The sequence below is a fragment of the Vibrio sp. 10N.261.52.A1 genome (assembly GCF_002876325.1).
GTDB lineage: Bacteria > Pseudomonadota > Gammaproteobacteria > Enterobacterales > Vibrionaceae > Vibrio > Vibrio chagasii.
Genome location: NZ_MCYD01000114.1, coordinates 1 through 43,789 on the forward strand (window position 1 = coordinate 1; position 43,789 = coordinate 43,789).

General features: G+C 45.6%; 39 protein-coding genes and 1 other RNA gene. 7 read left to right on the forward strand and 33 right to left on the reverse strand.

Translation table 11 applies throughout. The features are described from left to right. Positions 1-225 precede the first annotated feature (225 nt). The 19 genes from dapB to rsmI all read right to left on the reverse strand — a co-directional run bounded on the left by dapB (position 226) and on the right by rsmI (position 23,353). Complete coding sequence (gene dapB, locus BCT81_RS01445) at positions 226-1,050, reverse strand: 4-hydroxy-tetrahydrodipicolinate reductase (RefSeq protein WP_198596818.1); 825 nt, start codon at positions 1,048-1,050, stop codon at positions 226-228. A 92-nt stretch (positions 1,051-1,142) separates the two neighbouring features. Then, complete coding sequence (mutT, locus tag BCT81_RS01450) at positions 1,143-1,541, reverse strand: 8-oxo-dGTP diphosphatase MutT (RefSeq protein ID WP_102423054.1); 399 nt, start codon at positions 1,539-1,541, stop codon at positions 1,143-1,145. A 296-nt stretch (positions 1,542-1,837) separates the two neighbouring features. Further along, positions 1,838-4,564, reverse strand: coding sequence for a preprotein translocase subunit SecA (secA, locus tag BCT81_RS01455; protein ID WP_102423055.1), 2,727 nt, complete (start codon positions 4,562-4,564; stop codon positions 1,838-1,840). A gap of 388 nt (positions 4,565-4,952) precedes the next feature. After that, positions 4,953-5,870, reverse strand: a complete 918-nt coding sequence (gene lpxC / locus BCT81_RS01460; protein ID WP_004740735.1) for a UDP-3-O-acyl-N-acetylglucosamine deacetylase — start codon at positions 5,868-5,870, stop codon at positions 4,953-4,955. 96 nt (positions 5,871-5,966) lie between these two features. Then, positions 5,967-7,196, reverse strand: coding sequence for a cell division protein FtsZ (gene ftsZ / locus BCT81_RS01465; protein WP_061033376.1), 1,230 nt, complete (start codon positions 7,194-7,196; stop codon positions 5,967-5,969). 31 nt (positions 7,197-7,227) lie between these two features. Further along, a complete protein-coding gene (gene ftsA / locus BCT81_RS01470; RefSeq protein ID WP_004740737.1) occupies positions 7,228-8,496 on the reverse strand; it encodes a cell division protein FtsA in 1,269 nt (422 codons plus the stop codon). Next, positions 8,489-9,268 (reverse strand): cell division protein FtsQ/DivIB, encoded by a 780-nt coding sequence (locus BCT81_RS01475; RefSeq protein ID WP_102423056.1) that lies wholly within the window; start codon positions 9,266-9,268, stop codon positions 8,489-8,491. Before BCT81_RS01475 ends, ftsA begins: the two co-directional genes overlap by 8 nt. Before the next feature lie 191 nt (positions 9,269-9,459). Further along, positions 9,460-10,920: a UDP-N-acetylmuramate--L-alanine ligase gene (murC, locus tag BCT81_RS01485; RefSeq protein ID WP_102423058.1), complete on the reverse strand. Its 1,461-nt coding sequence runs from the start codon at positions 10,918-10,920 to the stop codon at positions 9,460-9,462. 13 nt (positions 10,921-10,933) lie between these two features. Then, the gene (gene murG / locus BCT81_RS01490) at positions 10,934-11,995 is read right to left on the reverse strand and encodes an undecaprenyldiphospho-muramoylpentapeptide beta-N-acetylglucosaminyltransferase (protein WP_102423059.1); all 1,062 of its coding nucleotides are present in this window, start codon (positions 11,993-11,995) and stop codon (positions 10,934-10,936) included. A gap of 12 nt (positions 11,996-12,007) precedes the next feature. Further along, positions 12,008-13,204 (reverse strand): cell division protein FtsW, encoded by a 1,197-nt coding sequence (gene ftsW, locus BCT81_RS01495; RefSeq protein ID WP_061033378.1) that lies wholly within the window; start codon positions 13,202-13,204, stop codon positions 12,008-12,010. Between the two features lie 22 nt (positions 13,205-13,226). Next, the gene (gene murD / locus BCT81_RS01500) at positions 13,227-14,543 is read right to left on the reverse strand and encodes a UDP-N-acetylmuramoyl-L-alanine--D-glutamate ligase (RefSeq protein ID WP_102423060.1); all 1,317 of its coding nucleotides are present in this window, start codon (positions 14,541-14,543) and stop codon (positions 13,227-13,229) included. A gap of 58 nt (positions 14,544-14,601) precedes the next feature. Then, a complete protein-coding gene (gene mraY / locus BCT81_RS01505; protein WP_008223690.1) occupies positions 14,602-15,684 on the reverse strand; it encodes a phospho-N-acetylmuramoyl-pentapeptide-transferase in 1,083 nt (360 codons plus the stop codon). Beyond that, positions 15,681-17,054, reverse strand: coding sequence for a UDP-N-acetylmuramoyl-tripeptide--D-alanyl-D-alanine ligase (murF, locus tag BCT81_RS01510; protein ID WP_102423061.1), 1,374 nt, complete (start codon positions 17,052-17,054; stop codon positions 15,681-15,683). Before murF ends, mraY begins: the two co-directional genes overlap by 4 nt. Next, a complete protein-coding gene (gene murE, locus BCT81_RS01515; protein ID WP_102423062.1) occupies positions 17,054-18,538 on the reverse strand; it encodes a UDP-N-acetylmuramoyl-L-alanyl-D-glutamate--2,6-diaminopimelate ligase in 1,485 nt (494 codons plus the stop codon). Before murE ends, murF begins: the two co-directional genes overlap by 1 nt. Before the next feature lie 18 nt (positions 18,539-18,556). Next, complete coding sequence (locus BCT81_RS01520) at positions 18,557-20,314, reverse strand: peptidoglycan glycosyltransferase FtsI (protein WP_008223684.1); 1,758 nt, start codon at positions 20,312-20,314, stop codon at positions 18,557-18,559. Further along, complete coding sequence (gene ftsL, locus BCT81_RS01525) at positions 20,311-20,628, reverse strand: cell division protein FtsL (RefSeq protein ID WP_102423063.1); 318 nt, start codon at positions 20,626-20,628, stop codon at positions 20,311-20,313. Before ftsL ends, BCT81_RS01520 begins: the two co-directional genes overlap by 4 nt. 3 nt (positions 20,629-20,631) lie before the next feature. After that, entirely contained in the window at positions 20,632-21,582 is a 951-nt protein-coding gene (gene rsmH / locus BCT81_RS01530; protein ID WP_008223680.1) for a 16S rRNA (cytosine(1402)-N(4))-methyltransferase RsmH, read from the reverse strand. Positions 21,583-21,810: 228 nt separating this feature from the next. Beyond that, positions 21,811-22,250, reverse strand: an RNA gene (rnpB, locus tag BCT81_RS01535) — RNase P RNA component class A. Between the two features lie 236 nt (positions 22,251-22,486). Then, the gene (rsmI, locus tag BCT81_RS01540; RefSeq protein WP_004740748.1) at positions 22,487-23,353 is read right to left on the reverse strand and encodes a 16S rRNA (cytidine(1402)-2'-O)-methyltransferase; all 867 of its coding nucleotides are present in this window, start codon (positions 23,351-23,353) and stop codon (positions 22,487-22,489) included. A 61-nt stretch (positions 23,354-23,414) separates the two neighbouring features. On the opposite strand from rsmI, the gene BCT81_RS01545 reads away from it, so the two are divergent. The 4 genes from BCT81_RS01545 to BCT81_RS01560 are packed head-to-tail and all read left to right on the forward strand — an operon-like array spanning position 23,415 to position 26,832. Next, on the forward strand, positions 23,415-25,232 hold the full coding sequence (locus BCT81_RS01545) for a penicillin-binding protein activator (protein ID WP_061033383.1): 1,818 nt from the start codon (positions 23,415-23,417) through the stop codon (positions 25,230-25,232). Beyond that, complete coding sequence (locus tag BCT81_RS01550; RefSeq protein WP_102423064.1) at positions 25,219-25,617, forward strand: YraN family protein; 399 nt, start codon at positions 25,219-25,221, stop codon at positions 25,615-25,617. The genes BCT81_RS01545 and BCT81_RS01550 overlap by 14 nt, the downstream gene beginning before the upstream one ends. Positions 25,618-25,619: 2 nt before the next feature. Next, positions 25,620-26,210 carry a phosphoheptose isomerase gene (locus BCT81_RS01555; RefSeq protein WP_004729817.1) on the forward strand — a complete coding sequence of 197 codons (591 nt, stop codon included), beginning with the start codon at positions 25,620-25,622 and terminating at the stop codon, positions 26,208-26,210. A 16-nt stretch (positions 26,211-26,226) separates the two neighbouring features. After that, positions 26,227-26,832, forward strand: a complete 606-nt coding sequence (locus BCT81_RS01560; protein ID WP_061033385.1) for a BON domain-containing protein — start codon at positions 26,227-26,229, stop codon at positions 26,830-26,832. Between the two features lie 98 nt (positions 26,833-26,930). On the opposite strand, the gene sspB is transcribed toward BCT81_RS01560, so the two are convergent. The 8 genes from sspB to zapE form a co-directional block, all read right to left on the reverse strand. Beyond that, on the reverse strand, positions 26,931-27,425 hold the full coding sequence (sspB, locus tag BCT81_RS01565) for a ClpXP protease specificity-enhancing factor (protein ID WP_170222453.1): 495 nt from the start codon (positions 27,423-27,425) through the stop codon (positions 26,931-26,933). 5 nt (positions 27,426-27,430) lie between these two features. After that, positions 27,431-28,066 (reverse strand): stringent starvation protein SspA, encoded by a 636-nt coding sequence (gene sspA, locus BCT81_RS01570; RefSeq protein WP_004740754.1) that lies wholly within the window; start codon positions 28,064-28,066, stop codon positions 27,431-27,433. A gap of 97 nt (positions 28,067-28,163) precedes the next feature. After that, positions 28,164-28,901 carry a cytochrome c1 gene (locus BCT81_RS01575; RefSeq protein ID WP_061033387.1) on the reverse strand — a complete coding sequence of 246 codons (738 nt, stop codon included), beginning with the start codon at positions 28,899-28,901 and terminating at the stop codon, positions 28,164-28,166. Continuing rightward, a complete protein-coding gene (locus BCT81_RS01580) occupies positions 28,898-30,163 on the reverse strand; it encodes a cytochrome bc complex cytochrome b subunit (protein WP_008223666.1) in 1,266 nt (421 codons plus the stop codon). Before BCT81_RS01580 ends, BCT81_RS01575 begins: the two co-directional genes overlap by 4 nt. After that, positions 30,163-30,753 carry a ubiquinol-cytochrome c reductase iron-sulfur subunit gene (gene petA, locus BCT81_RS01585; protein WP_004740757.1) on the reverse strand — a complete coding sequence of 197 codons (591 nt, stop codon included), beginning with the start codon at positions 30,751-30,753 and terminating at the stop codon, positions 30,163-30,165. The genes BCT81_RS01580 and petA overlap by 1 nt, the downstream gene beginning before the upstream one ends. 331 nt (positions 30,754-31,084) lie before the next feature. Then, positions 31,085-31,477, reverse strand: a complete 393-nt coding sequence (rpsI, locus tag BCT81_RS01590; RefSeq protein ID WP_004740758.1) for a 30S ribosomal protein S9 — start codon at positions 31,475-31,477, stop codon at positions 31,085-31,087. A 15-nt stretch (positions 31,478-31,492) separates the two neighbouring features. Beyond that, complete coding sequence (rplM, locus tag BCT81_RS01595; protein WP_004740759.1) at positions 31,493-31,921, reverse strand: 50S ribosomal protein L13; 429 nt, start codon at positions 31,919-31,921, stop codon at positions 31,493-31,495. 247 nt (positions 31,922-32,168) lie between these two features. Continuing rightward, positions 32,169-33,272 carry a cell division protein ZapE gene (gene zapE, locus BCT81_RS01600; RefSeq protein ID WP_061033388.1) on the reverse strand — a complete coding sequence of 368 codons (1,104 nt, stop codon included), beginning with the start codon at positions 33,270-33,272 and terminating at the stop codon, positions 32,169-32,171. Between the two features lie 219 nt (positions 33,273-33,491). Between zapE and zapG the strand changes: the two genes are divergently transcribed. The 3 genes from zapG to degS all read left to right on the forward strand — a co-directional run bounded on the left by zapG (position 33,492) and on the right by degS (position 36,655). Continuing rightward, the gene (gene zapG / locus BCT81_RS01605) at positions 33,492-33,947 is read left to right on the forward strand and encodes a Z-ring associated protein ZapG (protein WP_061033389.1); all 456 of its coding nucleotides are present in this window, start codon (positions 33,492-33,494) and stop codon (positions 33,945-33,947) included. 127 nt (positions 33,948-34,074) lie between these two features. Further along, the gene (locus BCT81_RS01610) at positions 34,075-35,430 is read left to right on the forward strand and encodes a DegQ family serine endoprotease (RefSeq protein WP_102423066.1); all 1,356 of its coding nucleotides are present in this window, start codon (positions 34,075-34,077) and stop codon (positions 35,428-35,430) included. 160 nt (positions 35,431-35,590) lie between these two features. Beyond that, on the forward strand, positions 35,591-36,655 hold the full coding sequence (degS, locus tag BCT81_RS01615; protein ID WP_102423067.1) for an outer membrane-stress sensor serine endopeptidase DegS: 1,065 nt from the start codon (positions 35,591-35,593) through the stop codon (positions 36,653-36,655). A 104-nt stretch (positions 36,656-36,759) separates the two neighbouring features. Here the strand turns inward: degS and parC are convergent, their stop codons facing one another. The 6 genes from parC to nudF form a co-directional block, all read right to left on the reverse strand. Further along, complete coding sequence (gene parC, locus BCT81_RS01620; RefSeq protein WP_102423068.1) at positions 36,760-39,018, reverse strand: DNA topoisomerase IV subunit A; 2,259 nt, start codon at positions 39,016-39,018, stop codon at positions 36,760-36,762. A 3-nt stretch (positions 39,019-39,021) separates the two neighbouring features. Continuing rightward, positions 39,022-40,902: a DNA topoisomerase IV subunit B gene (parE, locus tag BCT81_RS01625; RefSeq protein WP_102423069.1), complete on the reverse strand. Its 1,881-nt coding sequence runs from the start codon at positions 40,900-40,902 to the stop codon at positions 39,022-39,024. A gap of 240 nt (positions 40,903-41,142) precedes the next feature. Then, entirely contained in the window at positions 41,143-41,748 is a 606-nt protein-coding gene (yqiA, locus tag BCT81_RS01630; RefSeq protein ID WP_102423071.1) for an esterase YqiA, read from the reverse strand. A 15-nt stretch (positions 41,749-41,763) separates the two neighbouring features. Beyond that, on the reverse strand, positions 41,764-42,588 hold the full coding sequence (gene cpdA / locus BCT81_RS01635; protein ID WP_102423070.1) for a 3',5'-cyclic-AMP phosphodiesterase: 825 nt from the start codon (positions 42,586-42,588) through the stop codon (positions 41,764-41,766). Between the two features lie 59 nt (positions 42,589-42,647). After that, positions 42,648-43,088, reverse strand: coding sequence for a DUF1249 family protein (locus BCT81_RS01640; protein WP_004740768.1), 441 nt, complete (start codon positions 43,086-43,088; stop codon positions 42,648-42,650). A 4-nt stretch (positions 43,089-43,092) separates the two neighbouring features. Then, complete coding sequence (gene nudF, locus BCT81_RS01645) at positions 43,093-43,722, reverse strand: ADP-ribose diphosphatase (protein WP_061033395.1); 630 nt, start codon at positions 43,720-43,722, stop codon at positions 43,093-43,095. Positions 43,723-43,789: the final 67 nt, after the last annotated feature.

The following is a 43,789-nucleotide window of genomic DNA, read 5'->3' on the forward strand; positions in this document are numbered from 1 at the left end:
GTACTAAAAACATCACCAACAAAAAGCAATCGATAAATACAAACAGAAAACATGAAGATTTAAAGATCTAATCCAAAAATAAGACCAAGACAACAAAACAACAAGAAAAGTGAGGTAAAAACGATGTTAAAAGGTAGGTTTAAGAGAGAGGTGAGAAACAAGAATACTGCGTTAAAGGTAGCAAATAAAGAAAGCGCCGGCAATTGCCAGCGCATAATTATCTATTTACAGATCATTCAAACCAAGGACATCTGTCATGGTATAAAAGCCTGCTGGCTTGTCATTGAGCCAAACAGCAGCTTTGATCGCACCGTTTGCAAAGGTCATTCGGTCAGTCGCTTTATGAGTAATCTCCACTCGTTCGCCGATATCTGCAAACATAGCAGTGTGTTCTCCGATGATGTCACCGGCACGAATCGTTGCGAAGCCAATCTCATCTTTCGTACGTTCGCCAGTGATGCCTTCACGTGACCATACCGCCACATCGTTCAGCTCATTACCCATAGCACCGGCGATCGCTTCACCCATACCAATCGCAGTACCTGATGGTGCATCCACTTTATGACGGTGGTGGGCCTCAACGATTTCAACATCACAGTAATCACCCATCACTTTAGCGGCCTTTTCTAGCAGCTTAAATACCAGGTTCACGCCTACACTGTAGTTTGGTGCCATTACGATAGGCATCTCTTTTGAGGCTGCATCAATCATCTGCTTCTCCTCTTCTGAGAAGCCTGTCGTACCGATGATGAGTTTTTTACCGTGGCGTTTACAAAGTTCAATATTCGCTAACGTGCTAACAGGTGCGGTAAAGTCGACGATCACATCAAACTCTTCGATGGCTTTAGACAAGTCATCCACAAGAGCAACATCAAAACGACCTTCCCCACATAACTCGCCAACATCAACGCCAACTAATGATGACTCGGGACGTTCAGAGCCAGCGCCAACACTAGCTTCTGAATTATGATGAGCGGCTTTCACCAAGTTGCGGCCCATACGACCCGCTGCTCCTGCGATTGCAATTCTTACCACTGCGAATATCTCCATTGTTTTGGTTACTGTTACCGCAGTTCTCTTGCAGCAACATTCATTCGATTAATCTCTTTAAACTAACAACAATCTCAAACTCAGGCTAGCAATTAAGAAAACTCTTTTATCACTCGCTCTAAAATTGGCACATTTGCTTCAGGGAAAGCGTACTGATCCAATGATTCAAGGCTTACCCATTCACCTTGCTGACCTTCTTTGCCATAAGGCTGCTCTTCAAAATCAGTCACGAGTATGAAATCAAACTTAAGTGACTTGTCCGTGTAATCGAATTCAAGGTGCTCAAACAAAGACTGCTCAGTAACCTTGATACCGATCTCTTCATCAAGCTCACGAGTCATCGCTTGCTCAATGGTCTCACCCTCTTCAACCTTGCCACCTGGAAATTCCCAGAAGCCACCTTTGTGCTTGTCATCTGGACGCTTAGTGATAAAAACCTGTGACTTATCTTGATTGAAGATGATACCCGCTACGATATGGATTCTTTTCATTGATGGTGTTCCTTCTATGTCTCTACCGTCATTCCCTACAATGAGGAACGAATTAGATGGGGAATCAGCTCTTTTGTTAGTTCGAAAGATCCCCAACTCGCTCCTCCCTCACTCTCGAGGATGACGCAATCGAAACCTTATTATTTTCACATACAAAAAGAGCCGCCTAAGCGACTCTTGAATAAATAAAATTATATTTAGGCAAAGCTGTAATGGTTGAGAACAAGGAGGCGACGCGGAGTTTACAAGTGTAAATGAGCATCGCCGACGCAGTTATCAGCCTTTACAGCAAAGCATCAATTAATTTTACCGTGACACTGTTTGTATTTTTTACCGCTACCACATGGGCAAGGCTCGTTACGGCCAACTTTACGCTCATCACGTACTACTGTTTGTGGCGACGCTGCTTCTGCTTCATCATCACCTAGCTGGTTTTCTGCTGTTGCGTGTTGCGCTTGTGCACGACGCGCTGCTTCTTCAGCTTGAGCTTGACGCTGCGCTTCCATCTTTTCTACTTCTTCTTGTTGCTGAACGCGAACTTTCGAAAGGATAGTAATAACGTCTGACTTCAGTACATCCAGTAGACCTTCAAACAATTCAAACGACTCGCGCTTGTACTCTTGTTTCGGGTTCTTCTGAGCGTAACCACGCAGGTGGATACCTTGACGAAGGTGATCCATCGCAGCCAAGTGCTCTTTCCATAGACCATCTAGCGTTTGCAGCATTACAGACTTCTCGAAGTTGCGTAGCACTTGTGCACCAACCACTTCTTCTTTCTGTTTGTAAGCATCAACAGCCATGCCTAGGATACGTTCACGTAGTGCTTCTTCGTAAAGCTTGTCGTCTTCGTCCAACCAACCTTGGATATCAAAGTCTAGGTCGAAGTCGTTCTTCAGACGATCTTGTAGACCAGCGATGTCCCACATATCTTCTAGCGATTGCGGAGCAATGTACTCATCGATAACCGACGTAAACACGTCTTCACGGTTATGCTCAATCATTTCGCTGATGTCGTCAGAGCCCATGAGCTCGTCACGCAGCTCGTAAACCACTTTACGTTGGTCATTGGCTACATCATCGTACTCTAGAAGTTGCTTACGGATATCGAAGTTACGGCCTTCAACTTTACGTTGTGCTTTTTCAATAGAACGAGATAGCATCTTAGATTCGATCGCTTCACCTTCATCCATACCGCTCTGGATAAGACCAGCCATACGATCAGATGTGAAGATACGTAGTAGCGAGTCTTCCATCGATAGGTAGAAGCGTGAAGAACCTGCATCACCTTGACGACCAGAACGACCACGTAGCTGGTTATCGATACGACGAGATTCGTGACGCTCTGTACCAATGATGTGTAGACCACCTGACTCTAGTACTTTGTCGTGAACCACTTTCCAATCCGCTTTGATCTTGTCGATCTGCTCTTGAGTTGGGTTTTGTAGTTTCTCAACTTCAGACTGCCAGCTACCACCTAACACGATATCGGTACCACGACCGGCCATGTTAGTTGCGATGGTTACTGCACCAGGTGTACCTGCTTGCGCTACGATTTCCGCTTCTTTCTCGTGGAATTTCGCGTTGAGTACGTTGTGCTTAATTTTTGCTTTTTTCAGTGCGTTAGACAGTAGCTCTGATTTCTCGATAGAAACTGTACCAACCAGTGATGGCTGTCCTGCAGCAACACGGTCTTTAATGTCTTCAATGATCGCATTGAATTTGTCTTCTTCTGTACGATAAACCACATCTGGCATATCGTTACGAACCATAGGTTTGTTAGTTGGGATAACAACCGTTTCTAGGCCATAGATAGACTGGAATTCGAAAGCTTCAGTATCGGCTGTACCTGTCATACCTGACAGTTTCTCGTACAGACGGAAGAAGTTTTGGAAGGTAATCGAAGCTAGCGTTTGGTTTTCATTCTGAATCTTCACACCTTCTTTTGCTTCAACAGCTTGGTGTAAACCTTCAGACCAACGACGACCTGGCATTGTACGGCCAGTATGTTCATCAACGATAACCACTTCGCCTTCTTCAGTTACGATGTAGTCTACGTTCTTCTCAAACAATACGTGAGCACGCAACGCAGCATTAACATGGTGTAGTAAGCTGATGTTTGTTGGAGAGTAAAGCGTATCGCCCTCTTCCATCAGACCATTTTTCACCATTAGCTCTTCAACAAATTCTTGACCGTTTTCAGTCAGGTGAACCTGCTTAGATTTTTCGTCCATGGTGTAGTGACCTTCACCACGGTACTCTTCAGAATCTTCTTTATCTTGACGCTCAAGATGAGGAATCAATGTGTTAATACGCGTGTAAAGATCTGAGCTATCTTCAGCCGGGCCAGAGATAATAAGAGGTGTACGCGCTTCATCGATTAAGATTGAGTCAACCTCATCGACTACAGCAAAGAAGCGTTCGCGTTGAACACGATCTTCAGCACGGAAAGCCATGTTGTCGCGTAGGTAATCGAAACCAAACTCGTTGTTTGTTCCGTATAGGATATCCGCTTGGTATGCTTCTTTTTTCTCTGGCGGAGCCATGTTTGGCACGTTCACGCCAACAGTCATACCAAGGAATTCAAATAATGGGCGGTTCGTTTCCGCATCACGCTTAGCTAGGTAGTCGTTCACCGTTACTACGTGAACACCTTTGCTTGGTAGGGCGTTAAGATAAGCTGGTAGAGTTGCTGTAAGAGTCTTACCCTCACCAGTACGCATCTCTGCAATTTGGCCAGCATTTAGAACCATGCCACCAATCAATTGCACGTCAAAGTGACGCATGCCGTAAACACGCTTAGACGCTTCACGTACCGTAGCAAATGCTTCCGGTAGAAGTTGGTCTAGCGATTCACCTTTATCTAAGCGCTCACGGAACTCAACAGTTTTCGCTTTTAGCTCTTCGTCAGAAAGCGCTTCAAACGTTGGCTCGTAGTTATTAATTTCTTTTACAATTTTTCTAAGGCGGCGCAGTGTTCTGTCATTGCGACTGCCAATTACCTTTGTCAGCAGCTTAGTAATCATGTGCTTGGAATCTCTTCGTTCTCAGATCGTCCGCGATCTATTTTAAATGCCGTCAGTCTCTACTAGCGATGAACCAGTCTTCAGTTACTAACCAAGGATACTGAGATAAATCTAGTATTTCTGATATTGTACTTGAGAGTAGAGTTTTCAAGGCTTGAGTTAAAATTAATGCCCCTTAGTGTAAGTAATTTTCACACCAACGACCATTTATAACCCCATTTGTTTGATGTGCTTGGAACTTTTCTTTCTAATTGCTGATGGATTAGCCAGACTGGCGCCCATTAGTCGATGACTTTCGGATGTTGATGACACTGTATCTGGAAAATAGATACAAAAAAACCAGGCCGATAGCCTGGTTTTCGAAATCTTACATTGTTAAAAACAACAATTACGCTAGAACCATTCCTGGTTCAGCAAAAGCCACTGGCGAGCCAGCTTCTTCTTCAAATGTTGCCCATTCCCAAGCTTCTGCGTCAGCAAGTACTGCACGTAGCAGTTGGTTGTTTAGGCCGTGACCTGATTTGTATGCACGGAACTCACCGATAATAGCGTGTCCACACATGTATAGGTCACCAATCGCATCTAGTACTTTATGAGTTACAAACTCATTGTCAAAACGTAGACCTTCTTCATTAAGAATGCGGTATTCGTCTAGTACGATTGCACAATCAAAGCTACCACCCAAACACAGGTTTTGTGATTGAAGGTATTCGATATCACGCATGAAGCCGAAAGTACGAGCTCGAGAAATCTCTTTCACAAAGCCTTGAGAAGAGAAATCAAACAATAAATGCTGTTCGTCAGACTCAATTGCTGGGTGGTTGAACTCGATCTCAAAGTCCATGCGGAAGCCGTTAAATGGTACAAATTCTGCCCACTTATCGCCGTCTTCAAAACGAACTGGCTTTTTGATGCGAATGAAACGTTTTGGTGCATTCAGTGTTTCAACACCCGCTTGCTGTAGCAAGTATACGAATGGGCTTGCGCTACCATCCATAATTGGGATCTCTGGTGCATCTACTTCAACAATAATATTGTCGATGCCCATGCCCGCTAGAGCCGCGTTTAGGTGTTCCACTGTAGAAATACGTACACCTTCGTCATTCACAAGAGCAGTACATAACATGGTGTCACGAACTGATGCTGGATCAGCTGGAAAATCTACAGGTGGATTTACATCAGTTCGACGGTAAACAATACCTGTATTTGCAGCTGCCGGGCGAAGAGTAAGTGTGACTTTACGACCAGAGTGGAGACCCACACCAGTTGTTTTCACAATTTCTTTCAGAGTACGTTGTCTGATCATCTGCTTGCCTCGTTATCAGTGCTACAAATCACGGCCAGTATTTACCGACCGCGAATTTTACCATTAATTCGACGATAGTCAAATTTTGGGTAATTGTTAATCAGCCTGACGTCGTAAGAATGCTGGAATATCTAAGTATCCGCTCTCTTTTTCAGCTTTAGGTGCTGCACTTTGGCTAGCGCCTGTACCTGAAGAAACAGGCGACGTTGTTGGCTGCGGCTTAACTTGAGGTTTTACCTCAGTTTTTTCTTGCAATGGCTGTGCCACTTTCTCTTCCACTTTTGGTGCAGCTTGTGCCGCTACTTGTGGTTGAGGAGTTGCTGCAACCTTAGCTTTACCACCAGCAACTAATGTAATGTCTGGCTTTCTCTCTGTACCGATACCTGTTGCAACAACAGTTACACGGATTTCGTCCGTCATATCAGGGTCTAGAGAAGTACCAATCACAACTGTTGCGTTATCAGAAGCGAATGCCTTAACTGTGTTACCTACTGTTTCGAACTCATCTAGACGCATATCTAGGCCTGCTGTGATGTTCACAAGAACGCCACGCGCGCCAGCTAGGTCGATGTCTTCTAGTAGTGGGCTAGAAATTGCCGTTTCAGCAGCTTCTTCAGCACGGTCTTCACCTTTTGCGATACCGCTACCCATCATTGCATGCCCCATTTCCGACATTACGGTGCGAACATCCGCGAAGTCGACGTTGATCATACCAGGGCGAGTAATTAGCTCAGCGATACCTTGTACAGCGTTTTTAAGTACATCATTTGCACTTGCGAAAGCTTCTAGCAGTGTAACGCCACGGCCTAGTACTTTAAGTAGCTTTTCATTTGGAATCGTAATTAATGAATCCACATGTTTAGAAAGCTCTTCGATACCTTGCTCAGCAAACGCTAGACGCTTTTTGCCTTCAAAGCTAAATGGCTTAGTTACAACAGCAACGGTTAGCACACCTAGCTCTTTCGCAACTTCAGCAATAACTGGAGCAGCACCTGTACCAGTACCACCGCCCATACCAGCTGCGATAAATACCATATCGGCGCCAGTTAGAACTTCTTTAATTCTTTCTCGATCTTCGAGAGCTGCATCACGGCCTACTTGTGGGTTTGCACCAGCACCAAGACCTTTAGTGATATCACCACCAATTTGGATCACGCTGCTCACGCTTGTTTTACGAAGTGCTTGCGCATCAGTATTAACACTGATGAATTCTACGCCTTCGATTGATTCACGTACCATGTGCTCAACAGCGTTACCGCCACCGCCACCAACTCCAACGACTTTAATTACTGCATCGTCAGACATTTCCATCATCGGTTCAAACATGTGTTATCTCCGTTTTTTCCTGCAACTCAGGTTAAAACTCTTTTTGTATCCAATTACGCAATTTACCAAATAAACCAGACATCGAAGGTGCTGAACGCTTAGGTTCGCTGTAATCACCTTCATCACTGATCTGACAATCTCTTGCGTAATGAAGTAAACCAACCGCCGTAGAATGATACGGCTCTTTAACATAATCAGTTAAGCCACTAACTTCTAATGGCTTACCAACTCGAACTTGATTGCGGAAAACACGTTCCGCACACTCTACCAATCCGTCAATTTGTGCCGCTCCACCAGTGAGGACGACGCCAGCTGCAAGGTGGTGTTTAATACCTTCGTCTCGTAGCTGTAATTGAACCGTATCGATAGTTTGGTTAACGAGGCCCATAAGTTCAGTGTAACGTGGTTCAATCACTTCCGACAAAGTTTGTCGTTGCAAACTTCTTGACGGGCGACCACCAACACTTGGGACGTTAACAGAGTCATCCTTGCTAACGAGTTCACTCAGAGCGCAACCATGGTTTACTTTTATCTCTTCAGCATCGCTCACTGGCGTACCGAAAGCGAAGGCAATATCACTGGTTACTGCATTTCCTGCATAGGAAAAGACTTCTGTGTGTCGTAGCGCGCCGCCAGTCCAAATGGAAATATCCATTGTACCTGCACCGATATCAACCACACACACTCCGAGCTCTCTCTCGTCTTCAGTAATTACCGCATTACTTGAGGCAAGTCCTGAAAACACGATTTGCTCTACTGTGAGACCACATCGTTCAACAGCTTTAATAATGTTTCTCGCCATGTCGCTATGGCAAGAAATAAGATGAACGCTCACTTCCATTCGAACACCAGACAGACCAAGTGGGTTCTTAATCCCTTCTTGATAATCAATGGTAAATTCTTGTGGGATCACGTGCAGAATTCTCTGCTCTTCACCTATTTTAATTGATTTCGCAGTATGGATCGCTCGATCCATATCGTCTTGAGACACCTCTTCATCAGAGATAGTGCCCATGCCTTTTTCAATTCGGCTTGCGATATGTTTGCCTGATAGCGAGATAAACACATTGCTGATTTGGCATTCCGCCATCAACTCTGCTTGATCAATTGCTCGCTGAACTGACTTAACTACCGACTCTAGGTCGTTCACACCACCTTTATCCATACCTCTGGATGGGCTTTGCCCAGAGCCAATGATATTGATTTGACCATCAGGCAGTATTTCACCAACCAGAGCTGATATGGTCGCAGTGCCTATATCAAGACCAACGATTATGTTGTCATCTGCGGTCTTAGTCATCTGTGCTCTCTTCTAACTCTTGCTCTGGAAACCAGCCTACAGCGGCTCCCGTATCATACCTGAGGTCGATGTAGCTCACTTGATTCGCCTTACTACCGAGTTCGTTGTAAAGCGAAATGAAGCGTTCAACACGCTCATCTAAAGAATCTTTACCTAGTTCTAGACGGATACCGTTATCTAGGATTATTTGCCAAGCGCGACGTTCGTTGAGAACAAGTGAGGTAACCGTTAACCCTAGACTGTTAATCAAAGGGGTTATCTTTTTCCACTTTTCGATCACTTCTTGGCTGGTGCCATCTGGGCCGTAAAGCTTAACTCTATCGCCTTTCAGAAGGCCGATATCGCCATTAAACACCTGACCATCATCATTCAACAGCATGTTGCCGTTCCAGATTGCTGCAGCATGATACTCAGTCAAAAATACTTTTATTGTGTCTGGCCACTGCTTACGAATAGAGACAACAGACACCCAAGGCAATGCTTCTAAACTGTCTTGCAACACACCAATGTCTTGTGACATGAATGTACCAATATGCTCGAGTCTTCCAAAAGCATGTTGAACATCACCAGCGGTTACATAAGTTAAGTCACCTTGAATGACTATTTTGGAGAGAGGCAATCGTTGATCGTCCCACATCCAAGTCAGTGTGGTGTAGAAAAGAAACCCAATGAATAGCAATACCATGACAAAAAAGGACCCGCCTAGGGCGTGTTTCTTTAACGATGGTAAACTGAATAGGTTGCGGTTTTCGCTAAAAGTACTTTCTACCAAAGCCCGCTTTCCCTGTCGTTGGTTCGCAATTCTATTCCCTATCTTCGTAATAGAGGTAAAAGCACTTACTTTAACCTATGAATTATACTGAGCAAAATCAAACTATCAAACGTTGATAATAAGATTTTTGGTCAATTTTAGGTCAATCGCAAGAAGTGAGCGATTGACCACAGTATGTAGACAGTATTCTGCTACACGTTCTGCATTTTATTAATGTCTAACTGTAACGATTCTAGTTGCTTAGCAACGCGGCCAACATCGCCTGCACCCTGCGTCAATACAAGGTCGCCGCCTTGAATCACGTTAGCTAAAACCGATGGCAGCGTGTTGATATCAGCAACAAAGATTGGGTCAATCTTACCACGCCCGCGAATAGTTCGACTTAATGAGCGCCCGTCTGCACCTGCAATAGGTTTCTCACCCGCAGAATAAACATCTAATAAGATTAAGACATCAACCTGCTCAAGAACGTTCGCAAAATCATCATATAAATCACGTGTTCGGCTGTAACGGTGCGGCTGGAAAATCATCACGAGACGCTTATCAGCCCAACCACTTCGAGCAGCCTGAATCGTTACATCAACTTCGGTTGGGTGATGACCATAATCATCAACCAGCATTGCGACACCATTACCCGTCTCGTACTCACCAAGATGGTCGAAACGACGCCCAGTACCTTCGGTACCTGCCATCGCTTTTAGGATCGCTTCATCGCTGATGTCATCTTCCGTTGCCACTGCAATCGCCGCAGAGGCATTCAGTGCATTGTGACGACCTGGAATGTTTAACGTGATATCCAGATTAGCTTTACCCTCACGTACAACCGTGAACTTACCTTGCTGGCCTTCTTGTACGTAGTTTTCAATACGGATGTCCGCATCTTTTGAGAAACCGTAAGTGATCACTTGGCGGCTAACCTGAGGAATAAGCTCGCGTACAACAGGATCATCCACACACATCACAGCCTGACCGTAGAATGGCAGGTTGTGTAAGAAATCGATAAACGTCTGCTTTAGTGTTTCGAAGTCACCGCCATAGGTATCCATGTGATCCGCTTCGATATTGGTTACGATACTCACCATAGGTTGCAAGTGTAAGAATGATGCATCACTCTCATCAGCTTCAGCAATCAAGATACGACTCGAACCAAGGCGGGCATTGGTACCTGCACTTTTCACTAACCCACCGTTTACAAACGTTGGATCTAAACCTGCTTCAGAGTAAATCTGTGTAACCAAAGCCGTTGTTGTTGTCTTACCGTGCGTACCTGCCACAGCAATACCGTGACGAAAACGCATCAGCTCAGCCAGCATTTCTGCACGACGAACGATAGGCGTACGCGCTTCACGAGCGGCAATAATCTCTGGGTTCTCTTCGTTGATAGCGGTTGATACCACGACTACACTTGCATCAGCAACGTTACTTGCTTGGTGCCCTATGTAAACGGTCGCACCCTTGCTAACTAAACGCTCTGTCACTGGATTTTGAGCGATATCAGAACCAGTGATCTGGTAGCCTTCATTTAGCAAGACTTCAGCAATCCCGCTCATTCCAGCACCACCAATACCAATGAAGTGGATAGATTTAACACGGCGCATCTCTGGCACCATTGCACGGATTTGCGCTAAGTCTTGGGTATGTTCAATCGTCATCAATTCAGTCTCATTATTTTGCTAAAGCTTTAATCGCTTCAGCGACAGCAACGTCAGCATCAAGCTTGGCTGCTTGACGCGCTTTTGTTGCCATCATTTTTAATTCATTTCTATCAAGCTCAGCGATGGTGTTCGCTAACTTTTCAGCCGTCAGTTGTGGCTGTTCAATCATTAACGCCGCACCACATTCAACTAAATGGTCGGCATTCAGTGCTTGCTGTCTGTCTTTGTGCATAAACGGAACAAAAATTGAACCGACACCGGCTGCTGATACCTCTGATACGGTTAACGCACCTGAGCGACACACTAATAGATCCGCCCACTCATAGGCTTGCGCCACATCATCAATAAATTCAGTTACTTGAACATTATCTACAGAATGTGATTTGTATTGTTCAATCACTTGCTGTTGATTGTTCTTACCCGCTTGGTGCATCACTGTGAAGCCTTCTCCAAGCTGTGCCATCGCTACAGGCAAAGTATCATTGAGGATTTTTGCCCCTTGGCTGCCACCCATCACCAAAATACGGATATCGCCATCACGCTCAGTCATGCGCTGCTCTGGTTCCGGTAACGCAACCACATCCTCACGAACTGGGTTCCCCACGACCTCTGCTGTTGGAAACGCGCCAGGGAAAGCTTGGAAAACCTTTTTCGCAATCTTAGATAGCCACTGGTTAGTTAGGCCCGCCACTGCATTTTGTTCATGCAAAACCACAGGAATGCCTGATAACCATGCCGCAATGCCACCAGGACCACTCACATAACCACCCATGCCAAGCACGACATCTGGCTGCCATGCTTTAATGTGCTGCCTTGCTTGAAGTATGGCATTAATAATTTGGAATGGGGCTTTAATTAGCTTGCTAATGCCTTGACCACGCAGGCCTTTCACTTTAATGAAGTCGATTTCAATGCCATGTTTTGGCACTAAATCCGCTTCCATTCTGTCTGCTGTGCCTAACCAGCGAATTTCCCAACCTTGTTGCTGAAGCTTTTTAGCTACTGCTAACCCCGGGAAAACGTGACCGCCAGTACCACCAGCCATCACTAAAAGTTTTTTGTTTTGTTTCATCGCTTTAGATTCTTATTCTACTAATTCGTTTTGACTATCAGCTTGTTCTTTTTGTTGCATTCGGCATTCGTGGTCAATGCGCAGCAGCATTGATACCGCCACAGACATAACAATTAAACTTGAACCACCGTAACTGATTAGCGGGAGGGTTAGACCTTTGGTCGGAACGATGCCAGATGCAGCACCTACGTTAACAAGCGTCTGAAACGCAAACCAAATACCAATACCAAAAGCCAGATAGCCACTGAACACTTGATCATGTTCAAAGGCTTTTTTGCCGATAAGAATGGCTTTTAACACCAAGCTGAAGATCAACATTAATACTAAGGTAACACCGACAAAGCCAAGCTCTTCAGCCAAGACCGCAAATACAAAATCGGTATGCGCTTCTGGTAAGTATTCGAGTTTTTGAATCGAGTTACCAAGCCCTTGTCCCATCCAATCACCGCGGCCGAACGCCATCAATGATTGAGTTAATTGGTAGCCGCTACCAAATGGATCATTCCATGGTTCCCAGAATGAAGTCACACGTCGAACACGGTAAGGTTCTATGACAATCAAACCAACGACGGCGGCAATACCAGCGACCATCAAGGCAATAAATTGTGACAGTTTGGCACCAGCAATGAACAGCATGCCAAACAGCGTTACCAACATTACAACTACGGTACCTAAGTCGGGTTGACCAAGTAGCAAGACGGCAAAAGCACCAAACACCATGATGGGTTTTGCAAAACCGCCGAAGAAGGTTTTTCTCACTTCGTCTTGCTTACGAACCAAGTAGCCCGCCATAAAGATAAACAAAGAAAGCTTAGCGACCTCGGCAGGCTGTAAGTTAAATAGCCCAAGAGGTATCCAGCGAGATGCACCGTTAACTGACTTACCGACGGCTAATACTACGACTAGCAAGAAGAAAGATAAGCCCAACAGGTACATGCTGTATTGAAACCAGCGCTTCATCGGGATTTGCAATATCACACTGGATACACCCAGTGCGAGCAACAGGAAGATCGCGTGACGGAACATAAAGTGAAACGGCTGATCGGTTAAACGAGCACTGATGGGGAACGAAGCAGACGTAACCATCACCAAGCCAGTCAGCATTAGTCCAAGAGCAATCCACACCAATTGACGATCGTAAAGCGCCTCGGGAGTAGCACGATTTAGCCACTGCCAGATGGATTGATTAATCTCTTTGACTCTTTGCACTGAATGTTAGTCCTTCAACACGTTAAGCATACTCATGAGCAAGCTCAGTGAACGCATCACCTCTTGCCATGAAATTATTAAATTGATCGAAGCTTGCGCACGCCGGAGACAGCATCACCATATCTCCAGCCACCAGCTGTGGCGAGATGGATTCGATTATCTGCTGCATGGTATCGAACTTTTGTGCCGATGGGTGCAGAGGCATGAATTGTTCTGCATCTTCACCGAAACAACACAATTGAACACGTTCAAGTTGCGCTAATACAGGTTCCAACTCGCTAAAATCAGCACCTTTACCCACGCCGCCAACCAGAAGATATAACGTACCTTGATACTCTAAACCAGACAGAGCCGCCAATGTGCTGGCTACGTTGGTTGCTTTGGAGTCATTAACCCATTTGATTTCGCGCTTGTCAGCCACCACTTGGCAACGATGCGTCAAACCGTTATAGGCTTTCAAAGCCTCAAGACTTTTGTTGTAGTCGATACCAACTTGCTTCAATAGTGCAAGTGAGACTAACGCATTTGCCACATTGTGACGTCCAACCAATGTTAAATCTTTAGTAGTAAGGACAGGTTTACCGTTATCGACCAGCCAATCACAACCATCAATCGTTGATACACCAAACTCTTGGTTATCTAGTCCAAAAGTTACCAATGGCATTGTTTGGTCAGGGTAAGTCTCTTTGTCTTCACGATTTACAATCGCACACTGCGCGTTATTAAAGATTCTTAACTTGGCCTCGCGGTAATCAGTCATGCCCTGATAGCGATCCATATGATCTTCAGACAGGTTTAAGAATGCCGCAGCAGCAAGTTTTAAATTCGATGTGGTTTCTAGCTGAAAACTTGAAAGCTCAAGAACATATAAGTCGGCATCAAGTTCTAGGAGGTCTAGGGCAGGAATACCAATATTGCCGCCAACACCAACATTAAGCCCAGTAGCTTTAGCAAGCACACCCGTCAAATCCGTCACGGTACTCTTACCGTTTGAACCAGTGATTGCCACAACAGGTTTATCGACTGCCCAGCCAAACAGCTCAATGTCACCAACGACAGGCGTTCCTGCTTGAAGCACATCTTGAATTTCCGGCGTCGCTAAAGCAATTCCTGGGTTAGCAACCACTAAATCAGCCTCAGCTAGCCATTGGTTATTCCAACTTCCAGAATGCAGCTCTACCGATTCAGGCAAAGATTCCTTTCCTGGTGGTAGCTCTCGCGTATCAATGACCTTCACATGCGTATGAGGCTGATATTTTACGAGATGTTTAACGACAGAGAGCCCGGTAATACCGAGCCCCACAACCACTACATTTTGAATATTTTGCCAACGTTCCATTTAAACAAGATGCTCTTAATAGTTTTAAAGAGCCCCTATAACAGAGGCTCACATAGGATTAACGAACTTTCAGTGTCGCTAAACCAATCAGTACCAACACCATTGAGATGATCCAAAAGCGCACGATAACACGTGGTTCCGGCCAGCCTTTAAGCTCATAGTGGTGGTGAATCGGTGCCATACGGAAAATACGTTGGCCACGTAGTTTGTAAGAGCCAACTTGCAGGATTACTGACAAGGTCTCCATTACAAACACACCACCCATGATCACTAATACCAACTCTTGACGAACAAGTACCGCAATCACACCTAACGCACCACCCAGTGCTAAAGAGCCAACATCGCCCATGAATACTTGAGCTGGGTAAGTGTTGAACCATAGGAAACCAAGACCAGCACCAACGATAGCAGTACATACCACAACCAGTTCAGAGGTGTATGGGATGTATGGAATGTGTAGGTAGGCTGCGAAGTTAACGTTACCTGTCGCCCAAGCGATAACAGCAAAACCCGCTGCAACCATAACCGTTGGCATAATCGCCAAGCCATCAAGGCCGTCCGTTAGGTTTACGGCGTTACTGGTACCCACAATAACAAAGTAAGTTAGAACAATGTACAGTAAACCAAGTTGTGGCATCACATCTTTAAAGAAAGGCACCACTAATTGTGTTGCTGCAGTGTCTTGTCCGTGAGCGTACAGAGCAAACGCCACAACCAAAGCAATCGCCGACTGCCAGAAGTACTTCCAACGAGCAATCAGACCATCAGTGTTCTTACGAACAACTTTACGATAATCATCAACAAAACCAACTGCACCGTAACCGCCTAGCACGACAAGCACCGCCCAAACGTAAGGGTTTGATAAGTCAGCCCAAAGCAAGACTGTAATAATGATCGCAGCAAGGATCATCACACCACCCATAGTTGGTGTGCCACGCTTACTAAAGTGAGACTCTGGGCCGTCGTTACGAACAACTTGGCCAATTTGCAGCATTTGCAGACGCTCAATTAAACGAGGTCCCATCCACAGCGACAGACATAAAGCCGTCAAAATGCTCGCGATTGCACGAAACGATAAGTATTCGAACAAACGGAAAAAAGAAAAGTGTGGCTGTAGTAGCTCTGCAAGCCAAATTATCATGAAAAGTTCTCCTTTAAAGCAGCGGCTATTTTACTCATTCCTGCACTATTGGCGCCTTTTACCAACAAGGTTTGTGGCGCGTTATCTAGCAAGCTCAAGTGCTGCTCTATGTGCGCGATCATCGCTTCATGCGTTGCAAAGTGAGTGCCGTTACACACTTCACTAATCACCTTGGTATCATCACCGTAAGTGAGTATATGCTCAAAAGCGAATGGGGCAGCATATTCACCGACTTGACGGTGAAGTGCAAGGCTTTCATCGCCTAATTCAGCCATATTGCCTAAAATCAACCAACGCTGACCTTTGAAGCTCGACAACAATTTAGCTGCCGCCTTCATTGCCGGTACGCTGGCGTTGTAACTGTCATCTATCAGCTTGATATTCTGACTTAATTGTTGAACCTCAACTCGGCCTTTCACAGAGATAAGATTCGCTAAACCGCTTTTAATTTCTTCAAGCGTGGCACCGAATTGAATGCTCAGTGCCGCTGCCGCTAATGCGTTTGCCACATTGTGCTGACCAATAATGCCAAGTTCGACATCAATGGCACCTTGCGGAGTCTGCATATCAAAGCAAGCTTCACCCTGCTCATTGATGCGAATATTCGTCGCAAAGTAATCTGCCGTGTCATTACTTTCAGAAAAGGTCAGTACGCTTTTATCTGCTAGCACATCCTTCCAGAAGTCACCACCATTACTCTCTAGGTTAACAATAGCAGTATCACCAGTAGCAAGCCCCTGGAAAATTTCGCCTTTCGCTTGCTTCACACCATCAATAGAACCAAAACCTTCTAAGTGCGCCGCCGCGACATTGTTCACCAACGCAACCTGTGGTTTAACAAGCTGGGTGGTATAAGCAATTTCACCGATGTGATTGGCGCCTAGTTCGATCACTGCGTAGTCGTCGCTTGACTCACTGCGTAGCAGGGTTAACGGTACCCCAATATCATTATTGAAGTTGCCTGCTGTAAACAGCACCTTGCCACGTTGCTGCAAAATGCTCGCAACCATCTCTTTTACAGTTGTCTTGCCGCAGCTGCCTGTAATCGCCATAGTTGGAACATTACATTGCTCGTGAATCCAAGCACTTAGCTGACCTAAAGCAAGTTTAGTGTCTTCAACAACAACTTGAGTAATATTTAGGTCAAGTTTTCGTTCGACTAATAACGCACTCGCATTGGCCTCAACAGCCTGACCGCAAAAATCATGCGCATCAAAACGTTCACCAACGAGAGCAACAAACAACGCACCTTCTTCAACAGTGCGAGTGTCGGTAGAAACCGCATTGATCAAACTATTGTTCGATTTGCCAGCCTCTATCAGCTGACCGTTCACCGCTGAGCAGATCTGCTCGAGTGATACATCAATCATTATGAAATACCTAAAAGTTGTAGCGCAGACTCTCGATCCGAATAGTGGATCGTTTTGTCTTTCAGTACTTGGTAATCCTCATGGCCTTTACCTGCCAGAAGAATAATGTCGTTATTACCCGCCTGCTCTAAAGCAAACTTAACCGCCTGATAGCGATCGTGTTCAACAAAGGCGGCTTCAGGCTCACTTAAGCCGGCCAGCATGTCTTTAACAATCAATGCAGGATCTTCGCTGCGAGGATTGTCATCTGAAATAATAATGTTGTCGGCGAACTGCTCTGCGGTCACCGCCATCATTGGACGCTTGCCAGTATCTCGATCACCACCACAGCCAAAGATTGCCCATAGCTTTCCTGAGCAGTGAACTCGCAGTGCTGCTAGTGCTTTCTCTAGTGCGTCTGGTGTATGCGCGTAATCGACCACTACTTTTGCTTTGTTTGGTACTTGGAACAATTCCATGCGACCAATAACTGGTTGTAGTTGAGGTGCTGTGTCGATCAAGGTTTGCTTGTCGATGCCTAGCGAAAGTAGTGTCGCGAAAGCAACCAAGACATTTGATGCGTTGAACTGGCCAATTAAAGGAACAGATAGTTGTCCCTGCCCCCAGCTACCATCAAAAGCGAGTTTGATACCTGTCTCTGCATAAGCCACATCCGATGCCCATACTGACTGCTGGTAACCAGATAACGGAAGTAATGAAACGGCTACTGCATTGGACAGATCTGCCATCCAAGCTTTGCCAACTTCATCGTCCACATTAATCACAGCGTGCTTACACTTGTGTTGAGTAAACAAGCTCTTCTTAGCCAGTGCATACTCTTCCATCGTACCGTGATAATCCAAGTGGTCACGACTCAGATTGGTAAATACACCGACCTCAAAGTCCAACGCCTTAACTCGGCCTTGAACCAAACCATGAGAAGAGATTTCCATCGCGGTATAAACGGCGTTTTCTTCAGACAACTCACTCAGTGTGCGTTGTATTTCAATCGCACTACCAGTCGTATTAGCCGCCGTTTTAAGATTATCTAGAAAACCGTTACCTGTGGTGCCCATTACCGCAGAACGTTGACCCACTAGGTCTAGCCACTGAGCAATCAATTGAGTGATGGTGGTTTTGCCATTAGTGCCAGTAACGCCAATAAGCTTGGTTGCTTGAGAAGAGTAAACTCGACCTGCCAATTCAGAGAGAATTAAATTTAGCTCTGATACATAAACCACCGGCACTTCATTAAGCCATTCAACCAAGCCGTGCGCTTTATCGTCGCTTGCTTGTGCAATAACCGCCTTTGCACCCTGAGCTACGGCTTTATCGATAAAACGACGACCATCGACAGCATGCCCTACAATGGCAACAAAGATATCACCGTCCTTGATGGCACGACTGTCGAGCTCCAATTGCTCAACCGCAATCGACGCTAACTCGGGAGCACTAAAATCTCCCCAAGGAGAAAGTAAAGATGACAGCGTGAGGCTATTACTCATATTGAATCCTGATTAGCTCTATTCTTGAAACTTGTTTTCATCAGCAGGGACATTCAGAATTTGCAGTGCGCCCTTCATGATTTCAGAAAAAACAGGGGCTGCAACCGAGCCACCATAGTAGAGGTCACCTTGAGGTTCATTGATCATCACAACCAAAGAGACTCTTGGATCACTGACTGGAGCAACACCAGCGGTATAGGCGAAGTACTCGTCTCCATAACCACCGGAAATTGCTTTTCTAGATGTACCTGTTTTTGCTGCTACTCGGTAACCCGGCACGGCAGCTCTTGTCGCTGTACCGCCCTTTTGGGTTACGCCTTCTAACATGTTCAAAACCAACTCAGCATTTTCGCGCTTGATGATCTGTTTTGAGAAATCTTGGTCGTTGCTTTTAACAATATGAATAGGTTCGTAAACACCGTGATTCGCTAGCGTCGCATAGGCATGAGCCAATTGAAGTGGAGTAATCGCTAGGCCATAACCAAAGGATAAGGTCGCAATTTCAAACTTAGACCAGCGTCGGCGGTTCGGGAAAATACCGGCGGTTTCACCGACTAGGTTCAGCCCAGACATCTCACCAAGACCAACTGAACTGTACATACCCAGTAGCGCTTCCAGCGGCATATCCAGTGCTAATTTCGCCACACCGATGTTACTCGATTTCTTAAGGATTAACGCCAAGTCTGCCTTACCAACCTTGGAAGTATCACGTACACGGCTACCACCGATTTGCATGATGCCGTTCCCCGTATCAATAACAGTATCAGCATCTGCCGTGCCATTTTCGAGAGCGGCTAGCACGACAAAAGGCTTAACCGTCGAACCTGGTTCAAAAGCATCGGTGATCACGCGGTTACGCATCTTAAAGCTTTGTAAGTCAGCACGATTGTTTGGGTTGTAAGACGGCGCGTTGACCATGGCCAAAACCGCCCCCGTTTTTACGTCTAATAAGATAGCAGAGCCAGACGTCGCTTTGTGATCGGCTACCGCCTGTTTAATCGCTCGATAAGCGATAGCTTGTAAGCGCTGATCGATGGTTAATTCGAGTGGTTTACCTTCTTCACGCTCTTCTAGTGCAATGTTTTCAACCACTCGCCCGTATCGGTCTTTACGGATTGTACGTTTACCAGCTTCACCCGTTAGCCACTTATCGTAGCTGCGCTCGACACCTTCTAGACCGTGTCCATCAATTCCGGTCACACCTATCAGATGCGCGCTGACTTCACCGGCTGGGTAATAACGACGAGATTCTGCTTTAAGACCAATACCCACCAACTTTAAGTCGCGGATGTATTTCGCCATTGCTGGGCTAACTTGTCTTTGTAGGTAGATAAAACGACGAGATTTGTCGCTGGAGATTTTGTTGATCATCGATTGTCGATCTAAGCCGAGTACATCAGCTAGCGCATACCAACGATCAATTTGGGCCATGCCATTTTTATCGAAGATGGTTTTCGGGTCAGCCCATACCGCTTCAACAGGCACACTCACAGCAAGTGGTTCGCCATTGCGGTCTGAAATAATACCGCGGGCAGAAGGAATAGCCTTAACACGTACAGAACGAAGATCACCCTGACGAATTAAGTTATCTGGTTCAATAACTTGGATGTAAGCCACACGACCTACTAGTACAGAAAAGGCAACCAACACAAAAGCAATAACGACGTTGAAACGCCATTTAATCAGAATTGGATCCGAGTCCTTTTCGCTCTTCACTCGCTCTTTCGTTGGTTTCTTAACGGCTTTCGCGGGTGCTTTTTCCTTTTTTCCGGTCATTTCAGTGTGATCACAACTTCTTTGTCGGAGTCTGGACGTTTCATGTCTAGCTCTCGTTTTGCCGATGCTTGAACGCGACTATGTTCAGCCAGAGCCGTCTCTTCAAGCATTAAATTTCGCCATTCATTATCAAGCTGTTCACGCTCACTCAATGCCATGTCTTTTTGCGTGATTGCCTGACGTGACATGTGTGTCGTGAGAACGACCCCCATCGCGCTCGCGAAGATACAGATAAGCAGCACCAATGGGACTTTACCCACGGAGAGCAAATCAAAAAATATTATCTTGGCTAAGTTCGGCTTGGAGGTCTTCATTGACTATAGCTTTTCTGCGATTCGTAATACTGAGCTACGTGAACGAGTGTTCTCATCCACTTCGCCTTTCGATGGTTTGATCGCTTTACCGACAGGCTTAAGATCAGCACTGCCTAGTGCTTTGATCTGCTCTTCCGTTAACGGAAGGCCGTGAGGTACTTGCGGGCCTTGGCTCTCTTTACGAATAAAGCGCTTCACCATACGGTCTTCAAGTGAGTGGAAGCTAATAACAGACAGGCGACCTTCTGGAGCAAGAATGCTTGCTGCGCCTTTTAGTGCCGTATCGATCTCTTCCAGTTCACTGTTAATGTAGATACGGAATGCTTGGAAAGCACGCGTTGCTGGGTGCTTTTTCTCTTTGAAGCTTTTTGGTGCTACATCAGAGATAAGCTTAGCTAACTGACCAGTGCGAGTTAGCGGCTCATTCTCTTCGTTTTCTTGATAAGCAATGATGCCTTTCGCGATACGACGAGCGTGCTTGTCTTCACCGAACTCACGAATCACCCAAGTGATGTCATCAAGATCTGCTTCTAGTAACCACTGAGATACCGGGATGCCCGAAGTTGGGTCCATACGCATATCCAGCGGGCCATCTTTCATGAAACTAAAGCCACGTTCAGCGTCATCAAGTTGCGGAGAAGAAACACCTAAATCCAGCAGAACACCGTCAACCTTACCCACTAAATCATAACGCTCTGCGTATTCAGCCATGCCTGAGAATGGACCGTGGATGATAGTAAAGCGAGGATCATCAATTTTTTGTGCTTCTGCAATCGCTTGTGGATCGCGGTCGATACTAAATAGTCGTCCATTCTCGCCCAGTTTAGACAGGATTGTACGGCTGTGACCACCACGGCCAAAAGTACCATCGATGTAGGTACCGTCAGGTTTGATCGCAAGTCCGTCAATAGATTCGTTAAGCAATACTGAAATATGTTTGAATGCTTCTGTCATAGTCTTCTCAGTGAGTGGATTGAGCCATTAGTTCGGCAATAATTTGTTCTGTTAACGTTTTAGTGTACTGATTTCACGCTGTATCTCCACCATATTGTGTACAGGCTTTGGGAATTTTTGACCCAAGCTCATACCAAGATGACGGATTTTAAGGAAATCTAAATAATTTACGTCAATATAAAGCAAAAAACCCATCACTACCGTTAAGTAATGATGGGTTCTTAAAATGGGTGGAGTTGACACATACGCCGGGTTCTGTTCCGCTTGCGCGGCGGTAACCATTCGTCTAGGCCTGCAATCGCTCACAGGCTCAAGCAATCTACCCGCCCCCATACGCGAGCAACGCAATGTGAGGGCCTATTTGATCTTGCTCCGGGTGGAGTTTACCTTGCTACGAACTGTTACCAGTCGCACGGTGCGCTCTTACCGCACCCTTTCAGCCTTACCTGTGCCCCTTCCGAAGAAATGAGGCCATCGGCGGTCTTCTCTCTGCTGCACTTGTCGTGGGCTCGCGCCCCCCAGACGTTATCTGGCACCCTGCTCTATGGAGCCCGGACGTTCCTCCCCTCTGCCAGTCTCCCGAAGGACTTCAACGTCAGTTTCCCGAAGGACCTCAACGTCAGTCTCCCGAAGGACATCAGCAAAGCAGCGATTACCCGTTCAACTCCGAGGGCGGATTGTATAGAGATTAGTGTGCAGTGTCTAGCGAGATCACAAATATGGTGCAAACCAATGATTAACTGATGGGGAATTGACCTAAAGAACGGATGCGAGTGGCGAGATTCGAGATGAAAAAAGAGCTAAGAACTAGAAGCGGATTCGAGTGCTGTGATGAGAGATACAGATAAAAGAGGCTCATTGCGGGCTCTTTTATCTGTATCAGCGTTAAATCACTACAGAAGCATTAGCCATCCAAGTGCTCTAGGCCCCATTTGTACAGCGCGTTCTTTTTCAGGTTGTAGATTTCTGCTGTCATTGCCGCCGCTTTTTTAAGAGGTAGTTCTTTGGTCAGAATTCCCAGCGTGCGAGTCGCTTCATCTGGTAGTTCTGTGCTCGCTTCTTCACGGTGGCCATGAATCAAAAGAACCATCTCGCCGCGCTTACGGTTTGCGTCCTCTTCAATCCAATCAATCAGTTCACCAAGAGGCAGGCCTTGAATAGTTTCGAAAGTCTTAGTTAACTCACGCGCCAACACAACTTCACGGTCAGGACCTAAAATCTCAAGCATATCTTGAAGAGAGTCAGAAATACGGTGCGGTGATTCGTAGAAGATGCACGTGCGCTCTGCTTTTGCGATCTCTAGAAACTTATCTTTACGACCTTTACTCTTAGGTGGTAAGAAGCCTTCAAAGCTAAAGCGATCCGACGGTAAACCTGACGCACTTAACGCGGTAATCACCGCACATGCACCTGGAAGTGGCACAACTCTCACACCCGCTTGACGACATTGTGATACAAGATGGTAACCTGGGTCACTGATTAAAGGTGTACCCGCATCAGAGACTAATGCGATAGACTGACCTTCTAATAACTTTTCGACTAGAACTTGAGCTTTAGTTTGTTCATTATGATCATGTAAAGCGAACGTTCTGGTTGATATATTGAAGTGAGCAAGCAGCTTACCCGTGTGGCGTGTGTCTTCGGCTGCAATAACATCGACACTTGATAAGATTTCAATTGCTCTTTGAGTGATATCTCCCAAATTTCCGATTGGGGTTGGCACAATGTAGAGAGTTGGGCTCTCTGTGAGCAAGGTTTTGTTATCTGTCATTTGTTTACCATCACTTCAACGATTAATATAGATACAAATTTATACGGAATTTAAAGAACTCATGGCAACGATGAACCATAAGAGACTCAGTGTACCACGCTTACTAACTCCAATTGCATTAGCAATTACATTGGCGGCTTGTTCTTCAGGTCCGCAAGCACCAACAAGCGTAGATATTACACTAGATCCAGTGCAATCCACTGAAAGTTACATGATGCAAGCGGACAGTAGCAAAGGAAGCCTACAAAACGACTGGTTGATCATGGCGCTTAAAGCTTCTGTGCAAGCTGGTAAAACCGACCAAGCGACACTGCTTATCAAACGCTTAGCAAAACAAGAGCTCACTGAAGTTCAGCAAGCAGAATGGCAACTCGCTCGAGCTCAACTGTTAGTGAATAACTCACAGCCGGATCAAGCGTACAGCCAACTGAACTTCCAGCCTTGGTGGAAACTGCCAAACGAGCAGTGGAAAGATTACCACGAGCTGCGTGCGAATATTTCAGAGATGCGAAGCGAGTATTTCGAAGCGAGTCGTGAACTTGTTCTTTATTCTGAGTACGCGAAAGATAACGACGAGATCCAACAACAAGCTGCAGATCGAATTTGGCAAAATCTAAATAGCTACTCTCAATATGAGATTCTGGAACTGAAAACGTCACCGACGGAAGACGTTTTAGCTGGTTGGTTACAGCTCGCTATTTATATGAAGACACTCAACTCGAACCTGCCAAACCTACAGGAAACCCTGTCTGATTGGTTAGCCGAGAATCCTCAGCACCCTGCTGCTACTTATACACCGCAAGCGATCACTGACATCTTAGCCTTAGAGATCAGCAAGCCAACCAGCACTGCATTGCTACTGCCGCTAACGGGTAAATATGGTAAGCAAGCACAACTGGTACGTGATGGTTTCATCTTTGCGATGATGAATGACAAAGAGCGCGAAGAAGATGCAACGCTGACGGTTATGGACACCAATGTTCAAAGTGCCGCTGAAATTAAAGCGACACTTGAAGAGAACAATGTTGATTTCATCGTTGGCCCACTGATTAAGAGCAACATCACTAAGCTTCAGCAAGCGCAGAAAAATCACGAGAACTCGATTCCAGCTTTAGCTCTGAATATTCCGACTCAGCTAGAACCTGACACCAATATTTGTTACCTCGCTCTATCTCCTGAGCAAGAGGTTGCCCAAGCAGCGAAACACCTGTTTGCTCAAGGCTACAAATACCCACTGATTCTGGCTCCGAAGGGACGCCTTGGCGATCGTGTTGAGCAAGCGTTTAAAGAAGAGTGGAAGAAATACAGCAATAACGATGTGGCAATCAGCTTCTTCTCGGACAAACGCCAACTTCAACGCAACGTGAATCAAGTATTCGGTCTACAAGAGAGCCAACAACGCATCGCGCAAATGGATAACCTACTTGACCTAGACCTAGAAACCGAGCCACGTAGTCGTCGTGATATCGATTCTGTCTACATCGTGGCGAAGAACTCCGAGCTAACGCTGATCAAGCCTTTCATTGAAGTTGCGATCAACCCAGATGCTAGCCAGCCTGCTCTGTTCTCTAACTCACGCAGTAATAGCGGCGACAAGCAGTATGAGGACCTAACAGGTGTATTCTACAGCGATATCCCACTGCTAGTTGAAAACAAAGGTGAGCTGAACAAAGAGCTTAACGAACTATGGCCAGCACATTCAAACGGCCAGAAACGTCTACAAGCGCTAGGTATGGATGCATACTACCTAATGGATGCGCTACCACAGATGAAAGCCGTACAGGGTTACAGTATTCCGGGTGAAACTGGTGTGTTAACCATCGACAACAACTGTGTTGTACAACGTGAAATCAGCTGGGCAGAGCATGGGGCTTTTTAGCCGAACGTTCTTGTCCAAAGCAAAGGTCACCCATAAACAAGTGGGTGATCAATACGAGGCCGTGGCAAAGGCCTATTTGACCCGCCACGGTTTATCGTTAATTCAACAAAACTTCATAGCAAAATGTGGCGAGATTGATCTTATAATGCGCCATAACAATACGATTGTGTTTGCCGAGGTAAAATACCGTAAGCAAACTCGCTACGGACATGCCGCTGAGATGGTGACAGCGAAGAAGTCACAAAGGCTACTCAAAACAGCCCAAGTGTGGCTGATGCAGCAGGGCTTGTCGGTACATTCCACAGATTTCAGGTTTGATATCATTGCCATTGAAGGGCCAGATGATCATATCAACTGGATTCAAAACGCGATTACCCAAGGATAAACATGCTAGACAGCATTAAAGAAAGTTTTACAGAAAGTATTCAAATCCAAATTGCGGCTGCAGAAGCACTACCAGATGCAATCACGCACGCCGCTCAAGCTATGGTTGCTACCTTGCTCAACGGAAACAAAATCCTATGTTGTGGTAATGGTGGATCCGCATCAAACGCTCAGCAATTTGTATCATGCCTGCTTAACCGTTTTGAAACCGAGCGCCCTAGCCTACCAGCAATGGCCCTTACCGCTGATAACACCACGCTTACTGCGGTTGCAAACGACTACCACTACGAAGAGATCTTCTCTAAACAGGTGCGTGCGTTTGGTCAAACGGGTGATATTTTACTGGCTATCTCGACTAGCGGTAACAGCAAGAACATCATTAAAGCGATGGAAGCAGCGGTAACTCGTGACATGACTATCATCGCCTTTACCGGTAAAGATGGTGGTGAAATGGCAGGTTTGCTTGGTGAGCACGATGTAGAAATTCGTATCCCGTCACACCGCACAGCGCGCATTCATGAAGTGCACATGGTGACACTACACTGCCTATGTGACCTAATCGATCAAGTACTCTTCCCTGCTCACGAAGAGTGATATACGGAGCATCACAATGAAATCATTTACCTCTAAGACGCTATTGAAGCTGATTAGTGTTTCGCTACTTACACTATCTTTGTCTGGTTGTGCTGGCATTTTCATTGCTGGTGCAGCAACCACTGCAAACATTGTCACTGACACGCGAACCACTAAAGAGATTTGGAACGACAACAATATCGAATTTGAAGTCGCAGCCATCACTAACAAACAGCCATACCGTGGTAGCGTTCGTGTCACGGCAAGCTCTTACCGCGGCTCGGTGGTATTAATGGGCCAAGCAACAACAGATGCTGAACGCCGCTCTTTTGAGAGCCAAGCGAAAGATGTACCTGGCGTCGACACGATTCACAATCAGATTCGCGTGAAAGAGCCTCTCTCTGTTAGCGCTATCAGCAAAGACAGCTGGATTACCACGAAAGTGAAATCGGCTCTGCTGGCTAACTCTGAGCTGAACGGCATTAAGGTGAAAGTCATCACTGAAGATTCAGAAGTATTCTTACTGGGCTTAGTATCTCGTGAACACGCAGATATCGCGACGGAAGTTGCACGCAACATTTCCGGTGTGAAGCAGGTAATCCGAGCATTTGAATATGGTGAAGAAGAGACTGCCGTTAACTAGCGATTAAGCTAAAACTGCAAAGAAATCAGCAGGTAACAGAAAAGAAAAAAGCAGCGATGAGTCGCTGCTTTTTATTGAGTCGTTACTTATAACTAACGTTATTTGATAACACGAAGGCTTGGACGACCTTTCGCCGGGCGAGGTGGCTCAGGATCTGAGTCTGGCTCTTCAGCTTCTGGTTCCGCCGTTGCAACACTCAAAGATGGGCCTTTTTCTGGCTCTTCGAAAGGACTTTCTTCGATCCCTTCTTCGAACGATTCCATGTAAGCCTCTTCAGGTTCAAACATGGTACCTGCACCATTCTCACGAGCGTAAATCGCTTGTACAGCATAAAGTGGAACGATCACAGAGTGAGGACGACCACTAAAACGAGCGCTAAACGTCACAGCTTCGTTACCCAGCTCAAGTTGTCCAACTGCACGAGGTGCGATGTTCAGAATGATCTGACCGTCTTGAACAAACTCTTCTGGAACTCGCACGCCTGGTAGTGTTGCTTCAACTACAAGGTGTGGAGTCAATTCGTTATCAACCAGCCAATCATAGAATGCACGAAGCATGTATGGTCGGCGTGGTGTCATATTTGAGATATCCATAACGCTTAGCGAACTAGTCGCATCTCGCGCTCAGCTTCCGTTAAAGAAGCTAGGAATGAATCACGTTCAAATACGCGGTTCATGTAAACTTTAAGTTCTTTAGAACCCGGGCCAATTAGCTCGATACCAAGCTCAGGTAAACGCCATAGTAGCGGAGCAAGGTAGCAATCGATTAGGCTGAATTCTTCGCTCATGAAGTACTCGTACTCTGCGAAGATAGGAGCTAGAGTCAGTAGATCGTTACGTAGTTTAGTACGTGCCGCTTCAGATTCTTCAGCGTTGCCTTTAACGATCTTCTCTGCAACTGAGTACCAGTTGCGCTCAATACGGTACATCATTAGACGGCTATTACCACGAGCAACCGGGTATACAGGCATCAATGGTGGATGAGGAAAACGCTCATCTAGGTATTCCATGATGATCTTAGAGTCGTAAAGAGCAAGCTCACGATCAACAAGAGTTGGTACTGATTTGTACGGGTTCAGTTCAACAAGCTCTGCTGGAAGATTTTTTTCATCAACCAACTCAACTTCAACACTTACGCCTTTTTCAGCAAGAACGATGCGCACCTGATGGCTATACATATCAGAAGCACTTGAGAAAAGAGTCATTACAGAACGTTTATTGGCAGCTACAGCCATGGAGCCCTCCAGTACACTTTAAATAAAAACAATGGAGGCCTAAAGCCTCCATTGAACATTAACATAATTTGGGAATTAGCACGGTATTATAGCACAATTAGTGCACATCACGCCAATACTCTTTCTTCAGCAGAATCACAATGATAGTGAAGATTACTAAGAAAGCCATTACCCACCAACCTAGAGCATGACGCTCAAGTTGAACAGGGTCGCCCGAGTAAACTAGGAAGTTAACTAGGTCGCGAACCGCTTCATCGTATTCACCAGCACTTAGTTCACCAGAGCCATCAGTCTCAGTACCAACAACCACTGTTACTTCTTCGCCATCTACAATGTGAGTATCGTAGATTGGTGTAGGGATACCTTGCAGCTCTTCAAGAACGTGTGGCATACCAACACTTGGGAAAACAATGTTGTTCACGCCAAATGGACGAGACGGGTCTTCGTAGAAAGTGCGAAGGTACGTGTATAGCCAGTCAGCACCACGAACACGAGCAACCAAAGTTAGGTCCGGTGGCGGAGCACCAAACCAGCTTGCCGCTTGCTCAGAAGGCATCGCATTAACCATTAGGTCACCAATTTTCGCTTCAGGGTCGAAAATCAGGTTTTCCTTCATTAGATCAACTGGGATCTCTAAGTCATTCGCAACACGCTCATAGCGTTGGTATTGCGTTGAGTGACAAGCAAAACAGTAGTTCATGAACATCTTAGCGCCATTTTGCAATGAAGCTTTGTCCGTTAAGTCATTGTTCGCTTTGTCTAATGGTACGTTTGCACCCGCTGCCATCGCCAGTGACGGCAACATAGCAAATAAAATTACAATCCACTTTTTCATTTGAATGTCACCCTTTCTGGTAATGGTTTCGTCGCTTCATTTTTACTGTAGAACCACAGCAGAACGAAGAACATGAAGTAACCTAAGCTAAAGATTTGAGCTAGTAACGTGTATGTTGGTGTTGCTGGAAGCGCACCAAGTACACCAAGCGCAATAAAGCTTATTGTGAATTGGATGATGTTAATCAAATGCAGTTTGCTACGGTAACGGTAAGAACGCACTTTACAACGGTCGAACCATGGCAGTAGGAATAGCACAACAATCGATGCCCCCATTGCTACAACACCTAGCAGCTTATCAGGAACCGCACGTAGGATTGCGTAGAACGGCGTGAAGTACCATACAGGAGCAATGTGCTCAGGTGTCTTCAGCGGGTTCGCAGCTTCAAAGTTTGGCGGCTCAAGGAAGAAACCACCCATCTCTGGGTTAAAGAACAGCACATAACAGAAGAAGAATAGGAAACCAGCAACACCAACCATATCTTTCACTGTCCCGTATGGGTGGAAAGGAATAGAGTCAATGATGTCGTATTTCTTAGTGTAATCTTTATGGAATGGGAACTGAGTTTTGTAGTCGTCGCCCATTGTGCCTTTAGGAAGCTTAGTCTCGATACCGTCTGGGTTGTTCGAACCCACTTCGTGCAGCGCTAGTACGTGAAGCACGATAAGCAGCAGAAGTACGATTGGTAGCGCGATAACGTGCAGTGCGAAGAAACGGTTCAACGTTGCACCAGAGATGATGTAATCACCACGGATCCAAAGCGTTAGGTCATCACCGATAACAGGAATCGCACCAAACAGAGAAATGATTACCTGAGCACCCCAGTAAGACATTTGACCCCATGGTAGTAGGTAACCCATGAAAGCCTCAGCCATAAGCACTAAGAAGATCAACATACCGAAGATCCAAAGTAGCTCACGAGGTTTTTGGTAAGAACCGTAGATTAGACCACGGAACATGTGCAGGTAGATGACAACGAAGAATGCCGAAGCACCTGTCGAGTGCATGTAACGTAGTAGCCAACCGTATTCTACATCACGCATGATGTATTCAACAGAAGCAAACGCACCCTCACCAGACGGTACGTAGTTCATTGTTAGCCAAATACCCGTAAGGATTTGGTTAACCAATACCAACATTGCCAAAGAACCGAAAAGGTACCAAAAGTTAAAGTTCTTAGGCATTGGGTATTCAGATAAGTGCTTTTTGTAAGCATTCATCGCGGGTATACGTTTTTCAACCCAGTCTAGTAGTCCTTGCATTATGCATCTCCCTCGTCAATACCGATCAGGATCTTGGTGTCGCTTAAATACATATGCTTTGGCACAACAAGGTTCAATGGTGCAGGTACGCCTTGGAATACTCGACCAGCCATATCAAATTTCGAACCATGACACGGACAGAAGAAACCAGACTTAACACCTTGTACTTGTTCTGCGAAAGAATCAGGTAGGTAAGTCGGAGAACAACCTAAGTGCGTACAGAAACCAACAGCAACGAAGAATTCCGGCTTAATTGAACGGAATTCGTTCTGTGCGTATTCTGGCTGTTGTTCAGCTTCAGATTGAGGATCACGAAGTTGACCACCGATAGATTTTAGGTTTTCTAGTACCGACTCAGCACGACGTACAACCCATACAGGTTTACCTTGCCACTCGACACGAACCATTTGTCCCGGTTCTAACTTGCTGACTTCCACTTCCACCGGTGCACCCGCAGCTTTCGCCTTGGCACTCGGATTCCATGATTTAATAAAAGGCACGGCTACAGCAGCAGCTCCCAAACCACCAACAACGGCTGTTGTTGCGGTTAAGAAACGCCTGCGACCGTTATTTAAAGGCGCGTTGCTCATCCAAACATTCTCCCATTTGCTCCTTGTGGATTGAAATTATTCCGATTAAAGAGCATGGCTAACAAAATATGTATTTAGTTCTATTTATTGACGGCAAATGATAAATAAAACCCTACTTTTTGACAAGATAAAGCTACCTTTTTGTAACAATCATGAGGCAAAGCGCACATTGAGTTACAAAAGCTTTCAAAATACAAGAATTTGGAAATAAAACGAGAGGGGAAAAGCATTTAGCAGGGGGGAGAAAAACAAAAAGCCCGGCATATAGCCGAGCTTTGAACCACAATTCCAGTAATAAAACTGGGAGCGTGTACTTTTTCGTAAAGAAAAATTAACGCTTAGAGAATTGAGGTTTACGACGTGCTTTACGTAGACCAACTTTCTTACGTTCAACGCAACGAGCGTCACGAGTAACGTAGCCAGCTGCACGTAGAGCAGGACGTAGAGTTTCATCGTACTCCATAAGAGCGCGAGTGATACCGTGGCGGATTGCGCCAGCTTGACCAGAAATACCACCACCAGAAACAGTGATGTAAAGGTCAAGTTTCTCAGTTAGTTCAACTAGCTCAAGAGGTTGCTTAACAACCATACGAGAAGTTGGACGACCGAAGTAAACATCAAGGCTACGCTTGTTGATTACGATCTCACCAGAACCTGGTTTGATGAAAACACGAGCTGCTGAGCTTTTGCGACGACCAGTGCCGTAGTATTGATTCTCTGCCATTTTCATAATCCCCAATTAGATGTCTAGTACTTGTGGTTGTTGAGCAACATGGTTGTGCTCAGCACCAGCGTATACTTTTAGCTTACGGTACATAGCGCGGCCTAGAGGACCACGTGGAAGCATACCTTTAACAGCTAGTTCTAGAACCATTTCTGGTTTCTTGTCGATCAGCTTTTCGAAAGTGATAGACTTAAGACCACCTGGGAACTCAGAGTGACGGTAGTAAACCTTACCCTTAGCTTTGTTACCAGTTACAGCAACTTTCTCAGCGTTAACAACGATGATGTAATCACCAGTGTCTACGTGAGGAGTGTATTCTGCTTTGTGCTTACCACGAAGGCGAGAAGCGATTTCACTTGCTAGACGACCAAGAGTTTTACCTTCAGCGTCTACAACATACCAGTCGCGTTTTACAGTTTCTGGTTTAGCAACGAAAGTTTTCATGCTAATAATTACCTATTTAAAAAATTTACACTTAAGGAATACTCGCGTATTCCCACTGTCTAAGAGTCACCATTCATCACCCCTTCGAGTGTTGGAAAACTCTTGGCATAACGTGATTTAACTCATCGTTAGAGGCCCGCAGTAACGGTAGGTCGCAGGATTATAGAGAAGAGCGAAGAAAAAATCACCTCTTTTTGAACAAAATCACGATTTTTTTATTTCTACTTCTCAATCGAGATAATCCTAGCTAACTCAAGTGCTCTTTTGCTAAATATTCATGGCTCTGCATTTCAATTAAACGCGACTGACAACGTTTAAATTCGAACTCTAGCTGGCCATGGGTATATAAATTTTCAAGCTCTACTTCCGCAGAAATAATCAGCTTTACATTGCGCTCATAGAACTCGTCCACGAGTGCGATAAAACGTCTTGCTGCGTCATCGGAAGTCGCGCCCATTTGTAGTACATCAGCCAAGAGAACCGTGTGGTAAACGCGCGACAGTTCAATATAATCATTCTGGCTTCGAGCCGACTGACAAAGCTGAGCAAAAGTACCATGCAACACACCATCGCTTGCTTCAATAACGTCTAACTGACGATGATTCACTTCAATTTGCTTGAGTCTCTCTTTATCTTCCCCAACCAGCTGGTTGTAGTACTTTTCAAGATTGATGTTCGCTTGGCTATCGAGTGGATAGTGGTATATCTCAGCCTGCTCTAGGGTACGTAGACGATAATCAATGCCGCTATCAACATTGAGAATATGGCAGTTGTCTTGAATCAGCTTAATCGCGGGTAAGAAACGCGCACGCTGCAGACCATTACGATACAGGTCAGCCGGCGGAATGTTCGAGGTTGCAACCAAGATAACCTTTCGTGCGAACAACTCTTGGAATAAGGTACCTAAGATCATCGCATCGGTGATATCAGAAACGAAAAACTCATCGAAACAGATAATATCGGCCTCTTGCTTCAATTTATCAGCAACCAAAGGCAGAGGATCACTCACATTGCCCAACGCCTTCAATTCATCATGTACTCGATACATAAAGCGGTGAAAGTGAACTCGCATTTTTTTAGTGGTCGGTAAGGCATCGTAGAACGTATCCATAAGGTAAGTTTTACCGCGCCCTACGCCACCCCAAAAGTAGAGACCTTTCGGTGGTGTCGGTAGCTCTGGCTTCTTACCGAGCAATTTCTGGAATCGAGTCAATTGAGGAATGGGAGTATTTACGTAATCTTGGAACTGATGAAAGAGTTCATCTAAAGATTTTACGGCTTGCTCTTGCGCTGGATCTCTTTGAAATCCATGCTCTTTTATATCTTGTTCGTATTTTTGGACGGGATTCATGACGACATTTCCACAATGAAAGCGATATCAGACAGCGAATAAAATTAAGTTCAAACAGTAAGAGACGTGACATTAAGCGGTGAATAATGCAGCATTAAACTGCTAAGTAGCGCACATGCATTTCTCTTTATACTGCGGCTTTCTCATAGTACCATGGAGCCGTAGCACGTGTAACTAAGCAGTAACAAACATGTTAAAAAACAATAATAAGGAGCTGTTATGCCTTGGATGTATGCCATTGCCGGTTTACTAGTCGGAGTTATTTTAGGGGTCGCTATTTCTCGTCTCATGACACCTGAATACAAGAAGCAAAAGAACGTACAGAAAGAATTGGATAGCGCAAAGTTTGCCCTTGAGCAGCAGCGACAAGAGCTGGCTGATCACTTTGCGAAATCAGCAGAGATGTTGGACACCTTAGGTAAGGACTACACAAAACTGTACCAACACATGGAAAAAACCAGCTCAGAGCTAATCCCTAATTTGCCAGAGCAAGACAACCCGTTTGTGAAGACAGCGGCTGCCCATTCAGAAAAGCCACAAGAAAAATCGGCAACCAAAGAAGCAGCACTGGAAGAGCAACCTAAAGATTACGCCAATGGTGCAACCGGTTTGTTTACTGAACACAAGAAAGAAATCATTGATGCTCCAGATGTAGTCACAGCAAAAGCATCATAAACATTTAACACTTAGGTGAACTTTACAAAGGTTTTTGAGTCATAACTTTCACTCAGGTCATTTGAAACTTCTCATACGTATCACACGTAATGAGAGGGGTAAGACCTTAACTAGAGAGGAGTTTATGATGAAAAAACCTTTGCTTGCTTTATCAGTACTGACCTTAAGCTTAAGTTCAATCATCACCCCGATTCAAGCAACCGCCGCACTACCATTAAGTGTAGGTAATGAACAATTACCAAGCCTTGCACCTATGCTTGAACAAGTGACCCCCGCTGTGGTTAGTATTGCCGTTGAAGGCAAACAGGTACAACGTCAGCAAATCCCTGAACAATTCCAATTCTTTTTTGGCCCGGAACAAACTCGTGAGCGTCCATTTCGCGGGTTAGGCTCTGGCGTGATCATTGACGCCAAGAAAGGCCATATCGTCACCAACTACCATGTAATTGATGGTGCTGACGATATCAAAGTAAGACTTCATGACGGTCGAGAATACGATGCTGAGCTTATCGGCGGTGACCAGATGTCTGATATTGCCCTCTTAAAATTAGAAAAAGCCAAGAACCTGACTCAGATAAAACTCGCAGACTCCGATAAGTTGAGAGTCGGTGATTTCACTGTGGCGATTGGTAACCCATTTGGACTTGGCCAAACCGTGACATCAGGTATCGTTTCTGCACTTGGCCGAAGCGGCCTCAACCTCGAAAACTTCGAAAACTTCATTCAAACCGATGCCGCAATCAACAGCGGTAACTCAGGTGGTGCGCTAGTGAACCTAAATGGCGAGCTGATTGGTATCAACACAGCCATTCTTGGCCCTAACGGAGGTAATGTCGGTATCGGCTTTGCAATTCCATCCAACATGATGAAAAACCTAACAGAACAGATTATCGATTTCGGTGAAGTTAAACGCGGCATGCTTGGCGTTCAAGGTGGTGAGATCACCTCAGAGCTTGCAGAGGCATTAGGTTACGAGTCCAGTAAAGGCGCCTTCGTTAGCCAAGTTGTGCCAGACAGTGCCGCTGATGACGCTGGATTAAAAGCGGGTGACATTATCGTCTCTATTAATGGTAAGCGCATCGATACCTTCAGCGAGTTAAGAGCAAAAGTCGCAACGCTCGGTGCAGGCAAAGAGATCGAGTTAGGTGTCGTTCGCGATGGTAAGAATAAAACCTTCGATGTAACGCTGGGTGAGTCAACCAATAGCAAAACCAAAGCCGAGAAGCTTCACGAAGGGCTAACTGGCGCCGAGCTTACCAACACCACTAGCAATGACCCTGCAACAGGCGTGAAAGTATCCAGCGTTGCTCAAGGTTCACCAGCGGAAGCTTATCAACTTCTGAAAGATGACATCATCATTGGAGTAAACCGTCAGCCGGTTAAGAACCTCGCTGAATTTAGAGCGATTGTTGAAAAACAACCAGGCGTATTAGCACTCAATATCCAGCGAGGCGATAGAACCATCTACCTCGTAATTCGATAGCTACTTCGCTGACACAAACACAGGGAGACTTTGTAAGTTTACTTTAAACTTACTCAGTCTCCCTTTTATTTAGATGAATCAAAATGCTATGCTTCACAAGTAATTCAAACTAGTCACCCATGCGTGGAGGCTCAACACCTTACCTGTCGAAGAGGGAAACATGCTGTCCTTTCTATTTCGTTCTATTTCCCTTGGACTCGTTTCAGCGGCGCTGATTCTTCTAGCCTTTCCTAGCCTAAGGCCAGCCATTGTTGCAGATGTGACTAGCCCTAAAGTCGATAATATTGGCTCTCTTCAGATTTCATTTAATCAAGCGGTACGCCGCGCTGCGCCTGCTGTAGTGAATATTTACAGCCGTAAATACGCAGAAAGTGATCGTAACAAACTACTGACTCAAGGTTTGGGTTCGGGGGTTATTGTCAGCGAAAAAGGCTATATCATTACCAACTTCCACGTAGTTGCTCAAGCTGACCAAATTGTTGTCGCACTTCAAGATGGTCGAGTAGCAGCAGCGCAACTTGTTGGTTCAGACAAGCGCACCGATATCGCGATACTGAGAGTCAGCGGTGATAACCTACCGGTGATCCCACTCAACCCTAATTACAAAGCCAACGTCGGTGATGTAGTACTGGCTATCGGTAACCCATATAACCTAGGTCAAACCACCACCTTTGGTATCATCTCCGCGACTGGCCGCTCTTCGATCAGCGCTGACGGTCATCAAGCCTTTATTCAGACTGATGCGGCGATCAATGAAGGCAACTCTGGTGGAGCTCTGGTTAACTCTCAGGGTGAGTTAGTCGGCATCAATACCGCCTCTTTCCAACAAGCGACCGACATGGAAACCTACGGTATTTCATTTGCTATCCCCTACCCACTTGCCAATAAAATCATGGAAAAGATCATCGCTGATGGTCGTGTGATCCGTGGTTATATCGGCATCGACGGGCAAGACATCAACTCAGTCACTTCTCGCATGTTGGGTACTAAGAATATCGGTGGGATTGTTGTGTTGGGTATCGATCCAAATGGTCCGGCTGCGGATGCAGGTTTTGAAGCTCAAGATATTATTGTCAGCATCAACAATAATCAGGTAAATGGTCGCCAGAGCGTGATGGATATCGTTACCGATCTACGTCCAGGTACAGTGATCGATGTCGGCATCTTGCGCCAAGGTGAAAACAAGACTCTCAAAGTGACGATTGCTGAAGATACTCGCCTGTAGAGCAAACGCTAAAAGTAAGCGATTCAAAACAACTGACAGACAAATACAAAAAACCCAGCTCACAGGCTGGGTTTTCTTTTATCCGAAGATAGCATCAAATGTCTTTACGATTCACTTGGCTCTTCGATATCAATGCGAGTCACACGCTGTAGGCCTCTTGGCAGTAGACCGCCACGACGACCACGTTCACCACGGAAGTTTTCAAGGTCAGCCGGTTTTAAGCCAAGCTTACGTTTACCCGCGTAGATGGTCAGCGTTGCATTCTCAGGAATAGCCATCAGGTGCGATACAAACTCTTCACGCTCTTTAGCCTTCGCAGAAGGAATGTTGATGATTTTGTTGCCCTTACCTTTGCTCAATTGAGGTAGGTCTTTTATTGGGAACAACAACATGCGGCCTTGGTTGGTAATCGCTAGAATCTGGTTACTTTCCAAATCAGCAATAGGACTAGGCGCCATCACTTCTGAAGATTGTGGCAGGTTAACCAGAGCTTTACCGCTCTTGTTCTTAGACAGCAGATCGCTACCCTTACAAACAAAGCCGTAACCAGCATCAGAGCCAACTAACCATAGCTGTTCATCTTCTCCCATCACCACTTGGCGAATAGAGGTGCCTGCGCTTATGTTCAAGCGACCGGTAATCGGCTCACCTTGACTTCGCGCAGATGGTAATGAATGAGACTCAAGGGAGTAACTTCGGCCATCACTACCAAGGAACACCGCTTGTTGATTACTCTTACCCTTAGCGCTCGCTAGGAATTTATCACCCGATTTGTAGTTCAAGCCTTCAGCGTCAACCTCATGCCCTTTCGCATGACGAATCCAACCTTTCTCAGACAGCACAACAGTAATTGGTTCGCTAGGTACCAAATCACGCTCAGTCATCGCTTTTGCTTCAGCACGTTCAACTAATGGAGAACGACGGTCATCACCGTATTTATCGGCGTCAGCTTGAATTTCCTTCTTGATAAGTGTGTTTAGACGACGCTCAGAGCCCAGTAGCTTCTCTAGCTTCTCACGCTCTTTCTCTAGTTCATCTTGCTCGCCGCGGATTTTCATCTCTTCCAGCTTAGCAAGGTGACGAAGTTTAGTATCAAGGATAGCGTCAGCTTGAATTTCCGTAATACCAAAGCGCTCCATTAGAACCGCTTTAGGGTCATCCTCAGTTCGGATGATCTCAATTACTTCATCAAGGTTGAGGTAAGCAACCAGCAAACCTTCCAAGATGTGTAGGCGAGCTAGTACTTTATCTAAACGGTGTTGCAGACGACGGCGAACCGTTGTGCGACGGAACTCAATCCACTCTTTCAGAATTTGAACTAGGCCTTTAACTTGAGGGCGATTGTCTAAGCCAATCATGTTCAAGTTAACACGGAAGTTCTTCTCAAGATCTGTCGAAGCAAACAGGTGACTCATCAGTTGATCACAATCGATACGATTCGAACGAGGCACCACTACGATACGAGTTGGGTTCTCGTGATCGGATTCATCGCGCAAGTCATCAACCATTGGCAGCTTCTTAGCGCGCATCTGGTTAGCGATTTGCTCAAGTAGCTTAGCGCCCGATACTTGGTGAGGCAGAGCTGTGATAACAATATCAGAGCCTTCTTTGTGCCAAACCGCACGCATCTTGATGCTGCCACGACCCGTTTTGTAGATCTTTTCGATATCCGACTTCGGAGAAATAATCTCAGCTTCTGTTGGATAATCAGGGCCTTGGACGCTTTCCATGATGTCTGATAGCTCAGCTTTCGGGCTATCGATTAGCTTAATCGTCGCATCAGCAATCTCACGCACGTTATGTGGTGGGATATCTGTCGCCATACCTACCGCGATACCAGTAATACCGTTGAGTAGAATATGAGGCAGACGCGCGGGCAACATTTGTGGCTCTTTCATCGTGCCATCAAAGTTTGGTTGCCACTCAACCGTGCCTTGGCCTAATTCACCAAGCAGTACCTCAGCAAACTTAGACAGTTTCGCTTCGGTATAACGCATCGCTGCGAATGATTTCGGGTCATCGGGAGCACCCCAGTTACCTTGACCATCTACCAATGGGTAGCGGTAAGAGAACGGCTGTGCCATCAGTACCATGGCTTCGTAACATGCAGAATCACCGTGTGGGTGATACTTACCTAGTACGTCACCAACGGTACGTGCTGATTTTTTATATTTCGAAGCGGCAGATAGACCAAGCTCAGACATCGCATAAATAATACGACGCTGTACAGGCTTAAGACCGTCACCAATATAAGGCAATGCACGATCCATGATTACGTACATTGAGTAGTTTAAGTAGGCGTCTTCGGTGAACTTGCGCATTGGCAATTGTTCAACGCCATCAAATGTAATTTCGTTAGACATCCATTATACCTCGGCCATATCACCGTTAGTCTGTAGCCATGTACGGCGATCATCAGCGCGTTTTTTACCTAGCAGCATGTCCATCATCTCTAGTGTCGCTTCGTTGTCGTCAATGGTTAATTGAACAAGGCGACGAGTATTTGGATCCATGGTGGTTTCACGTAGCTGAAGTGGGTTCATCTCACCCAGACCTTTGAATCGTTGTACGTTGATTTTGGATTTCTTCTTAGACAAGCGCTCAAGTACGCCATCTTTTTCATCGTCATCCAGTGCGTAGAACACCTCTTTACCACAGTCGATACGATACAGTGGCGGCATGGCTACATAGATATGACCCGCTTCAACAAGAGCGCTGAAGTGACGAGTGAATAGCGCGCATAGTAGTGTCGCGATATGAAGTCCATCCGAGTCCGCATCGGCAAGGATACAGATCTTACCGTAACGCAGGCCTGATAAGTCGTCGTTGTCTGGGTCAATACCCAAAGCTACTGAGATATCGTGTACCTCTTGAGACGCCAACACTTGGTCAGCCGACACTTCCCACGTGTTTAGGATCTTACCGCGTAGTGGCATTACCGCTTGGAACTCACGATCGCGAGCTTGCTTAGCAGAACCACCCGCCGAGTCCCCTTCCACGAAGAAGATTTCAGTGCGATTCAAATCTTGTACCGAACAGTCCGTTAGCTTACCCGGCAGTGCAGGGCCAGACGCGACTTTCTTACGTACTACTTTCTTACTCGCACGCATACGACGGTGCGCGTTGGCAATACAAGCTTCCGCTAACTGCTCTGCCAGTTGTGGCTTTTCATTCAACCATAGGCTGAAGGCATCTTTTACAACGCCAGAAACAAATGCAGCAGTTTGACGAGAAGATAAACGCTCTTTTGTTTGGCCTGCAAACTGAGGATCTTGCATCTTCACCGATAGCACGTATGAACAGCGGTCAAAAATGTCATCACCCGTTAGCTTAACGCCACGTGGTAATAGATTGCGGAATTCACAGAACTCACGCATTGCATCCAATAGACCTTGGCGCAGACCGTTTACGTGCGTACCGCCTTGTTTAGTTGGTACCAAGTTCACGTAACTCTCGGTGATCATGTCGCCGCCTTCTGGCTGCCAGATGATCGCCCAGTTCGCCATTTCCGTTTCAGCAACAAATTCGCCAACATAAGGTTCTTCAGGCAGTAAGGTATAACCTTTTACGCCTTCAGCAAGATAGTCTTTTAGGCCATCTTCATAGAACCATTTGTGTTCTTCGTTGTTCACTTTGTCGCTGAAGGTAATTTCTAACCCCGGGCAAAGTACCGCTTTCGCGCGTAAATTGTTGATCAGGCGAAGCGTTGAAAACTTAGAGCTATCGAAGTATTTAGGATCAGGCCAGAAATGCACTGATGTACCACTGTTGCGATGACCACAAGTGCCAGTAACCGTAAGTTCAGTAACCGCTTTACCGTTTTCTAGTGCGATCTCGTGAACTTGACCTTCACGGCGAACCGTAACTTCAACACGTTTAGATAGCGCGTTTACTACCGAGATACCTACACCGTGCAAACCACCAGAAAACTTGTAGTTGTTGTTCGAGAACTTACCACCTGAGTGGAGCTTGGTTAAAATCAGCTCAACACCTGATATGCCTTTTTCAGGGTGGATATCGACAGGCATACCACGACCATCATCGGTAACTTCTAATGATTGGTCAGCATGAAGCACAACTTTGATTTTCTTAGCGTGTCCAGCTAGTGCTTCATCGACCGAGTTATCAATGACTTCTTGGGCAAGGTGGTTCGGTCTTTCTGTCTCGGTATACATACCTGGGCGGTGTCGCACAGGATCGAGACCTTCAAGTACCTCGAGGTCTTTTGCATTATATTGTTCAGTCATAATACGGAGTTTACTCAAAAAGTTTGCGTCAGTTCGCTGGCTCCAGTTTCACTAAAGCAGAATCATTACTATGAACCGTCATAGCAGAGCGAACGAGCGAAGTATTGGGGAATATAGTCTGGAAGCTGACTAATGATGTCAAGCTAGTTCAAAAACTAAGACATCAAACTATGATATTTCACCATTGATAGATGAAATAACAGGCAAAAAGAGAGACAACGACTCAGTGAAGAAAACAGGTTATAGGTTTAGAAAGGTGATGATTTGCTGTGGGTAGCGTTCAAAATCAACAAAGCTATGATCCCCACCCTCTTCTACTGTTTGGGTTGCACCTTGATACTTCTCTACCGCTTGTCGGTAATCCAGAACTTCATCTTCCGTTTGTTGAAGTAACCAGAAGTCACTTGGCTTTGTGATAGCCGGAACATCTAATGCCTTCAACTCATCGATATGCTTAGTCTCTAAGACATATCGTTCATTTGTGTATGGGTTCACTTGCTCACCTAAGTAGTCGACAAGTAACTCATATGGTTTCACTGCTGGGTTTACAACAACCGCTTTAAAGCCATAGTGACTGTTGAGCCAAGTTGAAAGATAGCCTCCTAACGAGCTGCCAACCAACGCGATCTCGTACTGATCTTTATATTGTTCCACCAGCTGCTGCAGATAAAGTGCGGCTTGATGCGGGAAGCTAGGCAGTTGAGGGGTTAGTACCTTAATATCCGCACGATGCTCCGCGCAATACTCAGTCATCACCGTCGCTTTGTGAGAGCGAGATGAACTGTTAAAGCCATGAATATAGAGAAGCAGTGATGGTTTCGCAGTTTGCTCGATAGATTCAGACATCATTAGCAATCTTCATTAATAGCCAGCGGCTTCAAAATCAGGTAAGAACTGCCCGTTAGGCAAGCGACGAACTTGAGTACTCACCGTACCGTCTTGGTGCAATTCAATCTCTCTCCAACCAGGAGATAAGGTATCTACAGCGAAGTCATCTGAATTTGGCTTGAACTGAACGCAAGTCGACGGAGTTGCCATGACTTGTACACCATGATGTTCTCGATTCATGTCTTGATGGACATGACCACACAATACCGCTTTGACATTAGAATGCTGTTGAACCACATCCCAGAACTGATCTGCATCTTTCAAATTGTGTTGATCGAGCCATGCACTGCCGACTAGCAAAGGGTGATGGTGCAACAAAACCAAGGTATTGCGCTCAGGGAATTCCGCCAGCTTTTGCTCAAGCAAATCAAGTTGTTGATCGCTCAGGCGTCCGTGAGGTACGCCAACCACTTGAGAGTCCAACATGATCATTTGCCAACGCTCGCCCAGCAATACATGTTCGACACATTGAATCTGTGGTGATGGTAAAACACTGCCCATATTAGGCTTAAAATCATGGTTTCCAGGTAGCCAGTAACACGGTTTTTCTAAGGGTTGAATCCCTGATTCAAATTTCTGGTATGACTCTGCGCTGTGATCTTGAGAAATATCACCAGTCGCTAAGATCGCTTGATAGTCAAAGCCCTGACTAACAATGCCATCGACTACAGCACGAAAGCTATCTTGAGTGTTGATGCTTAGTAAGCTGCCATTGCTCGGCGCAAATAAATGCGTATCCGTTAGCTGCACAAGCTTAATACTGCTCTCATCAAATTTTGAAGTATGTGATAATTCCAAAATAACAAATCCAGATACGTTACTGTTTAGACGTTAAAAGTGTTCTTAAATAAGCTCAATTAAAAGGCAATAGGGCTACGGCTGATACCAGTTTTTAAACAAAACGTTAACCATTCCCCAAGAAATTTATTCAATTGAAATTTCTCATCCTTTTGCAGAAGTTTAGTGTTGGGATAGTCGTATTTCGCTTTAACTCGCGAAAAATCCCCACTAGCGCACACTTCTGCAACTCGAGCATCGTGATATAGCCTGACAGACATTTTTGGCAAAGGAAACACTGGCATCGCGTCACTCTGACATATATCTATTAATGTGGTGTATTTTGTGACCTCATTCACTGTCAATTGATACACCATATTAACGGCTTGGTAACAGCGGACATCACCAACCTCATGCCCAACCGGTAACAAAGCGTTGAGTTTGGCATAATTCGTCTCATAGACTCGCATCAATTCAGCAAGATCAACATGATACGGTTTTTTGACCGCTATATTTGGCATAACGTTAAGCCACCCACTCTGACTGTAATTCTTGGTAGTTCAATTGTAGCCATTGCAGCGCAATGATTGTGGCTCCATTTTCAAACACACCGTCTTTCACTAACTGATAAGCGGCTTCACGGCTCATCACTTGTACACGAATATCCTCACCTTCGTAATCCAATCCGTGCACCCCTTTGGCCGTGGTGGCATCCACACAGCCAACAAAAACATCTAGCTTTTCTGAGCAACCACCTGATGAAGGGTAATATGAAGTAATGGGCAACACAGTTCCGACTTCGACTCCGGCTTCTTCCATCGCTTCACGACGAGCCACATCTTGAGGCGACTCATCGGTATCAATGATCCCAGCAACAATTTCGTATTGCCAAGGGTTCTCATGCTCTAAAGCACCAACGCGGATCTGTTCAACGATCACCACTTCATCGCGCACAGGATCATAAGGTAGCAAAGCGGCAGCATGACCACGCTCAAACATTTCACGTTCTATCGGTTGGCTCCAGCCTCCCTCAAACAGCTTATGCTTAAATGTGTACTTAACCATTTTGAAAAAACCACGAAACAGCGTCTCTTTTGAGACTATTTCCACATCTTGCGGAGTAAACTCATGTCGTTGATTGTCAGACTGTTGCATTTGGTACCTCACTAAGTGATCTTTATAGTTTACTCATTGTCCGAGTTAACTACCAAGGATAAGGTTC

Bases quoted from the DNA above. Each gene is read 5' to 3' on its own strand.
- dapB (WP_198596818.1), bottom strand. From the start codon at position 1,050: ATGGAGATATTCGCAGTGGTAAGAATTGCAATCGCAGGAGCAGCGGGT.
- mutT (WP_102423054.1), bottom strand. From the start codon at position 1,541: ATGAAAAGAATCCATATCGTAGCGGGTATCATCTTCAATCAAGATAAG.
- secA (WP_102423055.1), bottom strand. From the start codon at position 4,564: ATGATTACTAAGCTGCTGACAAAGGTAATTGGCAGTCGCAATGACAGA.
- lpxC (WP_004740735.1), bottom strand. From the start codon at position 5,870: ATGATCAGACAACGTACTCTGAAAGAAATTGTGAAAACAACTGGTGTG.
- ftsZ (WP_061033376.1), bottom strand. From the start codon at position 7,196: ATGTTTGAACCGATGATGGAAATGTCTGACGATGCAGTAATTAAAGTC.
- ftsA (WP_004740737.1), bottom strand. From the start codon at position 8,496: ATGACTAAGACCGCAGATGACAACATAATCGTTGGTCTTGATATAGGC.
- murC (WP_102423058.1), bottom strand. From the start codon at position 10,920: ATGACGATTGAACATACCCAAGACTTAGCGCAAATCCGTGCAATGGTG.
- murG (WP_102423059.1), bottom strand. From the start codon at position 11,995: ATGAAACAAAACAAAAAACTTTTAGTGATGGCTGGTGGTACTGGCGGT.
- murD (WP_102423060.1), bottom strand. From the start codon at position 14,543: ATGGAACGTTGGCAAAATATTCAAAATGTAGTGGTTGTGGGGCTCGGT.
- mraY (WP_008223690.1), bottom strand. From the start codon at position 15,684: ATGATAATTTGGCTTGCAGAGCTACTACAGCCACACTTTTCTTTTTTC.
- murF (WP_102423061.1), bottom strand. From the start codon at position 17,054: ATGATTGATGTATCACTCGAGCAGATCTGCTCAGCGGTGAACGGTCAG.
- murE (WP_102423062.1), bottom strand. From the start codon at position 18,538: ATGAGTAATAGCCTCACGCTGTCATCTTTACTTTCTCCTTGGGGAGAT.
- BCT81_RS01520 (WP_008223684.1), bottom strand. From the start codon at position 20,314: ATGACCGGAAAAAAGGAAAAAGCACCCGCGAAAGCCGTTAAGAAACCA.
- ftsL (WP_102423063.1), bottom strand. From the start codon at position 20,628: ATGAAGACCTCCAAGCCGAACTTAGCCAAGATAATATTTTTTGATTTG.
- rsmH (WP_008223680.1), bottom strand. From the start codon at position 21,582: ATGACAGAAGCATTCAAACATATTTCAGTATTGCTTAACGAATCTATT.
- rsmI (WP_004740748.1), bottom strand. From the start codon at position 23,353: ATGACAGATAACAAAACCTTGCTCACAGAGAGCCCAACTCTCTACATT.
- BCT81_RS01545 (WP_061033383.1), top strand. From the start codon at position 23,415: ATGGCAACGATGAACCATAAGAGACTCAGTGTACCACGCTTACTAACT.
- BCT81_RS01550 (WP_102423064.1), top strand. From the start codon at position 25,219: ATGGGGCTTTTTAGCCGAACGTTCTTGTCCAAAGCAAAGGTCACCCAT.
- BCT81_RS01555 (WP_004729817.1), top strand. From the start codon at position 25,620: ATGCTAGACAGCATTAAAGAAAGTTTTACAGAAAGTATTCAAATCCAA.
- BCT81_RS01560 (WP_061033385.1), top strand. From the start codon at position 26,227: ATGAAATCATTTACCTCTAAGACGCTATTGAAGCTGATTAGTGTTTCG.
- sspB (WP_170222453.1), bottom strand. From the start codon at position 27,425: ATGGATATCTCAAATATGACACCACGCCGACCATACATGCTTCGTGCA.
- sspA (WP_004740754.1), bottom strand. From the start codon at position 28,066: ATGGCTGTAGCTGCCAATAAACGTTCTGTAATGACTCTTTTCTCAAGT.
- BCT81_RS01575 (WP_061033387.1), bottom strand. From the start codon at position 28,901: ATGAAAAAGTGGATTGTAATTTTATTTGCTATGTTGCCGTCACTGGCG.
- BCT81_RS01580 (WP_008223666.1), bottom strand. From the start codon at position 30,163: ATGCAAGGACTACTAGACTGGGTTGAAAAACGTATACCCGCGATGAAT.
- petA (WP_004740757.1), bottom strand. From the start codon at position 30,753: ATGAGCAACGCGCCTTTAAATAACGGTCGCAGGCGTTTCTTAACCGCA.
- rpsI (WP_004740758.1), bottom strand. From the start codon at position 31,477: ATGGCAGAGAATCAATACTACGGCACTGGTCGTCGCAAAAGCTCAGCA.
- rplM (WP_004740759.1), bottom strand. From the start codon at position 31,921: ATGAAAACTTTCGTTGCTAAACCAGAAACTGTAAAACGCGACTGGTAT.
- zapE (WP_061033388.1), bottom strand. From the start codon at position 33,272: ATGAATCCCGTCCAAAAATACGAACAAGATATAAAAGAGCATGGATTT.
- zapG (WP_061033389.1), top strand. From the start codon at position 33,492: ATGCCTTGGATGTATGCCATTGCCGGTTTACTAGTCGGAGTTATTTTA.
- BCT81_RS01610 (WP_102423066.1), top strand. From the start codon at position 34,075: ATGAAAAAACCTTTGCTTGCTTTATCAGTACTGACCTTAAGCTTAAGT.
- degS (WP_102423067.1), top strand. From the start codon at position 35,591: ATGCTGTCCTTTCTATTTCGTTCTATTTCCCTTGGACTCGTTTCAGCG.
- parC (WP_102423068.1), bottom strand. From the start codon at position 39,018: ATGTCTAACGAAATTACATTTGATGGCGTTGAACAATTGCCAATGCGC.
- parE (WP_102423069.1), bottom strand. From the start codon at position 40,902: ATGACTGAACAATATAATGCAAAAGACCTCGAGGTACTTGAAGGTCTC.
- yqiA (WP_102423071.1), bottom strand. From the start codon at position 41,748: ATGTCTGAATCTATCGAGCAAACTGCGAAACCATCACTGCTTCTCTAT.
- BCT81_RS01640 (WP_004740768.1), bottom strand. From the start codon at position 43,088: ATGCCAAATATAGCGGTCAAAAAACCGTATCATGTTGATCTTGCTGAA.
- nudF (WP_061033395.1), bottom strand. From the start codon at position 43,722: ATGCAACAGTCTGACAATCAACGACATGAGTTTACTCCGCAAGATGTG.